The 56,125-nt window shown below is 60.5% G+C and carries 53 protein-coding genes (1 of these 53 only partly in view); 33 read left to right on the forward strand and 20 right to left on the reverse strand.

The genetic code is table 11. The features are described 5' to 3' along the window. Positions 1-177 precede the first annotated feature (177 nt). From AACY30_RS10330 to AACY30_RS10350, 5 genes are all read left to right on the forward strand, one after another. Complete coding sequence (locus tag AACY30_RS10330; RefSeq protein ID WP_339469829.1) at positions 178-1,272, forward strand: polyamine ABC transporter substrate-binding protein; 1,095 nt, start codon at positions 178-180, stop codon at positions 1,270-1,272. A 180-nt stretch (positions 1,273-1,452) separates the two neighbouring features. Continuing rightward, positions 1,453-2,547, forward strand: coding sequence for a polyamine ABC transporter substrate-binding protein (locus AACY30_RS10335; RefSeq protein WP_339469601.1), 1,095 nt, complete (start codon positions 1,453-1,455; stop codon positions 2,545-2,547). Between the two features lie 64 nt (positions 2,548-2,611). After that, positions 2,612-3,754: an ABC transporter ATP-binding protein gene (locus AACY30_RS10340; RefSeq protein ID WP_003176776.1), complete on the forward strand. Its 1,143-nt coding sequence runs from the start codon at positions 2,612-2,614 to the stop codon at positions 3,752-3,754. Next, a complete protein-coding gene (locus tag AACY30_RS10345; protein WP_339540259.1) occupies positions 3,751-4,671 on the forward strand; it encodes an ABC transporter permease subunit in 921 nt (306 codons plus the stop codon). Before AACY30_RS10340 ends, AACY30_RS10345 begins: the two co-directional genes overlap by 4 nt. After that, complete coding sequence (locus AACY30_RS10350) at positions 4,668-5,552, forward strand: ABC transporter permease subunit (RefSeq protein WP_339415202.1); 885 nt, start codon at positions 4,668-4,670, stop codon at positions 5,550-5,552. Before AACY30_RS10345 ends, AACY30_RS10350 begins: the two co-directional genes overlap by 4 nt. A 71-nt stretch (positions 5,553-5,623) precedes the next feature. Here the strand turns inward: AACY30_RS10350 and AACY30_RS10355 are convergent, their stop codons facing one another. Together AACY30_RS10355 and AACY30_RS10360 are read right to left on the reverse strand one after the other, a co-directional pair. Then, positions 5,624-7,978 carry a penicillin acylase family protein gene (locus AACY30_RS10355; protein WP_339540260.1) on the reverse strand — a complete coding sequence of 785 codons (2,355 nt, stop codon included), beginning with the start codon at positions 7,976-7,978 and terminating at the stop codon, positions 5,624-5,626. 31 nt (positions 7,979-8,009) lie between these two features. Next, positions 8,010-8,585 carry a DUF6436 domain-containing protein gene (locus AACY30_RS10360; protein WP_339469605.1) on the reverse strand — a complete coding sequence of 192 codons (576 nt, stop codon included), beginning with the start codon at positions 8,583-8,585 and terminating at the stop codon, positions 8,010-8,012. A 99-nt stretch (positions 8,586-8,684) separates the two neighbouring features. Here AACY30_RS10360 and AACY30_RS10365 point away from each other — a divergent pair, with 99 nt between their 5' ends. Next, positions 8,685-9,626 carry an alpha/beta hydrolase gene (locus AACY30_RS10365; protein WP_339415205.1) on the forward strand — a complete coding sequence of 314 codons (942 nt, stop codon included), beginning with the start codon at positions 8,685-8,687 and terminating at the stop codon, positions 9,624-9,626. Positions 9,627-9,667: 41 nt separating this feature from the next. Here the strand turns inward: AACY30_RS10365 and AACY30_RS10370 are convergent, their stop codons facing one another. Then, the gene (locus tag AACY30_RS10370; RefSeq protein WP_339469607.1) at positions 9,668-10,420 is read right to left on the reverse strand and encodes a DUF2059 domain-containing protein; all 753 of its coding nucleotides are present in this window, start codon (positions 10,418-10,420) and stop codon (positions 9,668-9,670) included. A 131-nt stretch (positions 10,421-10,551) separates the two neighbouring features. Here AACY30_RS10370 and AACY30_RS10375 point away from each other — a divergent pair, with 131 nt between their 5' ends. Together AACY30_RS10375 and AACY30_RS10380 are read left to right on the forward strand one after the other, a co-directional pair. Continuing rightward, a complete protein-coding gene (locus tag AACY30_RS10375) occupies positions 10,552-11,184 on the forward strand; it encodes a 2OG-Fe(II) oxygenase (protein WP_339415454.1) in 633 nt (210 codons plus the stop codon). A gap of 2 nt (positions 11,185-11,186) precedes the next feature. After that, positions 11,187-11,681, forward strand: a complete 495-nt coding sequence (locus tag AACY30_RS10380) for a DUF523 domain-containing protein (protein ID WP_339427630.1) — start codon at positions 11,187-11,189, stop codon at positions 11,679-11,681. Positions 11,682-11,711: 30 nt separating this feature from the next. Here the strand turns inward: AACY30_RS10380 and AACY30_RS10385 are convergent, their stop codons facing one another. Further along, positions 11,712-12,206 (reverse strand): transporter substrate-binding domain-containing protein, encoded by a 495-nt coding sequence (locus AACY30_RS10385; protein WP_339469609.1) that lies wholly within the window; start codon positions 12,204-12,206, stop codon positions 11,712-11,714. Between the two features lie 134 nt (positions 12,207-12,340). Here AACY30_RS10385 and AACY30_RS10390 point away from each other — a divergent pair, with 134 nt between their 5' ends. Next, a complete protein-coding gene (locus tag AACY30_RS10390) occupies positions 12,341-12,781 on the forward strand; it encodes a DUF4399 domain-containing protein (protein WP_049711053.1) in 441 nt (146 codons plus the stop codon). Between the two features lie 125 nt (positions 12,782-12,906). On the opposite strand, the gene serA is transcribed toward AACY30_RS10390, so the two are convergent. After that, positions 12,907-14,136 carry a phosphoglycerate dehydrogenase gene (serA, locus tag AACY30_RS10395; RefSeq protein ID WP_339469611.1) on the reverse strand — a complete coding sequence of 410 codons (1,230 nt, stop codon included), beginning with the start codon at positions 14,134-14,136 and terminating at the stop codon, positions 12,907-12,909. A gap of 205 nt (positions 14,137-14,341) precedes the next feature. Here serA and AACY30_RS10400 point away from each other — a divergent pair, with 205 nt between their 5' ends. From AACY30_RS10400 to AACY30_RS10415, 4 genes are all read left to right on the forward strand, one after another. Beyond that, on the forward strand, positions 14,342-15,736 hold the full coding sequence (locus AACY30_RS10400) for an FAD-binding oxidoreductase (protein WP_339469613.1): 1,395 nt from the start codon (positions 14,342-14,344) through the stop codon (positions 15,734-15,736). Positions 15,737-15,758: 22 nt separating this feature from the next. Then, complete coding sequence (locus AACY30_RS10405; RefSeq protein ID WP_049711056.1) at positions 15,759-16,424, forward strand: fumarylacetoacetate hydrolase family protein; 666 nt, start codon at positions 15,759-15,761, stop codon at positions 16,422-16,424. A gap of 184 nt (positions 16,425-16,608) precedes the next feature. Next, positions 16,609-17,535, forward strand: coding sequence for an SdiA-regulated domain-containing protein (locus AACY30_RS10410; protein ID WP_339469614.1), 927 nt, complete (start codon positions 16,609-16,611; stop codon positions 17,533-17,535). A 119-nt stretch (positions 17,536-17,654) separates the two neighbouring features. After that, positions 17,655-18,569, forward strand: a complete 915-nt coding sequence (locus AACY30_RS10415) for an SdiA-regulated domain-containing protein (protein ID WP_339540261.1) — start codon at positions 17,655-17,657, stop codon at positions 18,567-18,569. Positions 18,570-18,594: 25 nt separating this feature from the next. Here the strand turns inward: AACY30_RS10415 and rpiA are convergent, their stop codons facing one another. Continuing rightward, complete coding sequence (gene rpiA / locus AACY30_RS10420; protein WP_339415214.1) at positions 18,595-19,266, reverse strand: ribose-5-phosphate isomerase RpiA; 672 nt, start codon at positions 19,264-19,266, stop codon at positions 18,595-18,597. Between the two features lie 137 nt (positions 19,267-19,403). On the opposite strand from rpiA, the gene ilvA reads away from it, so the two are divergent. From ilvA to AACY30_RS10435, 3 genes are read left to right on the forward strand one after another with little or no spacing between them, the layout of a single operon-like run. Further along, positions 19,404-20,918, forward strand: coding sequence for a threonine ammonia-lyase, biosynthetic (ilvA, locus tag AACY30_RS10425; RefSeq protein ID WP_339540262.1), 1,515 nt, complete (start codon positions 19,404-19,406; stop codon positions 20,916-20,918). A gap of 40 nt (positions 20,919-20,958) precedes the next feature. Next, positions 20,959-21,372: a DUF2269 family protein gene (locus AACY30_RS10430; protein ID WP_339469618.1), complete on the forward strand. Its 414-nt coding sequence runs from the start codon at positions 20,959-20,961 to the stop codon at positions 21,370-21,372. Next, complete coding sequence (locus AACY30_RS10435; RefSeq protein ID WP_339427632.1) at positions 21,373-21,840, forward strand: DUF2269 family protein; 468 nt, start codon at positions 21,373-21,375, stop codon at positions 21,838-21,840. It begins immediately after the preceding gene. Positions 21,841-21,866: 26 nt separating this feature from the next. On the opposite strand, the gene AACY30_RS10440 is transcribed toward AACY30_RS10435, so the two are convergent. Continuing rightward, positions 21,867-22,523, reverse strand: a complete 657-nt coding sequence (locus tag AACY30_RS10440; RefSeq protein ID WP_339415218.1) for an HAD family hydrolase — start codon at positions 22,521-22,523, stop codon at positions 21,867-21,869. A gap of 143 nt (positions 22,524-22,666) precedes the next feature. Here AACY30_RS10440 and AACY30_RS10445 point away from each other — a divergent pair, with 143 nt between their 5' ends. Together AACY30_RS10445 and ptsP are read left to right on the forward strand one after the other, a co-directional pair. Further along, a complete protein-coding gene (locus AACY30_RS10445) occupies positions 22,667-23,146 on the forward strand; it encodes an RNA pyrophosphohydrolase (RefSeq protein WP_049713461.1) in 480 nt (159 codons plus the stop codon). 22 nt (positions 23,147-23,168) lie between these two features. Then, the gene (gene ptsP / locus AACY30_RS10450) at positions 23,169-25,448 is read left to right on the forward strand and encodes a phosphoenolpyruvate--protein phosphotransferase (protein WP_339415219.1); all 2,280 of its coding nucleotides are present in this window, start codon (positions 23,169-23,171) and stop codon (positions 25,446-25,448) included. Positions 25,449-25,568: 120 nt separating this feature from the next. Here ptsP and AACY30_RS10455 read toward each other — a convergent pair whose 3' ends face one another. Further along, positions 25,569-26,315: an NRDE family protein gene (locus tag AACY30_RS10455; protein WP_339469620.1), complete on the reverse strand. Its 747-nt coding sequence runs from the start codon at positions 26,313-26,315 to the stop codon at positions 25,569-25,571. A 121-nt stretch (positions 26,316-26,436) separates the two neighbouring features. On the opposite strand from AACY30_RS10455, the gene AACY30_RS10460 reads away from it, so the two are divergent. The 3 genes from AACY30_RS10460 to AACY30_RS10470 all read left to right on the forward strand — a co-directional run bounded on the left by AACY30_RS10460 (position 26,437) and on the right by AACY30_RS10470 (position 28,982). Further along, the gene (locus AACY30_RS10460) at positions 26,437-27,219 is read left to right on the forward strand and encodes a sulfite exporter TauE/SafE family protein (RefSeq protein ID WP_339469621.1); all 783 of its coding nucleotides are present in this window, start codon (positions 26,437-26,439) and stop codon (positions 27,217-27,219) included. A gap of 65 nt (positions 27,220-27,284) precedes the next feature. Further along, positions 27,285-28,097 (forward strand): prolipoprotein diacylglyceryl transferase, encoded by an 813-nt coding sequence (gene lgt / locus AACY30_RS10465; protein WP_339415222.1) that lies wholly within the window; start codon positions 27,285-27,287, stop codon positions 28,095-28,097. Between the two features lie 51 nt (positions 28,098-28,148). Continuing rightward, the gene (locus tag AACY30_RS10470; RefSeq protein ID WP_339540263.1) at positions 28,149-28,982 is read left to right on the forward strand and encodes a thymidylate synthase; all 834 of its coding nucleotides are present in this window, start codon (positions 28,149-28,151) and stop codon (positions 28,980-28,982) included. A 66-nt stretch (positions 28,983-29,048) separates the two neighbouring features. Here the strand turns inward: AACY30_RS10470 and cadR are convergent, their stop codons facing one another. Continuing rightward, the gene (cadR, locus tag AACY30_RS10475) at positions 29,049-29,489 is read right to left on the reverse strand and encodes a Cd(II)/Pb(II)-responsive transcriptional regulator (RefSeq protein ID WP_339469624.1); all 441 of its coding nucleotides are present in this window, start codon (positions 29,487-29,489) and stop codon (positions 29,049-29,051) included. An 85-nt stretch (positions 29,490-29,574) separates the two neighbouring features. Between cadR and AACY30_RS10480 the strand changes: the two genes are divergently transcribed. The 7 genes from AACY30_RS10480 (at position 29,575) to AACY30_RS10510 (ending at position 38,431) form a co-directional block, all read left to right on the forward strand. Further along, positions 29,575-31,827: a heavy metal translocating P-type ATPase gene (locus AACY30_RS10480; RefSeq protein WP_339540264.1), complete on the forward strand. Its 2,253-nt coding sequence runs from the start codon at positions 29,575-29,577 to the stop codon at positions 31,825-31,827. A gap of 16 nt (positions 31,828-31,843) precedes the next feature. Beyond that, positions 31,844-32,707, forward strand: coding sequence for a LysR family transcriptional regulator (locus tag AACY30_RS10485; protein ID WP_339469628.1), 864 nt, complete (start codon positions 31,844-31,846; stop codon positions 32,705-32,707). 139 nt (positions 32,708-32,846) lie between these two features. After that, complete coding sequence (locus AACY30_RS10490) at positions 32,847-33,911, forward strand: putative 2-aminoethylphosphonate ABC transporter ATP-binding protein (protein ID WP_339540265.1); 1,065 nt, start codon at positions 32,847-32,849, stop codon at positions 33,909-33,911. Position 33,912: 1 nt separating this feature from the next. Continuing rightward, a complete protein-coding gene (locus AACY30_RS10495; protein WP_339540266.1) occupies positions 33,913-35,625 on the forward strand; it encodes a putative 2-aminoethylphosphonate ABC transporter permease subunit in 1,713 nt (570 codons plus the stop codon). 22 nt (positions 35,626-35,647) lie between these two features. Beyond that, positions 35,648-36,670 carry a putative 2-aminoethylphosphonate ABC transporter substrate-binding protein gene (locus AACY30_RS10500; RefSeq protein WP_339540267.1) on the forward strand — a complete coding sequence of 341 codons (1,023 nt, stop codon included), beginning with the start codon at positions 35,648-35,650 and terminating at the stop codon, positions 36,668-36,670. A gap of 73 nt (positions 36,671-36,743) precedes the next feature. Further along, positions 36,744-37,877 (forward strand): TIGR03364 family FAD-dependent oxidoreductase, encoded by a 1,134-nt coding sequence (locus tag AACY30_RS10505; protein ID WP_339540268.1) that lies wholly within the window; start codon positions 36,744-36,746, stop codon positions 37,875-37,877. After that, a complete protein-coding gene (locus AACY30_RS10510) occupies positions 37,877-38,431 on the forward strand; it encodes a phosphonate degradation HD-domain oxygenase (protein WP_339469634.1) in 555 nt (184 codons plus the stop codon). The genes AACY30_RS10505 and AACY30_RS10510 overlap by 1 nt, the downstream gene beginning before the upstream one ends. Here AACY30_RS10510 and AACY30_RS10515 read toward each other — a convergent pair. Both AACY30_RS10515 and AACY30_RS10520 read right to left on the reverse strand, forming a co-directional pair. After that, a complete protein-coding gene (locus AACY30_RS10515) occupies positions 38,428-39,795 on the reverse strand; it encodes a DUF3482 domain-containing protein (RefSeq protein ID WP_339540269.1) in 1,368 nt (455 codons plus the stop codon). The two genes, AACY30_RS10510 and AACY30_RS10515, sit on opposite strands and share 4 nt — an antisense overlap. Next, the gene (locus AACY30_RS10520; RefSeq protein WP_339540270.1) at positions 39,788-41,167 is read right to left on the reverse strand and encodes a DUF2868 domain-containing protein; all 1,380 of its coding nucleotides are present in this window, start codon (positions 41,165-41,167) and stop codon (positions 39,788-39,790) included. Before AACY30_RS10520 ends, AACY30_RS10515 begins: the two co-directional genes overlap by 8 nt. A 69-nt stretch (positions 41,168-41,236) precedes the next feature. Here AACY30_RS10520 and AACY30_RS10525 point away from each other — a divergent pair, with 69 nt between their 5' ends. Next, on the forward strand, positions 41,237-41,749 hold the full coding sequence (locus tag AACY30_RS10525; protein ID WP_339469640.1) for a dihydrofolate reductase: 513 nt from the start codon (positions 41,237-41,239) through the stop codon (positions 41,747-41,749). 102 nt (positions 41,750-41,851) lie between these two features. Here the strand turns inward: AACY30_RS10525 and AACY30_RS10530 are convergent, their stop codons facing one another. After that, entirely contained in the window at positions 41,852-43,243 is a 1,392-nt protein-coding gene (locus AACY30_RS10530) for an L-cystine transporter (protein WP_339540271.1), read from the reverse strand. 242 nt (positions 43,244-43,485) lie between these two features. Between AACY30_RS10530 and AACY30_RS10535 the strand changes: the two genes are divergently transcribed. Continuing rightward, on the forward strand, positions 43,486-44,544 hold the full coding sequence (locus AACY30_RS10535) for a haloacid dehalogenase-like hydrolase (protein WP_339469642.1): 1,059 nt from the start codon (positions 43,486-43,488) through the stop codon (positions 44,542-44,544). A gap of 121 nt (positions 44,545-44,665) precedes the next feature. Here the strand turns inward: AACY30_RS10535 and ilvD are convergent, their stop codons facing one another. The 3 genes from ilvD to AACY30_RS10550 form a co-directional block, all read right to left on the reverse strand. Continuing rightward, positions 44,666-46,507, reverse strand: a complete 1,842-nt coding sequence (gene ilvD / locus AACY30_RS10540; protein ID WP_339415237.1) for a dihydroxy-acid dehydratase — start codon at positions 46,505-46,507, stop codon at positions 44,666-44,668. A gap of 225 nt (positions 46,508-46,732) precedes the next feature. Further along, positions 46,733-47,923 (reverse strand): MFS transporter, encoded by a 1,191-nt coding sequence (locus tag AACY30_RS10545; RefSeq protein ID WP_339469644.1) that lies wholly within the window; start codon positions 47,921-47,923, stop codon positions 46,733-46,735. A 125-nt stretch (positions 47,924-48,048) separates the two neighbouring features. Further along, positions 48,049-49,245 carry a class I SAM-dependent rRNA methyltransferase gene (locus tag AACY30_RS10550; protein ID WP_049711083.1) on the reverse strand — a complete coding sequence of 399 codons (1,197 nt, stop codon included), beginning with the start codon at positions 49,243-49,245 and terminating at the stop codon, positions 48,049-48,051. 267 nt (positions 49,246-49,512) lie between these two features. Between AACY30_RS10550 and AACY30_RS10555 the strand changes: the two genes are divergently transcribed. Together AACY30_RS10555 and mutM are read left to right on the forward strand one after the other, a co-directional pair. Next, the gene (locus AACY30_RS10555) at positions 49,513-50,325 is read left to right on the forward strand and encodes an HDOD domain-containing protein (protein ID WP_339415455.1); all 813 of its coding nucleotides are present in this window, start codon (positions 49,513-49,515) and stop codon (positions 50,323-50,325) included. A 21-nt stretch (positions 50,326-50,346) separates the two neighbouring features. Next, positions 50,347-51,159: a bifunctional DNA-formamidopyrimidine glycosylase/DNA-(apurinic or apyrimidinic site) lyase gene (gene mutM / locus AACY30_RS10560; RefSeq protein ID WP_339415239.1), complete on the forward strand. Its 813-nt coding sequence runs from the start codon at positions 50,347-50,349 to the stop codon at positions 51,157-51,159. A gap of 121 nt (positions 51,160-51,280) precedes the next feature. Here the strand turns inward: mutM and AACY30_RS10565 are convergent, their stop codons facing one another. From AACY30_RS10565 to AACY30_RS10585, 5 genes are all read right to left on the reverse strand, one after another. Beyond that, positions 51,281-51,532 (reverse strand): YfhL family 4Fe-4S dicluster ferredoxin, encoded by a 252-nt coding sequence (locus AACY30_RS10565; RefSeq protein WP_003195146.1) that lies wholly within the window; start codon positions 51,530-51,532, stop codon positions 51,281-51,283. A 102-nt stretch (positions 51,533-51,634) separates the two neighbouring features. After that, positions 51,635-52,114, reverse strand: coding sequence for a pantetheine-phosphate adenylyltransferase (gene coaD, locus AACY30_RS10570; protein WP_049711086.1), 480 nt, complete (start codon positions 52,112-52,114; stop codon positions 51,635-51,637). 103 nt (positions 52,115-52,217) lie between these two features. Next, positions 52,218-53,813, reverse strand: a complete 1,596-nt coding sequence (locus AACY30_RS10575; RefSeq protein WP_339540272.1) for a GMC family oxidoreductase — start codon at positions 53,811-53,813, stop codon at positions 52,218-52,220. Between the two features lie 76 nt (positions 53,814-53,889). After that, positions 53,890-54,435, reverse strand: coding sequence for a twin-arginine translocation pathway signal protein (locus tag AACY30_RS10580; protein ID WP_339415241.1), 546 nt, complete (start codon positions 54,433-54,435; stop codon positions 53,890-53,892). Positions 54,436-54,463: 28 nt separating this feature from the next. Continuing rightward, complete coding sequence (locus AACY30_RS10585) at positions 54,464-55,891, reverse strand: coniferyl aldehyde dehydrogenase (RefSeq protein ID WP_339540273.1); 1,428 nt, start codon at positions 55,889-55,891, stop codon at positions 54,464-54,466. Between the two features lie 146 nt (positions 55,892-56,037). Between AACY30_RS10585 and AACY30_RS10590 the strand changes: the two genes are divergently transcribed. Next, on the forward strand, positions 56,038-56,125 hold the 5' portion of the coding sequence (locus AACY30_RS10590; protein ID WP_065871966.1) for a TetR/AcrR family transcriptional regulator. 584 nt of this gene lie beyond the right edge of the window; 88 of the gene's 672 nt are visible here — the first part of the coding sequence; its start codon is at positions 56,038-56,040; its stop codon lies off the right edge, out of view.

Genomic DNA, 56,125 nt, shown 5'->3' on the forward strand with positions numbered 1-56,125 from the left:
GCGGCTTTCGAGCGTTGCGCATCGAGCCGTTATAAATGAGGCTTTGGTTGAAAGCCGGCCTCAGAACTTGCCAGACTGTCGCCCTGTTTTGTTGCCCTGTTAGACGGGCCGCAGAACCCTGTAAGAACGTGGCCTAAAAAAGAAAAATTGGAGCATCACCAAATGAAGGCATTAGGTTTGAAGAACGCTGGCAAGACCCTCCTCGCCTTGTCCCTGATGGGCGCAATTGCGGGCGCTGCCCAGGCAGACGATAAAGTGCTGCACGTCTACAACTGGTCCGACTACATTGCACCGGACACCATCGCCAACTTTGAAAAAGAGTCGGGCATCAAAGTGGTGTACGACGTTTTTGACAGCAACGAAACCCTGGAAGCCAAGTTGCTGGCAGGCAAGTCCGGCTACGACATCGTCGTACCGTCGAACAACTTCCTCGCCAAGCAGATCAAGGCCGGTGTGTATCAGGAGCTGGACAAGTCCAAGCTGTCCAACTACGACAACCTGAACAAATCCCTGCTCAAGGCCGTGTCGGTCAGCGACCCGGGCAACAAGCACGCCTTCCCGTACATGTGGGGCTCGATCGGCATCGGCTACAACCCGGAGAAGGTCAAGGCCGCGCTGGGCGTGGACAAGATCGAGTCGTGGGACGTGCTGTTCAAGCCTGAGAACATCGCCAAGCTGAAAAGCTGCGGCGTGAGCTTCCTTGATTCGCCAACCGAAATGTTGCCGATCGCGCTGCACTACTTGGGCCTGCCGACTGACAGCCAGAAGAAAGACGACCTCAAGCAAGCCGAGGCGCTATTCCTGAAGATCCGTCCTTCGATCGGCTATTTCCACTCGTCCAAGTACATCTCGGACCTGGCCAACGGCAACATCTGCGTCGCCGTGGGTTACTCGGGTGACATCCAGCAGGCCAAGTCCCGCGCGGCTGAAGCCGGTGGCAAGGTGAAAGTGGCCTACGACATTCCTAAAGAAGGTGCCGGCAGCTTCTTCGACATGATCGCCATCCCTAAAGATGCCGAAAACGTCGACTCGGCCTACACGTTCATGAACTACCTGCTGAAGCCGGAAGTGATGGCTTCGATCACCAACAGCGTACGTTTCCCGAACGGTAACGAGAAGGCGACCGCACTGGTCGACAAGGACATCACAAGCGATCCAGGCATTTACCCGTCAGCAGAGGTGCAGGCCAAGCTCTACGCCATTGCGGACTTGCCGGCGGCAACCCAGCGTGAAATGACACGCAGCTGGACCAAGATCAAGTCCGGTAGATAAGGCGGTAAATCTGTAGGCGCGAGTTTGTGTGGGGGCGAGCAAGTCGGCTCCCACCCAAACCGCCTCCTACAAATTAAATGACAGAAAGTTTTGCCGGATCGGTTTATCGAAGGTAAGTTGCGCGCCGGTTTTGTTGCCGGGCAACAACTTTAAGGCCCAACTATTCAAGAGGACCTCCACTTGCCAATTTCTTTATTTCGCAAAGCCTTGCTGGTGGGTGCAGGTATCACGCTGGCTGTCAGCGTGCAGGCCGCCCCGACTGTGAATATTTATAACTGGTCGGACTACATCGGCGACGACACCCTGGCCAACTTTGAAAAGGCCAGCGGCATCAAGCCCGTGTACGACGTGTTCGATTCCAATGAAACCCTGGAAGGCAAGCTGCTGGCCGGGCGTACCGGCTACGACGTGGTGGTGCCGTCCAACCACTTTCTCGGCAAGCAGATCAAGGCCGGGGCGTTCCAGAAGCTCGACAAGTCATTGCTGACGAACTACGCCAACCTTGACCCAGTGCTGCTCAAACGTCTGGAAAAAAACGACCCGGGCAATCAGTACGCCGTGCCGTACCTGTGGGGCACCAACGGCATCGGTTACAACGTCGATAAAGTGAAGGAAGTGCTGGGTGTCGACAAGATCGATTCCTGGGCCGTGCTGTTCGAGCCGGAGAACATGAAGAAGCTGGCCACGTGCGGTGTGTCGTTCATGGACTCGGCGGATGAAATGCTGCCCGCGGTGCTCAACTACATGGGCCTGGACCCCAACAGCACAAACCCGGCCGACTACAAGAAAGCCGAGGAAAAACTGCTGAAAGTGCGTCCTTACGTGACCTACTTCCATTCGTCTAAATACATCTCCGACCTGGCCAACGGCAACATCTGCGTGGCCGCAGGTTTTTCCGGTGATGTGTTCCAGGCCAAGGCCCGCGCGGCCGAGGCGGGCAAGGGCGTGAACATCGCCTACGCGATTCCGAAAGAAGGCGGCAACCTGTGGTTTGACGTACTGGCGATCCCCAAGGATGCCGCCAACGTCAAGGAAGCCCACGCCTTCATCAACTATTTGCTGCAGCCTGAGGTGATCGCTCAGGTCAGTGATCACGTCGGTTACGCCAACCCTAACCCTGGGGCGGACAAGCTGATGGAGCAATCGATACGCACCGACGAAGCGGTTTACCCACCGCAGGCGGTTCTCGATCGGACATTTGTCAATTTCGAGCTACCCCCGAAAGTGCAACGTTTGATGACCCGTAGCTGGACCAAGGTCAAGACGGGCAAGTAAGGCTCAGACTATCCAAGGTTCGCCCACATCGGGTGAGCTGCAAATTTTGTTGGGAGTTTCGTAAATGGCAGTTGCCTCCGGCGCCTATAAGAAAGCCCTCGAGGGCGACCAGACACCGAAAAAGGTGCTGGTCAAAATCGACCGGGTCACGAAGAAGTTCGACGAGACGATTGCCGTGGACGATGTGTCCCTGGAAATCAAGAAAGGCGAAATCTTCGCCTTGCTCGGCGGTTCGGGTTCGGGCAAGTCCACCTTGCTGCGCATGCTCGCAGGTTTCGAGCGCCCGACTGAAGGGCGCATCTACCTCGATGGTGTGGACATCACCGACATGCCGCCCTACGAGCGGCCGATCAATATGATGTTCCAGTCCTACGCCTTGTTCCCACACATGACGGTGGCGCAGAACATTGCGTTCGGCCTGCAACAGGACAAGATTCCCAAGGCTGAAGTCGACGCCCGCGTGGCCGAGATGCTCAAGCTGGTGCAGATGAGCCAGTACGCCAAACGCAAGCCGCACCAGTTGTCTGGTGGCCAGCGCCAGCGTGTGGCCCTGGCGCGGTCCCTGGCCAAGCGCCCGAAACTGCTGCTGCTCGATGAGCCCATGGGCGCCCTCGACAAAAAGCTGCGTTCGCAGATGCAGTTGGAGTTGGTGGAGATCATTGAACGCGTGGGCGTAACCTGCGTGATGGTGACTCACGACCAGGAAGAGGCCATGACCATGGCCGAGCGCATCGCGATCATGCACCTGGGCTGGATCGCCCAGATTGGCAGCCCGATCGACATCTACGAAACGCCAACCAGCCGCCTGGTGTGCGAGTTCATTGGCAACGTCAACATCTTCGACACCCAAGTGGTGGATGACGCCGAAGGCCACGCGGTGCTCAAGTGCCCGGACCTGGACCGCGACATCTACGTGGGCTACGGCATCGCCACCGCTGTTGAAGACAAGTCGGTGACCTACGCCATCCGCCCGGAAAAACTGCTGGTCACCACCGAAATGCCAACTTGCGAGCACAACTGGTCCAGCGGCAAGGTGCACGACATTGCTTACCTGGGCGGCCACTCGGTGTTCTACGTGGAGCTGCCGAGCGGCAAGCTGGTGCAGTCTTTTGTCGCCAACGCCGAGCGCCGTGGGCAGCGTCCGACCTGGGGTGACCAGGTCTACGTCTGGTGGGAAGACGACAGCGGCGTGGTACTTCGCTCATGAATATGAAGAAGTTCAAGCGGCGCTTGGATCGCATAATCCCCAGTGGCAAGCAGGTGGTCATCGGGATTCCTTTCCTCTGGCTGTTCCTGTTTTTCGCACTGCCGTTTTTCATCGTATTGAAAATCAGCTTTGCCGAAGCCGATGTGGCGATCCCGCCGTACACCGAGATCTACACCTACGTTGAGCAGAAGCTGCAACTGGTGCTGAACCTGGCGAACTACGGTTTGCTGGCGGGCGATGAGCTGTATATCGCCGCGTACTTGGGCTCGCTCAAGATGGCGTTTTTCAGCACGCTGCTGTGCCTGCTGATCGGCTATCCGATGGCTTATGCCATTGCTTCCGCGCGCAAAGAGATGCAGACCGTGCTGGTGCTGCTGATCATGATGCCGACCTGGACCGCGATCCTGATCCGCGTGTATGCGTGGATGGGCATTCTCAGCAACAACGGTCTGCTCAATAGCTTCTTGATGTCCATGGGGTTTATCAACGAACCGCTGCAGATCCTTAACACCAACATCGCGGTGTACATCGGCGTGGTCTATTCGTACCTGCCGTTCATGATCCTGCCGCTGTATGCCAATCTGGTGAAACATGACCAGAGCCTGCTGGAAGCCGCATCGGACTTGGGTTCGAGCACCTTCAACAGCTTCTGGAAAATCACCGTGCCGCTGTCCAAGAACGGCATCATCGCCGGCTGCATGCTCGTATTCATCCCGGTGGTGGGCGAGTTTGTGATCCCGGAACTGCTGGGCGGCCCGGAAACCCTGATGATCGGTAAAGTGTTGTGGCAAGAGTTCTTCAACAACCGTGACTGGCCGGTGGCGTCTGCCCTGGCGGTGGTGATGCTGGCGATCCTGATTGTGCCGATCATCCTGTTCAACCGCAGCCAAGCCAAAGAGTTGGAGGGCAAGATATGAAGCGCTTCAGTTTCTCGAGTTTCATGCTGGTAGTGGGGTTGTTGTTTATCTACCTGCCGATGCTGATCTTGGTGATCTACTCGTTCAACGAATCCAAGCTGGTGACGGTGTGGGGCGGTTGGTCGATCAAGTGGTACGTGGGCCTGCTCGACAACACGCAGTTGATGGGGTCGGTGGCGCGTTCCCTGGAAATCGCCTGCTACACGGCGCTGGCTGCGGTGGCGCTGGGCACGTTGGCAGCGTTTGTGCTGACGCGCATCAGCCAATTCAAGGGCCGCACGCTGTTCGGCGGCCTGGTGACCGCGCCGTTGGTGATGCCGGAAGTGATCACCGGTCTGTCGCTGTTGCTGCTGTTCGTGGCGATGGCGCAGATGATCGGTTGGCCGCAAGAGCGTGGCGTTGTCACCATCTGGATCGCCCACACCACGTTCTGCGCAGCCTATGTGGCGGTGGTGGTGTCAGCGCGCTTGCGTGAGTTGGACCTGTCGATCGAAGAAGCGGCGATGGATTTGGGTGCGCGGCCGTGGAAGGTGTTCTTCCTGATCACCATCCCGATGATTGCACCGTCGCTCGCAGCGGGCGGCATGATGTCGTTCGCGCTGTCGCTGGATGACTTGGTACTGGCCAGCTTTGTGTCGGGGCCGGGTTCGACCACCTTGCCGATGGAAGTGTTCTCGGCGGTGCGCCTTGGGGTTAAGCCCGAGATTAACGCCGTGGCGAGCTTGATCCTGTTGGCGGTGTCGTTGGTGACCTTCCTGGTGTGGTTCTTCAGCCGCCGTGCCGAAGAACACCGCAAGAAGGCTATCCAGCAAGCGATTGAAGAAGCGGCGGCGGATGGCTGGAAACAGCCGGACAAGCGCCGGGCGCCTGCACCGGTCTAACTGACGGAGCGCGGTAAAAATGTGGGAGCTGGCCTGCGGGCAGCTCCCACATTGATCGGGTTTACAGGCCGCTATCTCGCAGGCAGTAATTTAAGAATGCCGCGCGTATTCGCCGTCACTTCCTCATCGCTGAAATGCGCCTGCTCATACCCGCCTTCGATGTAGGTTTCTGCCTGGTCGCCATAGTGCTTGTCGAACGGCACCCCGCTTTGCCCCACCGGGTTGATGGTCAGTGCGTGAGCCGCATCGGCGAAATCGATCAGGCGGCGGGTGGAAGGCCCGTAGGTCACTGGCCACGGTGCCGGGCCGATAGGGGCCGACTGGTTGTTGGGCACTTCGTGGGTACCCGGCGCCGGGAACGGGCCGACATTCACGATCAGGTCCAATGGCTTCTGCGAGCCCAGCGGGTGGCCGTGGGTCAGGGTATGGGCCTTGCCCCACTGCCATTGGCTTGGGTCATCGCCGAAAGTGGCCTTGAGGTGCGCGAGGCTGTTGTCCCAGGCGAGCTTGACGGTGTCGGCGCGCTTGCCATCCCACCACGGCGAATCCTGCGCGGCGGCCAGGCGTGGCAGTGCGGCGTCGATCACGCGGGTGCTGAGCAGGGTCTTGAACATGCCATCGCCGAGTTTCGGGTGGAAAGCGGCGTCGGCCAGGTTGAACAGGAGCTGGTTGAACAGCGTGGCGCTGGTAGAGTCCAGCGGGTAATCACCTTTCCAGGTGGCCAGTTGCTCCACCAATTTCAACTGCGCCGGGTCCTTGACCACCTCACGCAGCACCGGCAACAGCGGCGCCAGCAGGCGTGGGCCGAAAGCGGTGGTGGTGCCCAGTTGCAAGGCTTGGCTGTTGTCGACATCCCACTTCACGCTCTTATCGCTCAACTGCGCGTTCAACTGCTGCCCACGGTCGGCCAGGTTGTAATAACCGGGAATCTCCATGCCGGTCGGCGAGACAGGTTGAGCGTTGGCCGACACCACGTAGCCACGCGCCGGGTTTTCTTCCTGGGGGTTGGCGCTGAAGGGGTAGAAGCCCAGCTTGTCGGCCTGGGCGCTGCCGCCGTCAAGGATAAAGCCGGCATTGGTACCGGCTGGACGAATTGGCAATTGCGCCGCCGCCCACCAGCCGATATCGCCCTTGGCATTCGCCCACACAATATTCAGCCCCGGCGCAGACACCTTCGACGCCGCCACGCGCGCCTTGGCCAGGGTGTCGGCGCGGTTGAGCTGGTAGAAACCTTCGAGGATCGGGTTCTGGGTGTCGAGGAACGCCCACCACATGGCAATCGGCGTCTTGCCGGCACTCTCGCCGAGCACGTCATTGATGATCGGGCCGTGGGGTGATTGGCGCAGGGTCAGCGTGACGGGCGCTTGGCCTTTCACCGCGATCTGTTGCTCGGTGCTGGTCATGTCGACCCACTGGTCGTGGTACCAGACCTGATTGGCATTTTCCGGGTTGACCTTCTCGGCGATGAGGTCGAGGTCATCGTTCTGGAACATGGTCAGGCTCCAACCGAAATCCAGGTTGTGACCCAGGAACGCCACCGGCACCAGTGCGTTGTGATAGCCATACAACTCAAAACCCGGCGCCGACAGCTGCGCCTCGTACCACACCGATGGCACCGAGAAGCGAATATGTGGGTCACCCGCCAGCAACGGTTTGCCGCTCTGGGTGCGGTTGCCGCTGATAGCCCAGGCGTTGCTGCCTTCGAACTGCGGCAAGCCATTGTCGGCCAAGGCCTGTTCGCTCAGGGCGGCGATGGCGCCGAGGGTTTGCCAATCGCTGGCGGCGAGGTTCAGGGCGCCCTGAGGTTGCCAGTCGAGGTCGAAGACTTTCAGGTAGTCGCTGCCCAGTTGGTCGCGTACGTAAGTCAGCAGAGGCTCGGTACGAAATGCGGCAGCAAAGCTGTAGGCCATATACCCGGCGACGCTGATGCTGTCCTCGGCGGTGAACGGCCGCTTGGGAATGCCCAGCACGTCGAACTCCATCGGGCGGGCGTGGCTGTCCTGATATTGGTTGATCCCGTCCAGGTAGGCTTGCAGGGCCTTCCAGTGCGCCGACTCATGATCCAACTGCGCCACATAAGTGGCGGCGCGGTCACGAATGCGCAGGCTGCGGAACAGCTTATCGGTCTCCAGCAGCTTGGGCCCAAGCACCTCGGCCAGCTCGCCACGGGCCAGGCGCCGCATGATCTCCATCTGGAACAAGCGGTCCTGGGCGTGGACGTAGCCCAGGGCGCGATACAGGTCGGTTTCGTTCTCGGCACGAATATGTGGCACGCCGCGGTCGTCGTAGCGCACGGTGACCGAGCCTTGCAGGTTGGCCAGCTCAACCGTGCCCTGGCGGGTCGGCTGCTTGCTGTACACGTACCAGCCGGCGCCGAGCGCCACCAGCACTACAAGAACCGCGAGAGTCCGCAAGACGCGCTTCATGAACATTCCTTACCAAGAGAGGGGTGGCGAGTTACGAGCCTTTTAGCCAGGAACAATAGCAGCCCACCGCCAGGGTGTGCGTGGCATTCACCTCGCGCCCCGCTCCAAGGGCCTTCAAGATCGGTTCAATAAAACTGTTGCCGGAATTGCACGTCAGGCCTTCACTGTAGGGCCCGAAATACGCGAGCTTGCCGCTGCGATCCCAAATGCCCACCGCCGGGCTGGCTGGCACTTGGTCGGCGCCGGGCAGGGCGGTGAGGGTTTTCATTGTGCGCAGGTTGTCGGGCAGTTGGCCGTGGCTCCCAGGTTTTTGCAGCGCATAGAACTCGACCCCTTGGGGTGCGTAGTGCTCGATCAGTTCGCCCAGGTGTTGTTGGTTGCCGACATTGCACGGGCAGGCTGGGTCCCAGAAGTGCACCAGGCGAATCGGGCCTGGGCCGGCGAGCTCGGCCGGCAGCTTCAATGGGTCGCCGGAAAACACCGCCGTGTGTTCGCTGAAGGCGCGCAGGTAGCGGCCCTGGAACCAGTCATATGCGGCCCACAGCACGCCGGTGCAGATAACCAGGATAAGGCTGGCGAACAGGGCGGTGCGGTAAGGCTGTCGCATTCAGATGTATCCTCAGAGGTCGCGTAGCTTGCCATGCTTGTCCTGACAGATGAATATCGCAGCTCGATATTCACCTCTGCCGTAAGTCTGGAACCCTTTATGCCTGTCACCTTTGACCCCGATCATCTGCGCGAAAGCTTGCGGCCCCTGGGGGATGCGCAACCGCTTTCAGCCGAGGCGCGGGTCTACCAGCGTTTCTACGGGCTGGATCTGGCCGCGCGCAAAGTGCCGGCGGTCAGCCGCCTGGGGCGTTTCGAGGTAGAGGGGTTTCAGGTAGTCGCGCAGGTGTGGTGGCCGCCTAAGCCTGTGGCGACGATGTTCATGTTCCACGGCTTTTACGACCATATGGGGTTGTATCGCCACGTGGTGGACTGGGCGCTGGACCAGGGGTTTGTGGTGATCGCCTGCGATTTGCCGGGCCATGGGTTATCCAGTGGCGAGCGCGCCAGTATCGATGATTTTGCGGTGTACCAGCAGGTGGTGCAGGCACTGTTCGCCGAGGCCCAGGCGCTACAACTGCCGCAGCCCTGGCACCTGTTCGGGCAAAGCACCGGCGGGGCGGTGGTGGTGGATCACCTGCTCAACCATGGCGCCGATAGCCCGGCCCAGGGCAAGACCTTCCTGCTGTCGCCGCTGGTGCGGCCGCGTGCCTGGGGGTGGTCGCAGGTCAGCTATTACCTGCTGAGGCCTTTCGTCAAAGGCATTGCGCGGCGCTTCAGCGAGAACACCCACGATCCCGAGTTCAAGCCGTTCCTCGAGGCTGACCCGCTACAGCCGCGGCAACTGCCTACCGCCTGGGTAGGTGCATTGGCGCGCTGGATTAAACGCATCGAGGCCGCACCGCGCAGTTCGCGGCGCCCGGTGATTGTGCAGGGCGAGGAAGATATGACCGTGGACTGGCAGCACAACTTGCAGGTGCTGCGCGGCAAGTTCGACAGGCCTGAGGTGTTGATGCTGGCGCGGGGCAGGCATCATCTGGCGAATGAGATTCCGGAGATTCGTGAGGCGTACTTCAAATACCTGACGGATAACCTGAAGTAACACGATGCAAATATGGGTACTGGCAAGCCCGCTCCCATATTTTACTGGGTCAGACTTGAGGTGCTTTGGCCGACTGCCAGCCCTGCGCGAATCGCAGCCAATGCCGCCTGGTAATACGCCTTACCCTCCGACGACTCCGCAAACGTAGCGAATTCTTCCAACTCCGGGTCAGACAAATCCCGATAAACGTACAGCAGCGTGTTGTTCAGATCCTTGTCGATCTGCTGCATCAACCGCTCACGCTGGCCATTCAACATGCCCAGCGCCTGGCCGCCGCCCAACAGGCCGGGGATCATCTGGCTCAGGCTGTCGGCCGCCACGCCGGCAATCGCCAGGCTGACTTCCGCACCGGCCTCACGGGCTGGCAAGGCCTGGGCCAGGTGGCCAATGATCAGGCTGCGTGTGGCGTCGGCTTGGATTTTTGGCAGGCCCTGAGCGTTTTTCGCCAGTTGGTCGCGACGCGTCGCCAGCAACTCGGCGGCGACAATCTTGCGGCCCAAGGGCGATTGAAAAAACGCCAGGGCAGGCTTCGGGTCCGCCAGGTTCTTGCGCAATTGCACCTCGGCACGCTGGTCCATGGCCTGGGCGGCAAAGCGTTTATTGCTGTTGTCCACCAGCGCCTGGTACACCGCTGGCGGCAGGCTGTTGCGGTAGCGTTGCTGGGCCGCACTGAGGGCGTCATTGAAATGCGCACGTTGTTCGGCCCAGCCGGCGACCTTGTACAACTGGTCATGGCCGTCTGCCCAGGCGGGCAAAACGCAGAACATCAGCAAGGAAAAAAACAAACGACGCATATGGACTCCTGTCGGTCGGCCACTATTGTCCGTGTCGGGCGTAGGATTTGTCGAGAAGTCCTATCGGTCACCTGACTAAAGTGTATTCAGACGCTCGGCGGCTCTGTCGGATTCACAGGCGTATGGATACTATGCGCGCCATGCAAATACCCCTCGATCACCCGCTGTTGCAACGCATTGTCGACGACCTGGCCGAAAAAGGCTGGTCCCGACAAGACGGCTTCCTGCTCCAGGCTCTGACCCTGGAACTGGCGGCTGAGTGCCGTAAACGTGCGGCCGAAGGTGAATTGGCCCCGGCGGCGGTCGGGCGCGGACCGGCCCAGGAGATTCGCGAAGGTATTCGCGGTGACCATATCCAGTGGCTGGAAGAGGGCGATGCAGCTGTCTGCGACACCTATATGGAATTGATGGACAGCCTGCGCCTGGCAATGAACCGTGGCCTGTTTCTCGGTCTCGAAGACTTCGAAAGCCACTTCGCGATGTACCCGCCGGGCGCGTTTTACCTCAAGCACCTGGACCGGTTCCGTGACGACGATAGGCGCATGGTCTCGGCCGTGATCTACTTGAACGACGCCTGGCTGCCCGAGCATGGTGGCCAGTTGCGCATGTACCTCAAGGACGGCGTCGAATACGATGTGGTGCCCACCGGTGGCAGCCTGGTGGTGTTCCTGTCGGGCGAGGTGCCCCACGAAGTCATGCCCGCTACGCGCGAACGCCTGTCCCTCACCGGCTGGTTTCGCCGGCGTGGCAACGAGCCGTTTTGAGCATGGAAAAGATTCTGATCAGCCGTTGTCTGCTTGGGCACAAGGTGCGCTACGACGGCGCGGCCAGCGGGCCGTTTGACCAACTGGCCGCGTGGCAAGCCGAAGGGCGAGTGGTTGCGATCTGCCCGGAAGTGTCCGGTGGATTGCCAACGCCGCGTCCACCCGCCGAAATCTCGGGCGGGCAGGGTGTAGAGGTGTGGGAAGGCCGCGCCCAGGTGCTGACTGCCGAGGGCGAAGACTTCAGCGCTGCCTTTCTCGATGGCGCCAGCCAGGCCTTGGCGCTGGTGCAGCGCCATAACATCCGCATCGCCGTGCTCAAGGCGAATAGCCCGTCTTGTGGAAACTTGCTGACATACGACGGTACCTTCAGCGGCGTGAAGGTGAGCGGCGAAGGCGTGACGGCGGCGCTGCTCAAACAGCATGGCGTGCAGGTGTTCAGTGAGTTGGAGTTGCCTGAGGCGCTAGTAGCGCTGGCGCAGTTATCGAAACCTGTGTAACTCCCACATTGACTGAGTCAAATCCGAAAATCACTGTGCCTTGGCTACCGGAGTCTCGCTTTCAAGCCACTTCTGGGCCAACGCCTTCAATCTGCCATCGGCCTTCACCCGCCCCAACGCCTTATCCAGACTCGCCTTGAACGCCGGGTTACCTTTCTGAAACGGGATGACCAGCTCAGGCTTCTCGTTGTAAGGCTCACTGAAATCGAACCGATCCTGCAGCTCGGCAGTCATAGCGATATGGTTGATTGCCACGTCGTACTTGCCGCTTTCCACACCGGGCAACAGGTCAGCATCATTGGTGGTGATAAATGACGAGCGCACGTCCATCTCTTTGGCCAGTTGCTCACCCAGTTCCACTTCGAAGCCGGTGAGTTTGTCGCCTTCCTTGAAGTTGAACGGCGGGTTGTTGGCTTCAAGGGCGATGCGCAGTTCGCCACGATCGAACACATCATCGACCAGTTCGGCGTGAGCCAAGGGGCTCAGAAGGGGAAGCAGCAGTAACAGGCCAGGCGAAAAGCGCATGGTCACTCCTAGAAATTTCAGATGTGCGAGGCGCCGTTCAGCATCGCTTTGCTATGGTGTTGAGTGTCTTGGACAGCAATTTGTCGCGAAGTTGTCATTAACCTACAGATTTCATAGAAAAACTGGAGAAGCGAATGAAAGCCCTTTTGTCCCGTGCCACCCTGGCCTCCTTGATGCTGGGTGCGTCTATGTTGGCTACCGCCGCAGACGGTATTCCGCGCAGTGCGCCGCCTGAAGGCGCCAAAGTATTCATCGTTTCGCCAAAAGACGGCGCCACTGTCGATAAAACCTTCACCGTCAAATTCGGCATGGAAGGTTTGAAACTCGCGCCTGCCACCGACCAGACGCCGGGCACTGGCCACCACCACCTGCTGGTCGACCAAAAAGAACTGCCTGACGCCAGCGTGCCCATCCCGGCCACCGACACCGTGATTCACTACGGCAAGGCCCAGACCGAAACCGAACTGACCCTGACCCCAGGCAAGCACACCTTGCAACTGGTGGCCGGCGATAAGCTGCACATGCAGTTCAACCCGACTGTAGCCTCGAAAGTAATCACGGTTAATGTGAAATAAAAAAAGGGAGCCCTTGCGGGGCTCCCGTTTTTTTATTGCTGCAAGCGGCAAGTTAAAAGCTGCAAGTAAAAGCTCTTGGCTTGCCGCTTGAAGCTTGTTGCGTGCAGCGGACCCTAACCACCGCTCTAGAAAAGCACGCGGCTACGAATGGTCCCGTTGATGTGCTGCAGCTTCTCTTGCGCCAGGTCCGAGTACTCGGCGTCGACGTCGATGACCACGTAGCCGACCTTCTCGTTGGTCTGCAGGAACTGACCGGAGATGTTGATGCCGTTTTCCGCAAAGACCTTGTTGATCTCCATCATCACGCCAGGGATGTTCTGGTGGATGTGCAGCAGACGGTGCTTGCCAGGGTGAGCCGGCAGCGCCACTTCCGGGAAGTTGACCGAAGAAACGGACGTACCGTTGTCGCTGTACTTGACCAGCTTTTCAGACACTTCCAGGCCGATGTTGGCTTGGGCTTCAGCGGTGGAACCACCGATGTGCGGGGTCAGGATCACGTTGTCCAGGCCACGCAGCGGGCTTTCGAAGATGTCGTCGTTGGAGCGTGGCTCCACCGGGAACACGTCGATGGCGGCGCCGATCAGGTGCTTGTCCTTGATCGCGTCGGCCAGGGCGTCCAGCTCGACCACGGTGCCACGCGCCGCGTTGATCAGGATGCCGCCTTTCTTGATGGCACGGATTTCCTTCTCGCCGATCATCCACTGGGTTTCAGTGGTTTCCGGAACGTGCAGGGTCACGATGTCGGACATGCCCAGCAGTTCGGTCAGGCTCGACACTTGCGTGGCGTTGCCCAATGGCAGCTTGGTCAGGGTGTCGTAAAAGAACACCTGCATGCCCAAGCCTTCCGCCAGTACCGACAGCTGAGTGCCGATCGAGCCGTAACCGACGATACCCAGCTTCTTGCCGCGGATTTCGAAGGAGTTGGCTGCGCTCTTGATCCAGCCGCCACGGTGGCAGGAAGCGTTCTTCTCAGGAATGCCGCGCAGCAGCAGGATGGCCTCGGCCAGCACCAGCTCCGCGACGGAACGGGTGTTGGAGTACGGCGCGTTGAACACCGCGATGCCGCGCTCGCGCGCTGCGTTGAGGTCGACCTGGTTGGTGCCGATGCAGAAACAACCGACAGCCACGAGCTTTTTGGCGTGTTCGAAGATCTCTTCGGTCAGCTGAGTGCGGGAGCGAATGCCGATAAAGTGCGCGTCGGCGATCTTTTCCTTTAACTGGGCTTCCGGCAGAGAACTGGTGATGTACTCAATGCTGGTGTACCCGGCAGCTTTCAGAACGTCGACAGCCGATGGGTGGACGCCTTCCAGAAGAAGGAACTTGATCTTGCTCTTATCGAGAGAAGTCTTGCTCATCTGCGTAAACCTGTATCCCGGAGAAAAATGGCAGGGAATCGGATCGAGTAAGCTGACCCGGACGGCAGGAAAGCCGTCACCGCAGAAACGCCCTTGGGCTCTGTCCTGCGGGGGCGGTATGCTAGCATACGCGCCCCGCTAAACACCTATTCCTGCGACGTGAAGCGTTCTCAGGATGACCATGAATTGTTCGAGAGTTCTGTCGATGACCCATCCTGCCCTGATTGATGAGCTGAAGACCCTGGTTGAGCCCGGCAAAGTGCTGACCGATGCAGACTCCCTGGAGGCTTACGGCAAGGATTGGACCAAGCATTTTGCACCCGCGCCGACCGCCATCGTCTTTCCCAAGACCATTGAGCAGGTCCAGGCCATCGTGCGTTGGGCCAATGCGCACAAGGTGGCGCTGGTGCCGTCCGGCGGGCGTACTGGCTTGTCGGCAGCCGCTGTGGCGGCCAACGGCGAAGTGGTTGTGTCGTTCGACTATATGAACCAGATCCTCGACGTGAACCTCACTGACCGCACTGCCGTGTGCCAGCCGGGCGTGGTTACCAAGCAATTGCAGAACGTCGCCGAAGAAAACGGCCTGTACTACCCGGTGGACTTCGCTTCGTCCGGTTCCAGCCAGATTGGCGGCAATATCGGCACCAATGCCGGCGGGATCAAGGTGATTCGCTATGGCATGACCCGCAACTGGGTGGCCGGCATGAAGGTCGTCACTGGCAAGGGCGATGTGCTGGAACTGAACAAAGACCTGATCAAGAACGCCACCGGCTACGACATGCGCCAGCTGTTTATCGGCGCTGAAGGCACCCTTGGGTTTGTGGTTGAAGCCACCATGCGCCTGGACCGTGCGCCGAAAAACCTGACGGCCATGGTGCTGGGTACCACCGATTTCGACTCGATCATGCCGGTATTGCACGCGTTCCAGAGCAAGCTGGACCTGACCGCCTTCGAATTTTTCTCCGACAAAGCCTTGGCCAAGGTCATGGGCCGTGGCGACGTGCCGGCACCGTTCGAAACCGAATGCCCGTTCTACGCGCTGCTGGAATTCGAAGCCACCACCGAAGAAGTCGCCAACCACGCGCTGGAGACCTTCGAGCACTGCGTCGAGCAGGGCTGGGTGCTGGACGGCGTGATGAGCCAGAGCGAAACCCAGCTGCACAACCTGTGGAAACTGCGCGAGTACATCTCCGAGACCATTTCCCACTGGACGCCGTACAAGAACGATATCTCGGTCACCGTCTCCAAAGTACCCGCCTTCTTGAAGGAAATCGACGCGATCGTCGGCGAACACTACCCGGACTTCGAAATTGTCTGGTTCGGCCACATCGGCGACGGCAACCTGCACCTGAACATCCTCAAGCCGGAAAACCTGAGCAAGGATGAGTTCTTCGCCAAGTGTGCCACCGTGAACAAGTGGGTGTTTGAAACCGTCCAGAAGTACAACGGCTCGATCTCCGCTGAACACGGCGTGGGCATGACCAAGCGCGATTACCTGACCTACAGCCGCTCGCCGGTTGAAATCGAATACATGAAAGCAGTGAAAGCGGTGTTCGACCCGAGCGGGATCATGAACCCCGGCAAGATATTCGCTGTTTAACCGTCCCTGAAGGAGTCGTTTCATGAGCTACCAGCACAAGTATGTCGACGGCACCAACATCCACTTTCCGGTCGGTAAAGTGGTGTGTATCGGGCGTAACTACGCCGAACATGCCAAGGAACTGGACAACCCGGTCCCTACCGAGCCGTTGCTGTTCATCAAGCCGGGCAGTTGCGTGGTGCCGTTGGAAGGCGGTTTCAGCATTCCAACCGAGCGCGGTTCGGTGCATTACGAAGCGGAAATCGCGGTATTGATCGGCAAGCCTTTGTCGAACAAGCCCAGCCGTGAAGAAGTGCTGGACGCCATCTCCGGCTTCGCCCCGGCCCTGGACCTGACCCTGCGCGATAAGCAGGCCGAGCTGAAAGCCAAGGGCTTGCCGTGGGAAATCGCCAAGTCTTTCGACGGCGCGGCAGTCATCGCACCGTTCGTGGTGGGCAGTACGTTCCCGGACGTGACCGATATCGGCATCCGCCTGACCATCAATGGCGAAGTGCGCCAGGATGGCAACAGCGCGCAAATGCTCAACCCGATCATTCCGATGATCCAGCACATGGCCGGCTGCTTCTCGCTGCAAGCGGGTGATGTGATCCTCACCGGCACCCCGGCCGGCGTGGGCCCGCTGAATGTGGGTGATGAGCTGGTGCTGGAACTGTCGGGTGTGAATCGCTTCGAAAGCAGCGTTCGCTAAAAACTGAATACAGTCCACATGTGGGAGCCGGGCAAGCCCGGCTCCCACAGCTTTTTGTGTGTGCCTGGAGTTTCCAGGTCTTTGCATTTTTTTCACACGCCATCCGGATAATCCTCAGCCACTTGCACACGGGCACCTCGATCCTGTGCTATCACCTAACGCTGACTTTCCGGAAAAGCACCCAATGGCCGTGCCCCTGCCTACCGTCACCCCCAAGCTGCGTTCCCGCTTTGCCCTGCGCTGGTATTCCTGGCTATTGCTGGCGGGCGTGATTGTGTATGGCGTTGCCTGGGCCCTGCACTGGGATGATCGCGGCGTACTGTGGATACTCGAACGCTTCGAAACCCCCGCCGAGCGCCAAGAGAGCGTGTGGCTGCCGGACTATCATGCCGTCATCGATGGCAAGCGTTTGCCGGGGATGGAGAAGGACGAAGCTTCGGACGTCTCCTACAACCCACAGACCAAAACCCTGTTTTCTGTGATGGGCAAAAACCCGTTCCTCGTCGAGTTGAGCTTGCAAGGCGATGTGCTGCGCAAGATGCCGCTCAATGGCTGGGATAACCCGGAAGGTATCACCGTGATGGAAAACGGCTTGATGGCGGTGGTCGATGAACGCCAGCACACGGTGACCCTCGTCAAGGTCGTCGCCACCACCCAGCAATTGAACAAGGCTGACTTCCCGAGTTACGACCTGGGCCCCTCCAAGGATCAAAACAAAGCGTTTGAAGGCGTGGCTTGGGACAAGCTTAACCAGCAACTGGTGTTCGGTGAGGAACGCCCCCCGGCACTGTTTACCTGGAAAAGCGACGGTAGCCAGGCCCTGGTCGGCAGCAAGCAAAAGCTCGCCAGCACCGAGCTGGATATGCGTAACCTATCGGCCCTGGCCGTCGACCCGCGGACCGGCCATTTACTGGTGCTGTCGGCTGATTCCCACCTGTTGCTGGAGCTGAACGAGAAGGGCGAGCAAGTCAGCTTCATGACCTTGCTCGGCGGTTTCAACGGCCTTAAAAACACCATTCCCCGTGCAGAAGGTGTGGCCATGGACGACGACGGCACGCTGTACATGGTCAGTGAGCCAAACCTCTTCTATCGCTTCGAAAAACAGAAATAGCGTACAGATTACGTCGGATATTTCTCTATCAGCGGCATTCGCCAGACACTGGGTGCGTTTAAGTTTAAATTCAGACAGGCGTGATATTCATTCGCCACTTTTGAGCTTGAGCCCCTCCGATGCGACGACTAGCCCGCCCCAAACCTATGTTCTTTATTCTTGCGCTGATCGCTCTGGTCAGCGCCGGGGTCGTTGCGCAGCATTTTCGCCTGTTCGAGCGCGCCTGGTTCAACTGGCAAGTGTGGCGCAAGCCAGCGAATGAGCGCTCCATCGGCCTGGCGGACTACCGGGTAGCCCTGGAGGCCCAGGTGATCGAGGGGCTCAACGACGACGTCTCGGCCCTCACCTACGACCCAGTGCGCAAAAGCCTGTTTACCGTCACCAATAAAAACGCCGAACTGATCGAGCTTTCCCTGGAGGGCAAGATCCTGCGGCGTATTCCCTTGGTGGGATTTGGCGATGCCGAGGCGGTGGAATTTATCAGCGACAACACTTATGTCATCAGCGATGAGCGCCAGCAGCGCTTGATCAAGGTACATGTGGATGACGATACCCAATTCCTCGATGCCGCCGATGCGGAGCAAATGACGCTGGGCCTGCACGTTGGCGGCAATAAAGGGTTTGAAGGCCTGGCGTACGACTCGGTGGGCAAGCGCCTGTTCGTCGCCAAGGAGCGCGACCCGATGCTGATCTATGAGGTCCATGGCTTTCCCCATTTCAAATCGGAAAAAACCTACTCGGTGCACGTGATCAACAACCCCAAGCGTGACGCCGGGCTGTTTGTGCGCGACCTCTCGAGCCTGCAATACGACGAGCGCAGCGGCCATTTGCTGGTGCTGTCGGATGAGTCGTTTTTGGTGCTGGAACTGGATATCGACGGTCGCCCGTTGAGCAGTCTTTCTCTGCTGAACGGGCGCCATGGCCTGAAGAAGCGCGTGCCTCAGGCGGAAGGGATCGCGATGGACGATGACGGTAACTTGTACCTGACCAGCGAGCCGAACCTGTTCTATGTGTTCAAGAAACCAAGTCTCTGAAGCACCGCTCCCACATTTAAACGCGTCAGGCCTTCAGGGTTTTCACACCTTCCGAGGTGCCCAGCAGCAACACATCCGCCGGACGCGCCGCGAACAAACCATTGGTGACCACACCAACGATCGCATTGATCTGCGTCTCAAGCGCCACCGGATTGGTGATCTGCATGTTGAACACGTCGAGGATGATATTCCCGTTGTCGGTCAACACGCCTTCGCGGTACACCGGGTCGCCGCCCAGTTTCACCAATTCGCGGGCCACGTGGCTGCGGGCCATCGGGATGACTTCCACCGGCAACGGGAACGCGCCGAGTACCGGCACCAGCTTGCTGGCGTCCGCGATGCAGATAAAGGTCTTGGCCACGGCCGCGACGATCTTCTCGCGGGTCAGGGCTGCGCCGCCGCCCTTGATCAGGTTCAGGTGTTCGTCGCTTTCATCGGCGCCGTCAACGTAGAACTCCAGGTCGCTCACGGTGTTGAGCTCATACACCGCAATCCCATGGCCCTTGAGGCGCGCGGCGGTGGCTTCGGAGCTTGCCACGGCGCCGTCGAATGCGCCCTTGTGCTGAGCCAGTGCATCGATAAAGCAGTTGGCGGTGGAGCCGGTGCCGACACCGACGATGCTCTTGTCGTCGAGTTTAGGAAGGATTAAATCGACGGCGGCCTGGGCCACTGCCTGTTTGAGTTGATCCTGGGTCATGCGGGCTCCGGAACGGGCGGGGAGTTATCGAGGTGCGCGAGTATAACCCAACAAAACCTCTGGATTCGTGTGGTCGCCCGGCCAAACGCTGGGTTAGACTCCTTGGCCCTGCCCATCCCGCCCAGTGATTTCCGCCGATGCTTGAACAGTACGTCAAAAAGATCCTCACCTCGCGCGTTTACGACATCGCCGTAGAAACTCCGTTACAGACCGCCCGCCAGCTTTCCGAGCGGCTGGGCAACAAGGTCTGGCTCAAGCGTGAAGACTTGCAGCCGGTGTTCTCGTTCAAGATTCGCGGCGCCTACAACAAGCTGACCCAACTGACCAGCGAGGAACGTGCGCGCGGTGTGGTCACGGCGTCGGCGGGTAACCATGCCCAGGGCCTGGCCCTGGCGGCCAAGGTGCTGGGGGTGAAAGCCACTATTGTCATGCCTAAGACCACTCCGGAGATCAAGGTCGAAGGCGTGCGCTCGCGTGGCGGCAAAGTGGTGCTGCATGGCGATTCCTTCCCGGAAGCTCTGGCCTACTCGCTGAAACTGGTCGACGAAAAAGGCTACGTCTACATTCACCCCTACGATGATCCGCACACCATTGCCGGGCAGGGCACCGTGGCGATGGAAATCCTGCGCCAGCATCCGGGGCCCCTGGACGCGATTTTTGTACCGGTGGGCGGCGGCGGGCTGATCGCGGGTATTGCGGCCTATGTGAAATACCTGCGCCCGGAGATCAAGATCATCGGTGTCGAGCCGGACGACTCCAATTGCCTGCAAGCCGCGATGGCGGCTGGCGAACGCGTGGTGCTGCCGACCGTGGGCCTCTTTGCCGATGGCGTGGCGGTGGCGCAGATCGGTCAGCACACCTTCGACATTTGCAAGGACTATGTCGATGAAGTGATCACCGTGAGCACCGATGAAATCTGTGCGGCGATCAAGGATATCTACGACGACACCCGCTCCATCACCGAACCCGCGGGCGCCTTGGGCGTGGCAGGCATCAAGAAATACGTCGAGACCCGGGGCGTTACCGGGCAGGCTCTGGTGGCCATCGATTCCGGCGCCAACGTCAACTTCGACCGCCTGCGCCATGTGGCCGAGCGTGCCGAGCTGGGTGAAGGTCGCGAGGCGATCATCGCCGTGACCATCCCCGAAAAGCCCGGCAGCTTCAAGGCGTTCTGCGAGGCTGTGGGCAAGCGCCAGATCACCGAATTCAACTATCGCTTCCACACCGGCAGTGAGGCACACATTTTTGTCGGCGTGCAGACCCACCCGGAAACCGACCCGCGCAGCGCGCTGATCGCCAGCCTCATCAGCCAGGGTTTCCCGGTGCTGGACCTGACCGAGAACGAGCTGGCCAAGTTGCACATCCGGCACATGGTCGGCGGCCATGCGGCCCACGTCAGTAATGAAGTGGTGTTTCGCTTCGAATTCCCGGAGCGTCCGGGCGCCTTGTTCAACTTTCTTAACAAATTGGGCGGGCGTTGGAACATCTCGATGTTCCACTATCGCAACCACGGCGCAGCAGACGGCCGTGTGGTCGCCGGCCTGCAAGTGCCGGCGGACGAGCGCCACTTGGTACCGGCAGCCCTGGAAGCCATCGGCTACCCGTACTGGGATGAAAGCGATAACCCGGCCTACACACTGTTCCTCGGATGAGCGACTACGCTGATTGGGGCGGCCTTAAGGAAGACGACACATGGAAACCCTGACCACCCTGAAAGTTATCCACATCGCGGCCACCGTATTGCTGTTGCTCAGCGGCCTGGGCTTGGCGCTGCTGGCCTGGCGCAAACGCAGCGCCGGCCCGGCGGTGACCCTGCAACGCCCTTGGGCGGTGGTCTGGTTATTGATGGGCATCTGCGTCGTCAGCATGCCGTTTACCGGTTGGTGGCTGGTGCACCTGACCGGCTGGCCGCTAGGTCAGACCTGGATCCTCGGTTCCAGCATTCTCTACACCGTGGCGGCGCTGGCGTGGTTCTGGCTGGTGGCGCGGCTTCATCGCCTGCGTAAGGGCGAGGGCGGCAGCTTGAACTTCACGTTGGTGCTGGCGGTAATCAGCCTGGTGGGGTTCGTAGCAATTGCCGGTTTGATGGGTGCCAAGCCTGTCTGAATGAGTGCCTACCTGCTGCTGAAAACCCTGCATATCCTCTCGTCGACCGTTCTGTTCGGGCTGGGCGCGGGCTCGGCTTACTACGCATTGCGTGCCTGGCGTACCGGCAACGTTGAAGTGATTGCCGTGACCTTCAAGCACCTGGTGTTCGCCGATTGGGCGTTTACCGCGACCGCGGCGCTGTTCCAACCGTTGAGCGGGATTGGCTTGATGCATCTGGCGGGCTGGTCGCTGCAGCAGAGTTGGTTGCAGTGGACGTTCGGTTTGTATGTGCTGGCGGGGATCTGCTGGTTGCCGGTGGTGTGGTTGCAGATTCGCGTACACAAGATGGCAGAGCAGGCGTTGCGGGAGGGCACGGCAATGCCGATCAAGGCCGCGACCTATATGCGCGGGTGGTTTGGCCTGGGGTGGCCGGCGTTCCTGGCCTTCATGGTGATTTTCTATCTGATGGTCGCCAAGCCGATGTAGTGAGCGGGCAAGCCCGCTCATACAGATCAGCTGCGCAGGGTAATCACCGGCCAGCCACGCTGTTCAGCCTCAGCCCGCAAGTTCGGGTCCGGATCCACTGCCACCGGATGAGTCACTTGCTCCAGCAGCGGCAAATCATTCATCGAGTCGCTGTAGAAGTAACTGTCTTCCAGGCTGAATCCGGTTTCTGCCAGCCAGCGATTCAAACGTGTCACCTTACCCTCGCGAAAGCACGGCACGTCGGTGCTGCGCCCGGTGTAGCGGCCGTTTTCCATCTCGCACTCTGTGGCGATCAGGGTTTCCACGCCCAGGCGTGCGGCAATTGGCGCGGTGACGAAACGGTTGGTGGCGGTGATGATCACCAGCGTGTCACCGGCGGCGCGGTGCTTGGCCAGCAGTTCAGCGGCCAGCGGCAGCATCAGCGGCTCGATGCAGTCGCGCATGAAGTCATTGTGCCACTCGTCCAGTTGGGCCATCTCGGTACGGCCGAGGATTTCCAGGCTGAAGTTCAGGTAGGCGGCATTGTCCAGCTTGCCGGCCAGGTAATCCTGGTAGAACTCGTCGTTGCGCGCCTTGTAGGCGATGGGGTCGAGAATCCCGCGTTCACAGAGGTAATCGCCCCAGGCGTGATCGCTGTCACCGCCAAGAAGGGTGTTGTCCAAGTCGAATAAAGCCAGGCGCATTGCAGTTACTCGCTGAAAAGTCTGTAAAAAGGCGTCCAGAATACGGTCTTTTCACAAGAGTGCACATAAGGTAAGAAGCCTCGTTGCCGCTGGAACAACCTTTGTGGAACAATGCGGCGACATGCGTTTGCGAGGTTGTTGCCGTGATCGACCCCGATGGTTTCCGTCCTAATGTCGGGATTATTCTTACGAATGATGCCGGACAGGTGCTATGGGCTCGCCGAATCAACCAAGATGCCTGGCAGTTTCCTCAAGGCGGAATCAACCCCGACGAAACCCCTGAAGACGCCTTGTACCGTGAGTTGAATGAAGAAGTCGGCCTTGAGCGTGAAGATGTACAGATTCTGGCGTGTACCCGCGGCTGGTTGCGCTATCGTTTGCCGCAACGCCTGGTGCGTACCCACAGCCAACCGCTGTGCATCGGCCAGAAGCAGAAATGGTTTCTCCTGCGCCTGATCTCCGACGAGCAGCGGGTGCGGATGGATTTGACCGGTAAACCGGAGTTCGATGGCTGGCGCTGGGTCAGCTATTGGTACCCGTTGGGCCAGGTGGTGACATTCAAGCGCGAAGTTTATCGTCGCGCTCTCAAAGAGCTTGCCCCGCGCCTTTTAGCGCGCGACTGACGACGGAGTTCGACCCCGAGCCATGCTCAATACGCTGCGCAAGATCGTCCAGGAAGTTAACTCCGCCAAGGATCTCAAGGCGGCGTTGGGGATTATTGTGTTGCGCGTCAAGGAAGCCATGGGCAGCCAGGTCTGCTCGGTTTACCTGCTGGACCCCGAGACCAACCGTTTTGTGCTGATGGCCACCGAGGGCCTGAACAAGCGCTCCATCGGCAAGGTCAGCATGGCGCCCAATGAAGGTCTGGTGGGCCTGGTGGGGACGCGTGAAGAACCCCTGAACCTCGAACATGCAGCCAATCACCCGCGTTATCGCTACTTTGCCGAAACCGGTGAAGAGCGTTACGCCTCGTTCCTCGGCGCACCGATCATTCACCACCGCCGCGTTGTCGGCGTGTTGGTCATCCAGCAAAAAGAGCGCCGTCAGTTCGACGAAGGTGAAGAAGCCTTCCTGGTGACGATGAGCGCGCAACTGGCCGGGGTTATCGCCCACGCCGAAGCGACGGGTTCGATTCGCGGCCTGGGTCGCGAAGGCAAGGGCATTCAGGAAGCCAAGTTCGTCGGCGTGCCGGGCTCGCCGGGCGCGGCGGTCGGTACGGCGGTGGTGATGTTGCCGCCGGCGGACCTGGATGTGGTGCCGGACAAGACCGTCAAAGACATCGACGCCGAAATCAAACTGTTCAAGACCGCCCTGGAAGGCGTGCGCGCCGACATGCGCAACCTGTCGACCAAGCTGGCGACTCAGTTGCGCCCCGAAGAGCGCGCGCTGTTTGACGTGTACCAGATGATGCTCGACGACGCGTCCCTGGGTAACGAAGTCAAGACGGTGATCAAGACCGGCCAGTGGGCCCAGGGTGCACTGCGCCAAGTGGTCACCGATCACGTCAACCGTTTCGAATTGATGGACGACGCCTACCTGCGCGAGCGCGCCTCTGATGTGCGTGACCTCGGTCGCCGTCTGCTGGCCTACCTGCAGGAAGACCGCACCACCAACCTGGTCTACCCCGACAACACGATTCTGATCAGTGAAGAACTGACCGCCACCATGCTCGGCGAAGTGCCGGAAGGCAAGCTGGTGGGCCTGGTCTCGGTACTCGGTTCGGGTAACTCCCACGTCGCGATCCTGGCCCGCGCCATGGGCATCCCGACGGTGATGGGCCTGGTGGACCTGCCGTATTCCAAAGTGGATGGCATCGACATGATCGTCGATGGGCATCGCGGTGAAGTGTTTACCAACCCCAGCGAAGTGCTGCGCAAGCAATACGCCGAAGTGGTTGAAGAAGAGAAACAACTGGCGCTGGGCCTCGACTCATTGCGCGAACTGCCGTGCGTGACCACCGATGGCCATCGTGTGCCGCTGCTGGTCAACACTGGCTTGCTGGCGGATGTAGCCCGTGCGCAACAGCGCGGCGCCGAAGGCGTGGGGCTGTACCGCACCGAAGTGCCGTTCATGATCAATCAGCGTTTTCCGAGTGAGAAGGAGCAGCTGGCGATTTATCGCGAGCAACTGCAGGCCTTCCACCCGTTGCCGGTGACCATGCGCAGCCTGGACATCGGCGGCGACAAGTCACTGTCGTATTTCCCGATCAAGGAAGACAACCCCTTCCTGGGCTGGCGCGGTATTCGCGTCACCCTCGACCACCCTGAAATTTTCCTCGTACAGACCCGCGCCATGCTCAAGGCCAGCGAAGGCCTGAACAACCTGCGCATCCTGCTGCCTATGATCTCCGGCACCCATGAGCTGGAAGAGGCGCTGCACCTGATTCACCGTGCATGGGGCGAAGTGCGCGATGAAGGCGCCGACGTGCCGATGCCGCCGATTGGCGTGATGATCGAAATCCCGGCAGCGGTGTACCAGGCTAAAGAGCTGGCGCGGCAGGTAGATTTCCTCTCGGTGGGCTCCAATGACCTGACCCAATACCTGCTGGCCGTGGACCGCAACAACCCACGGGTGGCCGACCTCTACGACTACCTGCACCCGGCGGTGCTGCAAGCCCTGCAACACGTAGTGCGCGACGCCCATGCCGAAGGCAAACCGGTGAGCATCTGCGGTGAAATGGCCGGCGACCCCGCAGCGGCGGTGTTGTTGATGGCGATGGGCTTTGACAGCCTGTCGATGAACGCCACCAACTTGCCGAAGGTTAAGTGGATGCTACGCCAGGTTGAATTGAGCATGGCCAAGGATTTGCTGGCGGAGCTGATGACCATCGATAACCCGCAAGTTATCCACAGCTCGCTGCAACTGGCGCTGAAGAACTTGGGGCTGACGCGGATGATCAACCCGGGTTCCGCGAAGACCCTCTAAGCAACACCGATCAAAATGTGGGAGCGGGCTTGCTCGCGAATGCAGCGTGTCAGTCGTCGAATATGTGACTGATACACCGCATTCGCGAGCAAGCCCGCTCCCACACTGGTTTTGTGGCGTCTAGAAATTCAGGTCGACCTCGCCAAGTCGCCCACCATGCGGCCCAAAGCTACGCTCCACCATCCGCTGCGTCCCATCCGCATTCACGATCAACGCCGTACTCGCCCGCGTCCCATAACTCGGGCTGGCAATAAACACGCTCGACAACAAACTCTCAGTCGCCAAGCCCACCCCGGTATCCGGCAAATCTGCAAACGGCGCCGTCTGCGGATCACTCAGCATCTCCAACAACGCCTCAGGCTGCGGGTCCTCCAGCATCTCGCTCAACGCCGCCCTTGCCTTAATCAGCTTGGGCCACGGCGTGTCCAGCCCGGCATTGGACAACCCATACACCCCGGCCTCCAAACGTGTCGGCTCGGTATGATTGGCGTTGTAATGCCACAACTCATCCCGCGTACCCACCAGCAGGTTAAACCCGGCATATTCAATCGATCGGCCGTTAACATCGGCCAGATACTCTTCAATCGGCAGCGAACCACTGAGAAATAGCGCAACCAACTCCCCGCGTGACTTACGTGCAGGCGGCTGGTGCGGGTCGCGGATATTGGTCAAGGCGGCAAAGCGCCCGTTGGCATTCACCCCCAACCAGGTACCGCCCGCTTCCTGATCGCGGCCGGCGAAGACTTCGGGCACGTCCGGCCATTGGGCCAGCGGCAGGCTGGGGCGAGCGTAGAACTCATCACGGTTGGCCGCGACGATCAGCGGTTGGGCGTGGCCCGGCCGCCAGGCGAAAACAATCAGGCACATCAGGCGATTCCCTTTTGTGTTTTTTGCCACTTTACCGGCAGCAACGCAGGCGTTCCATCGTATCCAGTTGGGTTGCATGCCTTCCATCCGTTAACATGCCGGACTTGGTCTGGGGGCTCCCATGGAATTTCTGCTGTATTTGCTGCTCGGCGCCTGTGCGGGCGTGCTCGCCGGGCTGTTTGGCGTGGGCGGCGGGATTATCATCGTGCCGGTGCTGGTGTTCAGCTTCACCTTGCAGGGCTTTGACCCGCAGGTGCTGACCCACCTGGCCGTGGGCACTTCCCTGGCAACGATCATCTTTACCTCGGTGAATGCCGTGCGTGAGCACCATCGGCGTGGCGCGGTGCGTTGGCCGATCTTTGTGTGGATGACCGTGGGTATCCTGATCGGCGCAGGCTTTGGTGCACTGACCGCCGAGGCGATTTCCGGCCCCCACCTGCAAAAGATCATCGGCGTGTTTGCCTTGTTGGTGGCCGTGCAACTGGCCCTGGAGGTCAAGCCCAATGCCAGCCGGACGGTGCCGGGCAAGGTTGGCCTGACCATCGCCGGCACATTTATCGGCTGGGCTTCGGCGATTTTCGGGATTGGCGGCGGCTCGCTGACCGTACCGTTCCTGACCTGGCGCAGCGTGCCGATGCAGCAGGCCGTGGCCACTTCATCGGCTTGTGGCCTGCCGATTGCGCTGGCCAGTGCATCAAGTTTCATGATTCTTGGCTGGCATGACCCGCTGTTGCCCGCTCATAGTCTAGGGTTCGTGTATTTGCCGGCACTGTTGGGCATTGCCCTGACCAGTATGGTGTTCGCCCGTTTCGGCGCACGCCTGGCGCACCGATTATCGCCGCGTTTGCTCAAGCGGTTGTTCGCCGGGCTGCTGTTCTGTGTCGGCTTAAACTTTTTGTTGTAATGCAGGCTTAATCGCGTCCGGGCATGGTCCGGGCGCTATAACGAATGATTTAACGAGGAGTCGCAATGCTGCCTTACCCGCAGATCGACCCGGTGGCCTTGGCTATCGGTCCGCTGAAAATCCACTGGTACGGGTTGATGTACCTGATCGGCATCGGCGGTGCCTGGTTTCTGGCTTCCCGACGCCTGAACCGTTTCGATCCGACCTGGACCAAGGAGAAGCTCTCCGACCTGATCTTCTGGTTGTCGATGGGCGTTATCGTTGGCGGGCGCCTTGGGTATGTGCTGTTCTACGACCTCCCCGCGTACATCGCCAACCCGACGCTGATTTTCGAAGTGTGGAAGGGCGGCATGGCGTTCCATGGTGGGTTTATCGGCGTGATGATTGCTGCCTGGTGGTTCGGCCGTCGCAATGGCAAGTCGTTCTTCCAACTGATGGACTTCATCGCACCGATGGTGCCGATCGGCCTGGGCGCTGGGCGTATCGGTAACTTCATCAATGCCGAACTCTGGGGCAAACCGACCGACCTCCCATGGGCGATGGTGTTCCCGCCGTTCAGTGACCCGGCGCAATTGCCGCGCCACCCGTCGCAGCTCTACCAGTTCGCGTTGGAAGGCGTGGCACTGTTCCTTATCCTGTACCTTTTCTCGCGCAAGCCGCGCCCGACCATGGCCGTGTCCGGCATGTTCGCGTTGTTCTACGGGATCTTCCGATTCGTCGTCGAGTTCGTGCGCGTGCCGGATGCGCAATTGGGCTACCTGGCATTCGGTTGGGTGACCATGGGTCAAATCCTCAGCCTGCCGATGATTCTCGGCGGCCTGGGCTTGCTGTGGTGGGCGTACAATCGCCCGCAGCCTTTGAAGAACACCGCGCTTTAAATTCGAATGCCGAGGTTTCCAAGCCTCGGCTTCAACGATACGGGTACCAGAATGAAGCAATATCTCGAACTACTGAACGACGTCGTGAGCAATGGATTGACCAAGGGCGATCGCACCGGCACCGGCACCAAAGCCGTGTTCGCCCGTCAGTATCGGCATAACTTGGCCGACGGCTTCCCGTTGCTGACCACCAAGAAGCTTCACTTCAAAAGCATCGCCAACGAGCTGATCTGGATGTTGAGTGGCAACACTAACATCAAGTGGCTCAACGAAAACGGCGTAAAGATCTGGGACGAATGGGCCACCGAAGAAGGTGACCTGGGCCCGGTGTACGGCGAGCAGTGGACCGCCTGGCCGACCAAGGACGGCGGCACGATCAACCAGATCGACTACATGGTCCACACGCTCAAGACCAACCCGAACAGCCGCCGCATCCTGTTCCACGGCTGGAACGTTGAGTACCTGCCGGACGAGACCAGGAGTCCGCAGGAAAACGCGCGCAACGGCAAACAAGCCCTGCCGCCGTGCCACCTGCTGTACCAGGCATTCGTGCACGACGGTCACCTGTCGATGCAGTTGTATATCCGCAGTTCCGACGTATTCCTCGGCCTGCCGTACAACACCGCCGCGCTGGCATTGCTGACCCATATGCTGGCCCAGCAATGCGACCTGATCCCCCACGAGATCATCGTCACCACCGGCGACACTCACGCGTACAGCAACCATATGGAGCAGATCAAGACCCAGCTGGCGCGCACGCCGAAGAAACTGCCGGAACTGGTGATCAAACGTAAGCCTGCGTCGATCTACGACTATAAGTTCGAAGACTTCGAGATCGTGGGCTACGACGCCGACCCGAGCATCAAGGCTGACGTCGCGATCTGAAGACTACCCCGGTGTAACTGTGGGAGCCCGCTCCCACATTTGGATTGGGTTTCACCCCATTATCAGTCAGTGGCCGTGGCTTCTGCCCACATGCGAAGGCTCCGCCTCGCTGGCCAGTACACCCCCGCTGACCTCCAGCCGCTGCAAAATCCCGCACTGATCCCCGCCGCCACAGCGTTGGCGCAGGTCCAGCAACTGTTCCTGCAACGCCAACAACCCATCAATCCGCGCTTTCACGTGGTGGATATGCTCATCGATCAACGCGTTCACGTTTTCGCACTGGTCCTGGGGGCTGTCGCGTAGCCCAAGCAGGCTGCGGATTTCTTCCAGGGTCATGTCGAGGCTGCGGCAATTGCGGATAAAGATCAGCCGCTCTGTGTGTGCCTGGGTGTACACACGGTAGTTGGCCTCGGTGCGTGCCGGGGGCGGCAACAGGCCTTCCTTCTCGTAATAACGGATGGTTTCCACCGGGCAGTCGGTCAGTTTGGCCAGTTCGCCGATCTTCATTGCGGCAATCTCCAAATGGGTGCTTGACCCTATAGTGGCTACAGGGTCTTTACTTGGCAACAGGCACCTTTACGGACGCGACAGAATGAGCGATTCCATCCACACCCCGCATAAACATGACCACGACCACGACCATGGCCCGAAAAAACTCACGCCAGTGGATGACCATGGCCACGGCAGCTCGTGCTGCTCCGGCACACCCGCACCTGCGCGGGTGCAACTGAGCGAAGCACCCACCGCCGGCTCGCGCCTGAGCACTTTTCGGATCGAAGCCATGGACTGCCCCACCGAGCAGACGCTGATCCAGAACAAGCTTGGCAAGCTTGCCGGCGTGCAGCAGCTGGAATTCAACCTCATCAATCGCATCCTTGGCGTCACCCACGACCTACCAAGCACTGCGCCGATCATCGACGCGATCAAATCCATCGGCATGCAGGCTGACCCCATCGAGGAAGGCGCTCCGGCCGCCGCGCCGCCCGCCAAGAAACCCTGGTGGCCGCTGGCGTTGTCCGGTGTGGGCGCGTTGGGCGCCGAAGTGCTGCACTTCACCGATGCCGCGCCCACGTGGGTGATCGCGGTGGTGGCGCTGATCTCGATTCTCAGCGGCGGCTTCACCACCTATAAAAAGGGCTGGATTGCCCTGAAAAACCTCAACCTGAACATCAATGCCCTGATGAGCATCGCCGTGACCGGCGCGATCCTGATCGGCCAATGGCCTGAAGCGGCGATGGTGATGTTCCTGTTCACCGTGGCCGAGTTGATCGAAGCCAAATCCCTGGATCGTGCGCGCAATGCCATCAGTGGCTTGATGCAGATGACGCCCGAGCAGGCCACGGTGCAGCAAGCTGATGGGGCATGGGCTGAACAAGAGGTCAAAAGCATTGATATTGGTGCAATCGTGCGGGTAAAGCCCGGTGAGCGCATCGGCTTGGACGGTGAGATCACCGCCGGCCAATCCACCATCGATCAGGCACCGATCACGGGTGAAAGCCTGCCGATTGAAAAGACCGTGGGCGACAAAGTCTTCGCCGGCACCATCAACCAGGCCGGTTCCCTGACGTACAAAGTTACCGCAGCGGCTAACAACTCTACCCTGGCGCGCATCATCCACGCGGTGGAACAGGCCCAAGGCGCACGGGCGCCGACCCAGCGCTTTGTCGACCGCTTCTCGAAGATCTACACCCCGGCCGTGTTCCTGTTCGCGCTGGGCGTAGCGGTGATTCCGCCGCTGTTCATGGCCGGCGTGTGGTTCGACTGGATCTACCGCGCCCTGGTCCTGCTGGTGGTTGCGTGCCCATGTGCCTTGGTGATTTCCACTCCGGTGACCATCGTCAGTGGCCTCGCGGCGGCGGCGCGCAAAGGCATCCTGATAAAGGGCGGCGTGTACCTGGAGGGGGGTTACAAGCTCGACTACCTGGCCCTCGACAAGACCGGCACCATCACTCACGGCAAGCCGGTGCAAACCGATTACCTGGCGCTCTTCCCCGACATCGAAGACAGCGCACCGGCCCTGGCCGCCAGTTTGGCCGGGCGTTCCGATCACCCGGTGTCGCTGGCGATTGCCAACGCGGCTGTGGATAAAGATCTGCCGATGCACGTTGTGGATAACTTCGAAGCCCTGGCCGGGCGCGGGGTGCGTGGCGATATCAGCGGCGAAACCTACCACTTGGGCAACCATCGCCTGGTGGAAGACCTGGGCCTGTGTTCACCGGCGCTGGAAGACAAGCTCTTCGCCCTGGAAAAACAGGGCAAGTCCGTGGTGTTGCTGCTCGACAAGTCCGGCCCGCTGGCGCTGTTCGCCGTGGCCGACACGGTCAAGGACAGCAGCCGTGAAGCGATCCAGCAGTTGCATGACCTGGGCATTAAAACCCTGATGCTCACCGGCGACAACACCCACACCGCCCAGGCGATCGCTGCCCAGGTCGGCATTGACCAGGCCCAGGGCGACCTGTTGCCTACGGATAAGCTGCAAGCCATTGAAGCCCTGTATGGCCAAGGTTTCCGCGTGGGCATGGTCGGCGACGGTATCAACGATGCGCCAGCCCTGGCCCGTGCCGAGATCGGTTTTGCCATGGCTGCAGCCGGCACCGACACGGCCATCGAGACCGCCGATGTGGCGCTGATGGACGATGATTTGCGCAAGATTCCGGCATTCGTTCGTCTGTCGCGGCAAACGTCGAGTATCCTCAAGCAGAACATCGCCCTGGCGCTGGTGATCAAGGCGATCTTTCTCGCGGTCACCTTCCTGGGCATGGCCACCATGTGGATGGCGGTGTTTGCCGACATGGGCGTGAGCCTGCTGGTGGTATTCAATGGCCTGCGCCTGTTGCGCAAATAATTGAGGTGAGGGTGGTGTGCTGAGTGCCGAGTTGAAGGCTTTTTTCATGGTCGCCCGCCTGGGCAGTATTACCCAGGCGGCGAAAAAACTCGGCCTGAGCCAACCCACCGTCACCACCCAGATCCGCAACCTGGAAAGCCAATACGGCGTTGAGCTGTTCTACCGAGGTGGCCGCCGCCTCACCGTCAGTGACGAAGGCGCGCGCCTGCTACCGATGGTCAAGGCGCTGTTGCAGCAGGAAGCGGACATCGAGTTTTTCCTGCGCAACAGTGGCCAGGTCCAGGGTGCGCTGAGGATCGCCGCGACGGCGCCGTATTACATCCTCGACTTGGTCAAGGCCTTTCGCGAACGCCTGCCGCAGGTGGAAGTGTCGGTAGAAATCGGCAACTCCCAGCAGGTGCTCGAAGCGCTGGACGATTACCGCGTTGATGTCGCTGCGTCGTCGCAGCTGCTGGAAGACCCGCGCTTGATTCGCCGCGTGCTGGGCACCGATCCTTTGGTGCTGGCCGTGCATCGCGATCATCCACTGGCCAAGCTTGATCATGTACCGCTCACTGCGTTGGCCGGGCATACCTTGTTGATGCGCGAAGCCGGCTCCACCACGCGGCGCCTGACCGAAAAAATGCTACAGGGCGCAAGCGTGAGTTACGGCCCGCTGTTGGAAATCGGCAGCCGGGAGTCGATTCGCGAGGCGGTGCTGCGCAATATTGGCATCAGTATTATTGCCCGCCAGGAAGTGCCGCATGATCCGCAGTTACGGGTGTTGACCATTGAGGATGCGCCCCAGATTCCGGAGTATTTGTACTGCCTCAAGGAGCGAAAAAGCGCGCGGTTGCCAGCGGCGTTTCTGGGGTTGGCGCAGGAAATGTCGCCCATTTAAGGTTGCAGCCCAGGCAGCCCATCTCCATCAGACCTACCCAAATCCACGAATACCACTATCACTGCCTTTTGCCTTCCTGCCACACCAGCGACGCATTGCCTGCCTAGCATGGGCTTCATCAGTTTGATGAGGTGCCTCCATGAACACAGCCCTGACCCAACCCGGCGCGCCAATGAAGGTGCGCGGTGTCCAGAAACGCTTCGGCGCTTTTACCGCGCTGGATAACGTCTCGCTGGACGTCGCCGCTGGCGAGCTGGTGTGCCTGCTGGGCCCGTCCGGCTGCGGCAAGACCACCTTGTTGCGTTGCATCGCTGGACTGGAGCGCCAGGACAGCGGCGAACTTTACCTGGGCAGCCGCGATGTTTCCCTGCTGCCACCCCAGGCGCGGGACTACGGCATTCTGTTCCAGTCCTACGCGCTGTTCCCCAACCTGACTGTCGACGCGAATATCGGCTACGGACTCGCCGGCAGCGGCCGCGATGAAGTGCGCAAGCGCGTCGGGCAGATGCTCGAACTGGTCGGCCTGGTCGGCAGCGAAAAGAAATACCCGGGCGAACTCTCCGGCGGCCAGCAGCAACGCGTTGCGCTCGCCCGGGCATTGGCGCCGTCGCCCTCATTGCTGCTGCTGGATGAGCCGATGTCGGCCCTCGACGCCCGCGTGCGCGAACATCTGTGCACCGAGCTGCGCCAACTGCAGCGTCGCCTGGGCATCACCACGCTGATGGTCACCCACAACCAGGACGAAGCCATGCTGATGGCCGACCGCATCGCTGTGATGAACAACGGCAAGGTCGAGCAATACGCCACGCCCCAGGAGATCTATGACCGCCCGGCCACGCCGTTCGTGGCGGAGTTTGTCGGTCAGGGCAACTGGCTGCCGTTCAGCCGCAACAGTGCCAGCCATGCCCAAGTCGGCGGGATGAACATGCGCTTGGCCGACGATGCTGGCATCGCCAAGTCCGGCCGTTTGTTCTGCCGCCCGGAAGCGATCAGCGTCAACCCGCCAGTGCACGAAGAAAACCTGTTCCCGGCCAAGGTCCGCGAAATCACCTTTCTCGGCAACCGCTGCCGTATGAGCTTCGAACTGGAGCAATTGCCCGGCCATCCGTTACTGGCCGAAGTGGCTCCGGAAGCGATGCCACGCCTGGGTGCCCAGGACATCTGGGTCGCCTTGCCGCCTCGCAGCCTGCAGGTGTTTGCCTGAGATGGCTGCTGTCATGACATTGCCTGAGCCGCGTCAGGTCTCCCGCGCCGAGCTGGGCGATCGCATTTTTGTGGTCGGCGGCAAACTGATTTGGCTTTTATTGCTGGGTATTGCCGTACTGCTGCCATTGTTGGCGATCTTCTGGCGCGGTTTCAGCAGCGAAGCCGGGCAGGGCGGTGGCTTGGTGGCGGCGCGGGAACTGCTCACCAGTGACAACTTCCACTGGCTGCTGGGCAATAGCCTGAAAGTCTCTCTCAGCGTTGCGGCCATCGTCGTACCGCTGGCCTACCTGTTTGCCTACGCATTGCAGCGTACGTTGATTCCCGGCAAGGCGATCTGGCGCGGCCTGTCGCTGCTGCCGCTGATGGCGCCGTCGATGTTGCCGGGCATTGCGCTGGTGTATCTGTTCGGTAACCAGGGCCTGTTGCGCGGGCTGCTTTCGGACAATATCTATGGCTTCTGGGGCATTGTGCTGGGCGAGGTGATCTACACCTTCCCACATGCCTTGATGATTTTGCTGTCGGCGCTGTCCCTGGCAGATGCGCGGCTGTTTGATGCGGCCTCGAGCATGGGCGCGAGCCCGGCCCGGGCGTTCCGCAGCATTACTTGGCCAGCGACCCGTCAGGCGGTGTTCGCCGCGTTCTGTTTGGTGTTCACCTTGACCATCACCGATTTCGGCGTGCCGGTGGTGGTCGGCGGCGATTATCAGGTGCTGGCATTGGAGGCCTACAAGGCCGTGGTCGGCCAGCAACAGTTCGGCCGCGGTGCGCTGATCGGTATGGTGTTGCTGCTGCCGGCACTGTTCAGCTTTGGTGTGGATGCCTGGCTGCGCCGTCGTCATGGCGACTCCATGAGCGGTCGTGCCCACGTCTTCCAACCGGTGCCATCGCGCGTAAGAGAGGGCTGCTACCTGGCCATCGTGCTGCTGATCTGCGCCGTTTTGCTGCTGGTATTCGGCATGGCGGTGTATTCCTCGTTGGTGAAATTCTGGCCGTACAACCTGTCGCTTTCGCTCAATCACTACCAGTTCGAAGACACCGCCGGCGGCGGCTGGCTGGCTTATCGCAACAGCCTGACCATGGCGTTGTGCACCGCGATGATCGGCAGTGTGCTGATCTTCACTGGCGCGTATTTGATGGAAAAGACCAAGGGCCAGAAGGGCCTGAACCTGGCGCTGCGCATGCTCAGCTTTGTGCCGATGGCGGTGCCTGGGTTGGTGCTGGGCTTGGGCTATGTGTTCTTTTTCAACCTTAACGGCAACCCGCTGCATGTGTTCTACGGGACCATGACCCTGCTGGTGGTGTGCACCATTGCTCACTATTTGACCACCGCGCAGATGACCGCGACCACGGCGTTGCGCCAGCTCGACGCCGAGTTCGAAGCCGCCGCGTTGTCCCTCAAGGCACCGTTGTACCGCCATTACTTGAAAGTCACGGTGCCGATCTGCCTGCCGGCGCTGCTGGACATCGTGCGCTACCTGTTTGTGTCGGCGATGACCACCGTGTCCGCCGCGATCTTCCTCTACAGCCCCGACACCATCCTCGCCGCCGTCGCCGTGTTGAACATGGATGACGCCGGCAACGTGGGCGGTGCAGCGGCCATGTCGACCTTGATCCTGTTCACTTCGGCCGGCGTCTCGCTGCTGCTGGCGTGGGCCTCACGTGGCGCGTTGCGCCGCTCCCAAGCCTGGCGCCAGACCGCGCCCGGCCAATAAACATCCCTGAAGGAGGTGCTCCATGTTCAAGCCCCTGGCGCTGGTCGCTGCCGTACTGAGCGCATTCAGTCTGAATGCCTTCGCCAAGACCGAGTTGACGGTGTACACGGCCCTCGAAGCCGAGCAGTTGAAGACCTACAAAAAAGCCTTCGAACAGGCCAACCCGGACATTGAAATCAAGTGGGTGCGTGATTCCACCGGGATCATCACCGCCAAGCTGCTGGCCGAGAAAGACCGCCCGCAAGCCGATGTGGTCTGGGGCCTGGCCGCGTCGAGCCTGGCGATCCTCGATCAGCAAGGCATGCTGGATAACTACGCGCCCAAGGACCTGGACAAGATCGGCAAGAACTACCGCGACGCTGCCAACCCACCAGCCTGGGTCGGTATGGATGTGTGGGCCGCGACCCTCTGCTTCAACACCGTCGAGGCCGAGAAACAGGGCCTGACCAAGCCGGTGAGCTGGCAGGACCTGACCAAGCCTGAGTACAAGGGCAAGATCGTCATGCCCAACCCGGCCTCGTCCGGCACCGGTTTCCTGGACGTGAGCGCCTGGCTGCAGACCTTCGGCGAGAAACAGGGCTGGCACTACATGGACGACCTGCACCAGAACGTCGGCCAGTACGTTCACTCCGGTTCCAAGCCGTGCAAGCTGGCGGCGTCGGGTGAGTTCCCGATCGGGATTTCCTTCGAATACCCGGCCGTACAACTGAAACGCCAGGGTGCGCCGCTGGACATCATCCTGCCCAAGGAAGGCCTGGGCTGGGACATTGAAGCCACCGCCGTGCTCAAGGGCTCTGCCCACGCCGACGCGGCGAAAAAACTCGCCGACTTCTCGGCCAGCCCTGCTGCCATGGACCTGTACAAGGACAACTTCGCCGTCCTTGCCCAGCCGGGTATTGCCAAGCCGCAGACGGAATTGCCGGCCGATTACGAGCAGCGCCTGATCAAGAACGACTTTGCCTGGGCCTCGAAAAATCGCGACAGCATCCTGGCCGAATGGCGTAAGCGCTATGACGGCAAGTCAGAGAAGGTGGCGGGTCAGTAAATGCTCGGTTTGGGCTGATGGCCTCATCGCAGGCTTGCCTGCGATAGCGGTCTCTAATTCAGGACATCATTCAATGACACACCACAGCGACCTGCTGATCATCGGCGCCGGCATCCTCGGCCTGTCCCACGCTTATGCGGCCGCCAGGCGCGGCCTCAAGGTCAAGGTCTTCGAACGCAGCGCCACGCCGCTCGGCGCCTCGGTCCGCAACTTCGGCCAGGCCCTGGTCACCGGTCAACCACCTGGACCGATGCTCGACCTGGCGCGGGAGAGCCGCGACATCTGGGCCCATTGGGCCCAAGTGGCCGGGCTGCAGCTCAAGCGCAACGGTTCATACCTGTTCGCCCGCACCCAAGCCGAAGAGCATCTGCTGGAAGCCTTCTGCGCCGGACGCGCCCAAGAATACGGCTACAACGTCGAACTGCTGCAAGGCGCGGCAATCAACGATTTATATGGCGGCCAGTTCCGCCATCACCGCGCCGCGCTGCATGGCAAGGACGATCAGCAACTGTATTCCCGTGAAGCGATCCCGGCGCTGATCAATTACCTGGCGCAGGAACTGAACGTGGAGTTTTATTTCTCCACCCTGGTTCGCGACGTCGAATCGGGCCAGTTGAACAGCACGGCGGGGAGCTTTCGCGGTGAGCAGATCATCGTGTGCTCCGGCCACGACTACCAAACCTTGCTGGCCGAAGCGATGGCCCAACTCAACCCGAGTACCTGCCGCTTGCAAATGCTGCGCGCGCGGCCAGCCGTGAATCTGAACCTGCAACACGCGTTGCTCACCGGCCTGAGTTGCGTGCACTACGGCGCATTCGCCGATCTGCCGGAAGCCGCGCCGGTGCAGGCGCAGATCCTGCGTGAGGCACCGCACCTGCATGAACACGGTATTCACCTGCTGATCAGCCCGACGCCCCATGGCGAGCTGATCATCGGCGACTCCCATGACTACGGCAGCGATGCATCGCCGTTCAATGCCGAGCAGGTCGATGACTGGATGATCGAACTGGCCGAACAGACCCTGGGTTGCAAGATCCGGGTGGTAGAACGGTGGCAGGGTGTGTACGGCTCGCGAGGCCCGGCGCCGTTCTCGTTCCTGCCCGCGGCGCCGGGCGTCAGCGCGGCGTTGATGCATACCGGCGTCGGCATGAGCGTGGGGCCAGCGATGGCTGAGCGAAATATCACTGCAGTGTGGGGCGCAGCGTGATGAGCCCGGAGCAGGCGATTGCCGAAGTGTTCGGCCTGTACGAGACACGCGGCACGGCGGATTACATCGGCGAGCCGGTGTCGCAGATCGAACACATGTCCCAGGCCGCGCAACTGGCCATGGCCGAAGGCTTTGATGACGAAGTGGTACTGGCGGCATTTTTCCACGATATCGGGCATATCTGTGGCCTGGGCGGTGAAAACATGGGCGGTTATGGCGTGGTCAGCCATGAGCGTTTGGGGGCGGATTATCTGCGCCGTGCAGGGTTCAGCGAGCGTATGGCCAAGTTGGTGGAGTATCACGTGCAGGCCAAGCGTTACCTGACCTTCAGCCAGCCGGACTATTACGCCCGTTTGAGCGAAGCCAGCCGCCGAACGTTGGACTATCAGGGCGGTGTGATGAATGCGGAACAAGCCTGCGTTTTCGAGCAAGACCCGCTCTGCGCGGTGAGTCTGCGCATGCGCTATTGGGACGAACAGGCAAAGGAAATGCACGTGCCGATACTCGACCTTGACGTGCTCAGGGCCAAGGCGCGCAAGGTGCTGGCGGCTTAGGTCTCGTCGAGGCGCTGGGCCAGGGCTTCGACCTGTTCCTGGCGCTCGGCCTGGCTCAACCTGGCATGAGGGTTGAGGGACGACCATTGCGGGTGCGCGCGGGCCTTATGCAACGCGTCCGGTAGTTTTCCCTCGCGCCAGGTTTTGTCCTGGGGCGTGTCGACCTTGATGCTGTGCATCGCCGCATGGCCACGCAGGTTCAGGGCCTTGAGCAATTGGCGTTGGCGCAGGGCGAGCAGGCGCAGCACGGCGTCGTCGACGGTCAGCTCACGCTGGCCCTTGATCTTGCCCAGCAGGCGGCTGCCGTAGCTGCGTGCGGTTTGCAGTGCACCACCAGCAATTGCACCGGCCAGTGCGGCGGCGCCTAGTGTTAACCCTCCCACCAGTAAATCCACGCCTGCACCCGCCGCCGCGCCTGCGGCGATCCCGCCGCCCACGCGCACGCCGAGCTGCTTGAGGGTTTCCGGGTTGAACAGGTCATCGCCCCAGCGGCCATCCAGCAGCGGCAAGTCGCTGGCGGCGGCGTCCTGGGGGCGGAAGCCGAACAGCCTGAGCAACGCTTCCACGCATTTTTGCTCACGTTGACGAACGGCTTTGCGCAGATCACCGATGGCTTGCGGCTCATCTTCAGTCACCACGCTGCGTCGGCACGCGGCACAGTCGATCAGCAGCTCGGCGATCAATCGCGCGGCGCTTTGCTGGCGTGCCTGGCGTTGCGCCTGTTGATCAAGAATCAACCGCTCCAGTTGCGGCCGCGCACTTTCCAGCAGCAGCGCGAGGCTTTCATACAGCCGCCGTTCGCCGTCTTCCGGTGGCGCGACGCTGTCGAAACGCACCAGCGCGTGCAGGCCGAGGCGCGCCAGGGCGTCACGCCAGTCCGGCTCGCGGTGGTCGCTGCTGCTGACGAAGTTGAGTACCGGTAGCAATGGTTTGCCGCAACTGGCTAGCACTTGCAGTTCGTCGCGGTACTTGGCCAGAACCGGCTCGCGGGCGTCAATCACATACAAACCGGCGTCCGAGGCCAGCAGTTGGCGCATCACCTTGGCTTCCTGTTCGAAACGCTGGCGGGCTTCACTGCCTTCGAGAAACCGTGCCAGACGCGCCGGGCCGTCGAGGCGTTCACCGGGGCGATCCAGCCGCTCCAGGTAGTCGAGCAGTGCGATGGCATCTTCCAGGCCGGGCGTGTCGTAAAGCTCCAGCAAGGCTTCGCCATTCACCGACAAGCGCGCCCCTTCGACATGCCGCGTGGTGCTGGGGCGATGGGAGACTTCGCCGAAGCCGGCATCACGGGTCAGGGTGCGCAGCAGCGAGGTCTTGCCGACGTTGGTGTGGCCGACCACAGCGAGTTTCAGCGGTTTAGTCATGGCCGGTCTCCAGCCAGTTCAGCGGCGCGCAGTCGGCGAAGGGCAGTTCAAGTTGTTGCAGTGCGGCGTGCCAGTCGCCCAGGCGCTCGGCGTCCAGCGCCTGGCCGGGCGGTGCTTGCAGCAGCCAGACGCGGGTGGCGGTGGCGCTGCGCGCGAGTTCGGCGATCAGCGCGAGGCTGCCACGGTCCGGCGAGCGGCGCGGGTCGCAAGCGATGGCCAGGCGTGCAGGAGGGAAGCGCGTGAGCTGCTCCAGCAGCTTGTTACGCGATTCGCGGCTGTCCAGAATGCCGGCGTTTTTCACGCTGGCCGGCAGTGTGGGGGGCCACGGCTGTTGATCGTCCAGTTCGATGGCCACCAGCAGGGCGCCGTCGCTTTCCAGTTCGCTGACGCCGCCCGTGACGTGGTGCAGTTGTTCCGGCGCGGCATCGTTGACCCCAAGGCGCTCGCTGCTCGGCATCAGGCGTTCGCGCAGTTGGCTGTAGCCGGGCAGGTTGAGGTCCAGGCGCAGGGTGGCGCGCCCGCGTTTCCAGCGCCACAGGCACAGCAGGGCGAGGACCAAGCGCGGCAGCAGGCCATACACCAGCAGCACGCCCACCAGCCAGGCGGCCCAGGCTTGGCGGGCGCTTTCGATATTCAGCGCAGCATCGCCGCTGGCGCGGATCATGTCGACGGTCGGTACGTTGAAGCCCAGCATAGCCGGCAAGGTGCCGAGGGCCTGGGTGACGGCGACGAAGGTGTCGGCGCCAAGAATGGTGGTTTCCCACACGAAGCCGTAACGGCGGGTGGCAAGTAGCGTAAGAAGAATCACCATGGCGCTGAGCAACGCCAACAACCACAGGCTGTTGACCAGCACACCGACGGCCCAGCGATTGAGTTTCTGGCGCTGCAGCAGCAGCAACAGCGCTGGCGCCAGCTGTGCAGCCTTGGCATCACGCGCGAGCTTTTCGCTGAGCCACAACCACAGGCGCCCAAGGCTGGCGCTGTGTTCGCCAGCAAACAGCAGGCCCAGGGCCCAACTGAGCAACAGGATGAGGTTCAAACCAAGCAGGCTGCCCAAGGCCCAGAATACATTCACCGGGGTCAGGCCGTTGCCCATGGCCGCCAAGGCCAGGCCGGCGCCACTGATCACGGCGACGATCGCGAGCAGCACCAACGCCAGACGCGCGCCTTGCAGCCAGCGCGTGAGAGCGGCGGTCAGGCCATCACGCTCGGCCAGGTGCAGGGCGCGCTGTTGGATGCGCTTCGGCAAGTCGCCACCTGCCGTGCGGGCCAAGCGGTTGGCTTCCAGGTCTTCCAGGTTGCCTGCGTGTTCTTCGCGCAGGCGCACGGTTTCTGTCAGCCAGAGTGTGTGCAGGGGGTTCAGTGCAGTCACGCGCCTTCCTGTTGAGCAAGTGAACGTGGAGCATAACCGCTGGCCTGCGCCTCTGGTATTCTCGTCGCCATGAAAAAAACTCTCCCTTTAAGCCTGATCGCAGCCCTCGGTGAAAACCGCGTGATCGGCGTCGACAACAGCATGCCCTGGCATTTGCCGGGGGATTTCAAATATTTCAAGGCCACCACCTTGGGCAAGCCGATCATCATGGGGCGCAAGACCTGGGACTCCCTGGGCCGACCGTTGCCGGGGCGCTTGAACCTAGTGGTTAGCCGTCAGACCGATCTGGTGCTTGAAGGTGCGGAAGTTTTTCCGTCACTGGAGGCTGCGGTGGAGCGCGCTGAGGCGTGGGCGCTGGCGCACGGCGTGGATGAGCTGATGCTGATCGGCGGTGCGCAGTTGTATGCGCAGGGGCTGGAGCAGGCGGATCGTCTTTATCTGACGCGGGTGGCGTTGAGCCCGGAAGGGGATGCTTGGTTTCCGGCGTTTGATGCGGGTAAGTGGAAGCTGGTGTCGAATGTCGAGAACGCGGCTGAGGATGATAAGCCGGCGTATAACTTCGAAGTCTGGGAAAAAGCCTAAGCGCTTCGCGGGCAAGCCCACTCCCGCATTTGACCGAGTTCCAACATGAGAATGCGGTCAAAATGTGCGGGCTTGCTCGCGAAGGCGGTCTGACAGGCCCTGCTAAACCTGCGCTAACTCCGCATGCTCATCCGCATTCAGCAACTCTTTATCCGTCTGCCCCATGATCTGGCTGGTAATCGCCCCCGCCGTCATCGAACCGTTCACGTTCAACGCCGTGCGGCCCATGTCGATCAGCGGCTCCACGGAAATCAGCAGCGCCACCAGTGATACCGGCAAACCCATGGCCGGCAGTACGATCAGCGCGGCAAAGGTCGCCCCGCCGCCCACGCCTGCAACACCTGCCGAACTTAAGGTCACAATCGCCACCAGCGTCGCGATCCACAGCGGGTCCAGCGGGTTGATGCCCACGGTTGGGGCGACCATCACGGCCAACATGGCAGGGTAAAGCCCCGCGCAACCGTTCTGGCCAATAGTCGCGCCGAACGAGGCCGCGAATCCGGCGATGGATTGCGGAATGCCCAGGCGACGGGTCTGCGCTTCAATGCTCAACGGGATCGACGCCGCGCTGGAGCGGCTGGTGAAGGCAAACGTCAGCACCGGCCAGACTTTGCGGAAGAAACGCAGCGGATTGATCCCTGCCAGGGACAGCAGCACGCCGTGCACCACGAACATCAGGCCCAGGGCCAGGTACGACACCACCACAAAACTGCCGAGCTTGATGATGTCTTGAAGGTTGGAGCCGGCGACCACTTTGGTCATCAGCGCCAATACGCCGTAGGGCGTCAGCTTCATGACCAGGCGCACCAGGCGCATCACCCAGGCTTGCAGGGTGTCGATGGCATTGAGTACTTTCTGGCCTTTTTCCACGTCATCCTTGAGCAACTGCAGCGCGGCAACCCCCAGGAAGGCAGCGAAAATCACCACGCTGATAATCGACGTTGGCTTGGCGCGCGCTAGGTCAGCGAACGGGTTGGCCGGCACGAATGACAACAACAGTTGCGGGATATTCAGGTCGGCGACCTTGCCGGCGTAATCGCTCTGGATCACTTGCAGGCGCGCCATTTCCTGGGTGCCGGCCACTAGGCCTTCGGCGCTAAGGCCGAACAGGTTGGTGAGGCCAATACCAATCAGCGCGGCAATTGCGGTGGTTAACAGCAGCGTGCCAATGGTCAGAAAGCTGATCTTTCCCAGGGACGAGGCATTGTGCAGGCGCGCCACGGCGCTGAGGATCGAGGCGAACACCAGCGGAATCACGATCATTTGCAGCAGTTGCACGTAGCCGTTGCCGACCAGGTCGAACCAGCCGATGGAGGTTCTGAGCACCGGGTTGCCGGCGCCGTAAATGCTGTGCAGCGCGACACCGAACGCCACGCCTAACACCAGGGCAAGCAACACCTTCTTGGCGAGGCTCCAGTGTGTACGACGGGTTTGTGCCAGGCCCAGCAACAGGGCCACGAACACCAGTAAGTTGAGAATCAGGGGCAGATTCATTAGAGCTCCGTTGAGAAGGCAGCCAATCGCGTGAGCCTGCGATTGCGAACCGGGAAGCCTAACAGCTTGAAATATATTGATTTAATACCGATATGGAATGGCCGGTGTCGTTTTTGGAATAAGCATTTGCCGCTCAGGCGCAAAAGTGTGACGGGATCAGTACGCGCACGGTCGTGCTCGAAGTGGGAACTGTCACAGGGATTTGTTAGTGTCGATGTCTTTCACTCAGGGAGACAACGCCTATGAAGTTCGTGCCGAAATTAATCGCCGCTGCATTTTGCCTCGGACTCGTCAGCCAGGCGTTCGCCGCCACCGAGCTGAAGCACTGGCCAGCTCCGGCGGCCAAGCAACTGAATGAAATGATCGCCGCCAACGCCAACAAGGGTAATTTCGCGGTGTTCGACATGGACAACACCAGCTACCGCTACGACCTCGAAGAGTCCCTGCTGCCCTACATGGAAAACAAGGGGCTGATCACCCGTGACAGCCTTGATCCATCGCTCAAACTGATGCCGTTCAAAGACACCGCCGACCATAAGGAAAGCCTGTTCAGTTACTACTATCGCCTTTGCGAAGTGGACGACATGGTCTGCTACCCGTGGGTCGCCCAGGTGTTCTCGGGTTTTACCCTCAAGGAGCTCAAGGTGCAGGTCGATGAGCTGATGGCCTCCGGCAAGCCCGTACCCGTCAGCTATTTTGAAGGCGACGTGGTGAAAAAGTCCGAAGTGCAACCGCCGAAAATCTTCACCGGCCAGGCCGAGCTGTACAACAAGCTGATGGAGAACGGGATCGCGGTGTACGTAATGACCGCCGCTTCGGAAGAGCTGGTGCGCATGGTTGCCGCCGATCCGAAGTACGGCTACAACGTCAAACCCGAGAACGTCATCGGCGTGACCACCCTGCTCAAGGACCGCAAGACCGGCGAGCTGACCACCGCGCGCAAACAGATCAGCGCCGGTAAATATGACGAGAAGGCCAACCTCGGCCTGGAGCTGACCCCCTACCTGTGGACCCCGGCCACCTGGATGGCCGGTAAGCATGCGGCTATTCTTACCTACATCGACGAGTGGAAAAAGCCAGTGCTGGTGGGCGGCGACACCCCGACCAGCGATGGCTACATGCTGTTCCACGATGTGGACGTGGCCAAGGGGGGGATTCACTTGTGGATCAACCGCAAGGACAAGTACATGACCCAGCTGAACGGCATGATGGCCAAGCATGCGGCGGCGCAGGCCAAGGAAGGGTTGCCGGTGACGGCGGACAAGAACTGGGTGATTGTTAAGCCTGAAGAGATTCAGTAAGACCGAGTTGCCTGCCTTCGCGAGCAGGCCTACTCCCACATTTTGATCTCCATTGTTTTCGATAGTTGTTCTGGGCAAAAAAATGCCCCGCACTGGGGCGGGGCATTTTTATGCGCGAAGCTTACAGGCCGTCGAGCATCGCTTTGTTACGCACAGCGCCCTTGTCGGCGCTGGTCGCCAACAACGCATACGCCTTCAACGCGGTGGTGACTTTGCGCGGACGCTTCTCCACCGGCTTCCAGCCTTTCTTGTCCTGCTCGACCCGGCGTGCCGCCAGTTCTTCATCGCTGATCAACAGGTTGATCGAACGGTTCGGGATGTCGATCAGCACCTTGTCGCCATCCTGCACCAAGCCAATCGCGCCACCGGCAGCAGCTTCTGGCGAAGCGTGGCCGATGGACAGGCCCGAAGTACCGCCAGAGAACCGACCGTCGGTCAGCAGGGCGCAGGCTTTGCCCAGGCCTTTGGATTTCAGGTAGGACGTCGGGTACAGCATCTCCTGCATACCCGGGCCGCCTTTCGGGCCTTCGTAGCGGATGATCACGATGTCGCCTTCCTTCACTTCGTCGGCGAGGATGCCGCGAACCGAGCTGTCCTGGCTCTCGTAGATCTTGGCGCGACCTTCGAAGACGTGGATGGATTCATCCACACCGGCGGTTTTCACCACGCAACCGTCGAGGGCGATGTTGCCGTACAGCACGGCCAGGCCGCCTTCCTGGGAGTAGGCGTGCTCGACACTGCGGATGCAGCCGTTTTCACGGTCGTCATCCAGGGTGTCCCAACGGGTCGACTGGCTGAACGCGGTTTGCGTCGGGATGCCCGCTGGGCCTGCCTTGAAGAAGTGAAGCACCGCTTCATCGTCAGTCTGGGTGATGTCCCATTTGGCGATGCCTTCGGCGAGCGTCTTGCTGTGCACGGTTGGCAGGTCGGTGTGCAGCAGGCCGCCACGGGCCAGGGAGCCGAGGATCGAGAAGATCCCGCCGGCGCGGTGCACGTCTTCCATGTGGTACTTCTGGATGTTCGGCGCGACTTTGCACAGCTGCGGCACATGACGGGACAGACGGTCGATGTCGCGCAGGTCGAAATCGATCTCGGCTTCCTGGGCCGCAGCCAGCAAGTGCAGGATGGTATTGGTGGAACCGCCCATGGCGATGTCCAGGGTCATGGCGTTTTCGAACGCCTTGAAGTTAGCGATATTGCGCGGCAACACCGATTCATCGTTGTCGTGGTAGTAACGCTTGCACAGCTCGACGATGGTGCGGCCGGCCTGCAGGAACAGCTGCTCGCGGTCGCTGTGGGTGGCCAGTGTCGAACCGTTGCCCGGCAAGGCCAGGCCCAAGGCTTCCACCAGGCAGTTCATCGAGTTGGCGGTGAACATGCCGGAGCACGAACCGCACGTTGGGCAAGCGCTGCGCTCGTATTCCGCAACCTTCTCGTCAGAAGCGCTGGAATCGGCGGCGATCACCATGGCGTCGACCAGGTCGAGGCCGTGGGAGGCGAGCTTGGTCTTGCCGGCTTCCATCGGGCCGCCGGAAACGAAGATCACCGGGATGTTCAGGCGCAGGGAGGCCATCAGCATGCCGGGGGTGATCTTGTCACAGTTGGAGATGCACACGATGGCGTCGGCGCAGTGAGCGTTGACCATGTATTCCACGGAGTCGGCGATGATCTCGCGGCTCGGCAGGGAATACAGCATGCCGTCGTGGCCCATGGCGATGCCGTCGTCCACGGCGATGGTGTTGAATTCCTTGGCTACGCCGCCAGCGCGCTCGATCTCGCGGGCGACCAGTTGGCCCAGGTCCTTGAGGTGGACGTGGCCGGGTACGAACTGAGTGAATGAGTTGGCAATCGCGATGATCGGCTTCTTGAAGTCGTCATCTTTCATCCCCGTGGCACGCCACAGTGCGCGCGCGCCGGCCATGTTGCGGCCATGGGTGGATGTTTTCGAGCGGTAATCTGGCATGGAGCACTCCGGGCGGCTAATCGGTATCAAAGGGGAGTGAGCTTCTATTGACGTCTGGAACACTCAGAAAATGGCCGTGTGTCCAAAAGTTGCCACTCGCGTCGCGGGATCGCCGCTTGCTTGGGCCTTGAGCTCATAAACCCGCCGGGGGATGACTGGCGATGAATAGGCCGATTCTACACCGCTGGCGGCTGGAGGGAATGGCTGCAACCGTGAAGATGGCGGCTACGGGACGTGCGGGTGGCGCCGCACCCATGCGTTCAACGCCAGTGCGACGATGCTCAGAATTAGAAAGCACAGGCCAAGCGCAGTGCTTAGCTGGTGAGTAAAGGTGCTGATGAATGCACTGATAAGACCGCCGGCGATGAATAACACTGCTGCTACGGCTGATGCCGCCGTCCCCGCACTGTCTGGAAACAAGCTCATGGCCCTGGAGTTGGAAATGGGTCGGGTGATGGTCGTGCCCGCCGTGCAGAGCAGCATGGGCACCAGTACGGTCAGCGTTGATAAGCCGAACTGATAGGCCAGAAGTAGCATGACCAGCCCAGAGATCGCGATCAGCACCAGCCCTATGGCCATCTGAGTCGCAGCAGGCAGGCGTTTGTGCAGGAAGCCTGCACAGACGCCGCCCAATACGTAAGCGGCGCCATAGAGGAGTAAGGTCAGTGAGTACTCATGGGGTGACAGTTTCAGTTGGTCCATGAATATGAGCGGTGAAACAACGATGAACGAGAAGTGGCAGGCGAAGGTAATCGCGGAGATCGTGGCATAGCTGACGAAATGGCTGTTGGCGAAGACCTTGGCATAGGCCTTGAAAATACTGTATTGGCTCGCGGCCGTTTGAGGCATGCCGCCATGGAGTAACCGGTGAGCCATGATCAAGGATGCTGTACAGAGGGCTATGAACACGTAGAAGCTGGCTTGCCAGCCCCAATGCAGTTGCAGCCACGCGCCCAGCAACGGCGAAATCGAAATGAAGATTCCTCCGGCCGTGACCATTGCTATGCGCAAACGCTCTTGTTCTCTGCCGAAAAAAAGGTCCTGCACCAACGCCTGGGACAATATGAAGCCGCCGCAGCCCATGGCTTGGATGACGCGAAAGAACAGGAATTGGGGGGTGTTGCTGGCGGTCAAGCACCCGGCGGCACCGATGATCGCCACGACCATGCTGGCCAGTAGCAGCTTCTTGCGGCCGATCTTGTCGGACAACGGGCCGATCAACAGCATTGAGCATGAAAAGCCAATGGCGAACAGGCTGACTGATCGCGCGATATGGGTTGTCGATGTGTGGAAGTGTTCCGCCAAAGCGGGAAAGGAAGGCAGCACGACGTCAAGAGGGAAGACGCCCAGCAGGGTCATGGTCATCAGCCAGAAAACAATGAATGGTTTTTCAGCGAGCGTGATAGCAGCCGACATGAGCGAGCCTCGATTCCGTGAGGAAGGGGAGAGTCGAGCCTGTGGGGAGGAAAGTCAAAGTCTGGTGCGGGACGAAATTTCCTTAAAACCTGTAGGAACCCGGAAGTCCCTACAGGTCAATAGCATCAGCTATTGGGCAACAACCGGCACGTAATGCTCTTGATATACCGGGTCTCAACAATCGCCGGGTGCACCGGATGATCCGGGCCCTGGCCGCCGCGTTCCAGCATCTGGATATTGCGATCCAGGTGACGGGCGCTGGTCAGCAGGATATTTTGCAGGTCGTCTTCCGGCAGGTGCATGGAGCACGAGGCGCTGACCAGGATGCCGTCCTTGCTGAGCAGGCGCATGGCTTGCTCGTTGAGGCGGCGGTAGGCGCCTTCGCCGTTTTTCATGTCTTTTTTGCGTTTGATGAAGGCCGGTGGGTCGGCGACGATCACGTCGAAGCGTTCTTCGCTGGCTTTCAGCTCTTTGAGGGCTTCGAACACGTCGCCTTCAATGCAAGTCATCTTCTCGGCAACACCGTTCAGCGCGGCGTTGCGCTCCACGCCGTCGAGGGCGAAGGCGGAGGCGTCGACGCAGAACACTTCACTGGCGCCGAAAGCCGCAGCTTGCACGCCCCAGCCGCCGATGTAGCTGTAGAGGTCGAGCACGCGCTTGCCTTTGGCGTACGGGGCCAGGCGGGCGCGGTTCATACGGTGGTCGTAGAACCAGCCGGTTTTCTGGCCCTGGATCACCGGGGCTTCGAATTTCACGCCGTTTTCTTCCAGGGCGACCCATTCAGGAACCAGACCGAATACGGTCTCGACGTAGCGGTTGAGGCCTTCGGCGTCGCGTGCGGCTGAGTCGTTCTTGAACAGAATGCCGCTCGGCTTGAGCACTTGGGTCAGCGCAGCGATCACGTCTTCCTTATGCGCTTCCATGGTCGCCGACGCGATCTGCACCACCAGGATGTCGCCGAAACGGTCAACTACCAGGCCCGGCAGCAGGTCGGAATCGCCGTACACCAGGCGGTAGAACGGCTTGTCGAACAGGCGATCACGCAGTGACAGCGCCACGTTGATCCGGTGCACCAGCAGCGACTTGTCCAAAGGCAACTTGATGTCGCGCGACAGCAGGCGGGCGCAGATCAAATTGTTCGGGCTCATGGCCACGATGCCCAGGGTCTTGCCGCCGGCTGCTTCCAGGATAGCCTGGTCGCCTGCCTGGAAGCCGTGAAGTGGGGTGGCCGCCACGTCGATTTCGTTGCTGTAGACCCACAGGTGGCCGTTGCGCAAACGGCGATCGGCGTTGGGTTTGAGGCGCAGGCTTGGCAGGGACATGACGTCGCTCCGGAAAAAAGAGCGGGAGTATACCTTGTGTGGGAGCGGGCTTGCTCGCGAAAGCGGTGGGTCAGGCACTGGATCCGCCGACTGGTATACCGCTTTCGCGAGCCAGCCCGCTCCCACTTTTGATCCATTTTTAATCCGGGTTTTGATGTGTCGGTCAGCTTCCTATAAAGGTTAGAATCGCCCCCTAGCCCGGAGTATGTACTTATGTCCCAAGAGCTTTCCGCCGAACAGATCCAGCAGACCCTGCAAGGCATCAGCGTGCCGCCTCAACCGCAGATCATGGTGGATTTGCAGATGGAGCAGTACATGCCCGACCCGGACCTGGAGGTGATCGCGCGGTTGATCTCCCAGGACCCGGGCCTTTCCGGCGCGCTGCTGAAGATTGTCAATTCGTCCTATTACGGGCTGAGTAACAAGATCGCCTCGATCCAGCGCGCGGTGAACCTGCTGGGCAGCCGTTCGATCATCAACCTGATCAACGCCCTGTCGATCAAAGGCGAGATGAGCGACGACACCATCGTCACCCTCAACCGCTTCTGGGACACCGCCCAGGATGTGGCCATGACCTGCCTCACCCTGGCCAAGCGCACCGGCGCCCAGGCGGTCGACGAAGCCTATGCATTGGGGCTGTTCCACGATTGCGGCGTGCCGCTGATGCTCAAGCGCTTCCCCAATTACATGGCCGTGCTGGAGCAGGCCTACGCCAATGCGGGGCCCGATTGCCGTGTGGTCGACACCGAGAACAACGCGTTCAACACCAACCATGCGGTGGTGGGTTACTACACCGCCAAGTCCTGGCGCCTGCCGGAGCATGTGACCGACGCCATCGCCAATCACCACAACGCCTTGGCGATCTTCAGTGATGAGTCGTCGCGTAATCCGCAGCTTAAAAACTTGCTGGCGATCCTGAAAATGGCCGAGCACGTCTGCTCCTCCTGCCGCGTGCTGGGCAATCAGACCATCGACCATGAGTGGAATACTATCGGCCACCTGGTGCTGGACTACGTGGGGCTGTCGGACTACGACTTCGAGAGCATGAAGTTGTCGATCCGCGAGCTGGGCGCGCACTGACCCTTCCTTCACGAGGTACACATGCCCGAGTTACCAGAAGTCGAAACCACCCGGCGCGGCATTGCACCGCACCTGGAAGGCCAGCGCGTCAGCCGCGTGGTGGTGCGTGAACGGCGCTTGCGCTGGCCGATTCCGGAAGACCTTGATGTGCGCCTGTCCGGGCAGCGCATCGTGCTGGTGGAGCGGCGGGCCAAGTACCTGTTGATCAATGCCGAAGTGGGCACGTTGATTAGCCACCTGGGCATGTCGGGCAACCTGCGCCTGGTGGAAGTCGGCATGCCGGCCGCCAAGCATGAGCATGTGGATATCGAGCTCGAATCCGGCCTGGCCCTGCGATACACCGACCCGCGGCGTTTCGGCGCGATGCTGTGGAGCCAGGACCCGCACAACCATGAGCTGTTGATTCGCCTGGGGCCAGAGCCGCTGACGGACCTGTTTGATGGTGATCGCTTGTTTCAACTGTCCCGTGGACGGTCGATGGCGGTGAAACCGTTCATCATGGACAACGCGGTGGTGGTGGGTGTGGGCAATATTTACGCGACCGAAGCGCTGTTTGCGGCGGGCATTGATCCGCGTCGCGAGGCCGGAGGTATTTCGCGGGCGCGTTATCTGAAGCTGGCGATTGAGATCAAGCGCATCCTGGCCGCCGCTATTGAGCGCGGTGGTACGACGCTGCGGGACTTTATCGGCGGTGACGGGCAGCCGGGGTATTTCCAGCAGGAATTGTTCGTTTATGGCCGGAGCGGCGAGGCATGCAAGGTGTGCGGGACTGAGTTGCGCAATGTGGTGCTGGGGCAGCGGGCGAGTGTGTTTTGCCCTAAGTGTCAGCGCTGAACCTGTGTGATGGCTGAAATCGCCATCGCAGGCAAGCCAGCGCCCACCTTTGAATGTGCTCACAAATCCAATGTGGGCGCTGGCTTGTTTGCGATGAGGCCCTTACAGGCCCTGAAAAAACTCAAGCCTTACCGGTAATCTTCCGGTACTTCTCCATCAACTGCTCTTCCGTCTCCGGATGAGCTTCATCCAGCGGAATGCAATCTACCGGGCACACTTGCTGGCACTGAGGCTCGTCATAGTGGCCGACACACTGGGTGCACAGGTTAGGGTCGATCACGTAGATCTCCTCGCCTTGGGAAATCGCGGCGTTCGGGCACTCGGGTTCGCAGACGTCGCAGTTGATGCAATCGTCGGTGATGATCAGGGACATGGAAACTCCTGCCAGGGCTGTCAGCCAAGGCATCTGAAAACTAATGCGCGCAATTGTGCCGCATTGGCGCCCGCAGTGCGAGCAGGCGCCGATTAAGCGGTCTTACTTCTTGAAGCGCAGTGTCAGCGCATCGGCCACGGCCGGGTGCACGAACTTGGTGATATCGCCGCCCAAAGCCGCAATTTCACGGACCAACGTCGAGGAAATGAACGAATAACGTTCAGACGGCGTGAGGAACAGGCTTTCCACATCCGGCGCCAATTGGCGGTTCATGTTAGCCAATTGGAATTCATATTCGAAGTCCGACACCGCGCGCAGGCCACGCAGGAACACATTGGCGTTCTGCTCTTTGGCGAAGTGCGCCAGCAGAGTGGCAAACCCCACCACTTCCACGTTGGGCAGGTGTTTGGTGACCTCACGCGCCAGCTCCACGCGCTGTTCCAGGGGAAACAGCGGGTTTTTCTTGGGGCTGGCCGCGACCGCGATGATCACATGGTCGAACAAGCGTGAGGCGCGTTCGACCAGATCGCCATGGCCTTTGGTAATCGGGTCGAAGGTACCTGGGTACAACACTCGGTTCATCGCGTCGTCCTGGCGGAGTCCGTTGGGGAACCGGATGGTATCGCAGCCATCCCGGTCGGCCAAGTCGACTTATGTAGATACATGCCGCTTATCGCGCGTTTTTTCATGCTGTTTTCAGACGTTCGGCCAAAGCCGTCGCCAGTTGCGCGGTTAAACCGTACACCGATAATTGTGGATTGGCCCCAATACTGGTGGGGAATAGCGAGCCATCGTGGATCGACAGGTTGCGCAGTTGGTGATGACGACCGAGGCTGTCGGCCACTGCGTTTTTCGAGTCTTCACCCATGGCACAACCGCCCATCACATGGGCGCTGCCCAGGCAGGTGCGGTGCAGTTCCAGGTTGAGGCCGTCGATCAGGCTGCGCGCTTCGGCCAGGGTTTTCACGTAGCGCGCGTCGTGGTGCAGCGGCTTGACCGACTTGGCGCCCGCCGCGAACTGGATTTCGGCCATGCTGTGGAACGCGCGGCGCAGGCCGTCCCATGCGTAATCCGAGACCTGATAGTCAAGCACTGGCGTACCGTCGCCGCGCAATTCCACGCTGCCGCCCGGGCTGTCAGGGTGGAAGCCGTCGCGCAGCAACGCCAGCATCGCGTGGGTGTTGGGCAATTGGCTCATATCCAGAGCGTTCTGGGTGCCATAGCCTCCGAGTAGGGTGCTCGCCAGCGCAGGGTGTAAGGGTGGCGCCTCTAGCTTGTAGGACATTTTGCCAGTGGTGCCGTCCTGCCATTGGAAATGGTCGGAATAGATCGACTGGGGTGCGCCATAGAACGGGTTGATCACCTCATCGAATAGCGCTGCGGAGAAATTCACCAGATGCAGGAAGGTGCGCTTGCCCAACCGTGAATGCGGGTCCGGAGCATCCGAGCGCATCAGCAGCGCCGGGCTGTTGATACCACCGCCCGAGAGCACGTAATGCTTGGCTTTTACCGTGATCTTACGTCCGGTCGGCGCCACGCACAGGTCGTCCAGGGCCACGCATTCCAGGCTGCTGATGGTGTCGCCGTTGTAGACGAGGCGTTCGGCGCGCGCCAGGTAAAGCAACTCGCCGCCCTTTTCCAGGGTGGAGGGAATCGTGGTCACCAGCATCGACTGCTTGGCGTTGACCGGGCAGCCCATGCCGCAATACCCGAGGTTGAAACAGCCACGCACATTGCGCGGGATCACATGCCAGCTGTAACCGAGCTTTTCGCAACCTTTGCGGATCACGTCATTGTTGGGGTTGGGCGGCAGGGCCCAGGGCGCTATGCCCAGGCGTTGTTCCATCTTTTCAAACCACGGCGCCATCTCGGCGCTGCTATGACCCTTCACCGCATATTCGCTGGCCCAATGGGCGAGTGTGGCGTCCGGGGTGCGAAAGCTCGACGTCCAGTTGATCAGTGTGGTGCCACCTACCGCCCGACCCTGCAGGATGGTGATCGCACCGTCCTTGCTCATGCGGCCGATGCCCTCCTGGTACAGGCTGGTGTAGGCCTCGTCCTCGAGCAGCTTGAAATCGCTGCTGGTCTTGAGCGGGCCTTCTTCGATCAGCAGCACTTTGTAGCCGGCAGCGCTGAGGATTTCTGCGGTGGTACCGCCACCTGCGCCGCTGCCGATGATCGCCACATCGGCTTCCAGGGTCAGGTCGCTGTCGAGGGCGGCGCCGTTATGGGTTTTCCAACCACGGGCCATGCCGTCGCGGAACAGATCAGGTACGGGCATAGAAGTGCACTCTTGTTGTTATAGATATCACTGGCTACGACGTTGCGGTCCCACATTTTTGAGTGGGTTATCAGGGTCAGATTTTGGGCGGGCCCGGATAGCCGCAGTGGGCCCAGGACGCCGGCTGGAAGTACCAGGCCATGATCACCAGCTTGAGCAGCGAGCCCTGGCCCATGCGCAGCAGGTTCAGGTAGCTGTTTTCCCAGCGGTGCAAAAAGTTGCGAATCTGTTCGCCGCTGGCGTTCTCCCAGCTGCCCCAGATCCCGGTCAACGGCCCACGGGTAATGCCCATGCCCAGCACGTCGAACAGTTGTTGGGTGAGCTTGAACATCTCCGGCGACAGGCGCTGCAGGCTGAAGTCGAGCTTCTTAAGCGTGTCTTCAATCCCGCGGGTGACTTCCTGGGCGCTGGCGACGCCTTCGAGCAGCACTGGGATGACTGCGCGCAAGAAGGGCAAGTCACTGCTGCGCAACATGGCAAAGCCGCTGGCCGGCGTGCTGCTGGAGCAACCGCTGAGGCTGGCGCCGAGCCCGGCGGTGGCCAGGAAGGCACTGGCGCACAAGCCGATTTTCAAGACGCCGCGCCGTGAAAGCGCAGGTGAATCAGTCAGGCTAGGGTTCATTGTTGTTGTTATCCCGTGGGTGGCGGTATCAGCGAACGAACAGCTTCTGGATCAACGTCTGGATGGATTTGCCGTAGGGCGGGTAGATCAACTTCGCCGCGTTCAGGCGTTGTTTCACCAACACACCCTTGGCTTTGCTGAAGGTAAGAAAACCTTCGTGACCGTGGTAATGGCCCATGCCCGAGGGGCCGATGCCGCCGAACGGCATATCGTCCTGGGCCACGTGCAGCAAGGTGTCGTTCAGGCACACGCCACCGGAATGGGTTTCGTGGAGCACGCGGTTTTGCTCGATTTTGTTGTAGCCGAAGTAATACAGGGCCAGTGGGCGAGGCCGCTGGTTGATGTAGGCAAAGGCTTGGTCGATGCCGCGATACGGCACGATCGGCAGCACCGGGCCGAAGATTTCGTCCTGCATCACGGTCATGTCGTCGCTGACATTCAACAACAGGCTGTGAGCCATGCGCCGCGCCTGGCCCTGGTCGTACAGCGGGATCAGGGTGGCGCCCTTGTCGGTGGCGTCTTTCACGTAGGCATTGAGCCGGGCCAGTTGTCGCTCGTTGATGATGGCGGTGTAGTCCGGGTTGTTGGCCAGGGTCGGATAAAACCCGCGAATGGCCTGGGTGTAGGCCTCGACAAAACCGTCGACACGATCTTCCGGCACCAGCACGTAGTCGGGTGCCACGCAGGTCTGGCCGGCGTTCAACGCTTTACCGAAGGCAATGCGCTCGGCAGCATCCTTGAGCGGTACATCAGCGGACACGATGGCCGGCGACTTGCCGCCCAACTCCAGCGTGACTGGCGTGAGGTGTTCGGCCGCCGCACGCATTACATGCTTGCCGATGCTGGTGGCGCCGGTAAACAACAGGTGGTCGAAGGGCAGCTTGGAGAACGCCATGCCTACTTCGGCTTCACCCAGCACCACGCACACCAAATCCTCCGGGAAGACCTTTGCCAGCAGCGTCTTGAGCAGTTCGCCGGTGGCGGGGGTAGATTCGCTGAGCTTGAGCATCACCCGGTTGCCCGCCGCCAACGCGCCGACCAGCGGACCGATGGCCAAGTACAGCGGGTAATTCCAGGGCACGATCACCCCGACAACGCCCAAGGGCTGGTAGATAACTTTGGCCGAAGCCGGTTGGAAGGCAATGCCTACCGCCCGCCGGGACGGTTTCATCCAGCCCTTCAGGTGTTTGCTGGCATAGTGAATGCCATGCAGGCTGGGCATCAGTTCGGCGAACAGGGTTTCGTCGGCGCTGCGGTGGCTGAAGTCCTGGCTGATCGCGTTGATCAACGCCTGGCGCTCGTCGCTGAGCAAATCACGCAGAGCCTTCAGCCATTGTTGGCGCTGTGCGGCCGGTGGCATTGGGTTGGCGGCGTAGGCGCAGCGTTGCGCATCGAACAGGGTCTGGAGTTGATCCAGCACCTGGGAATCTTGCAAGTAGGCAACGTTGGCAGACATGGCGGCGTTCCCGATTGTTATAGGTCTGCCTGAGTTTTTAGAGTCATTACTCTAAATTGTCAAATAACATTGCAGCAACATGCACATTTATCCTGGCAAGGATAGGCCGTAAGATGCCCCATCACGTGTACAGAAGCTGATCCCCTATGGCACCACGAGTAAAGACCAGCGAGCGCATTGTGCAAACCAGCCTGGAGCTTTTTAACCAGCAGGGCGAGCGCAGTGTGAGCACCA

It is taken from the genome of Pseudomonas sp. RA_5y_Pfl1_P24, from assembly GCF_963970945.1.
Taxonomy (GTDB): Bacteria; Pseudomonadota; Gammaproteobacteria; order Pseudomonadales; family Pseudomonadaceae; genus Aquipseudomonas; species Aquipseudomonas tritici.

Bases quoted from the DNA above. Each gene is read 5' to 3' on its own strand.
- AACY30_RS10340 (WP_003176776.1), top strand. From the start codon at position 2,612: ATGGCAGTTGCCTCCGGCGCCTATAAGAAAGCCCTCGAGGGCGACCAG.
- AACY30_RS10345 (WP_339540259.1), top strand. From the start codon at position 3,751: ATGAATATGAAGAAGTTCAAGCGGCGCTTGGATCGCATAATCCCCAGT.
- AACY30_RS10350 (WP_339415202.1), top strand. From the start codon at position 4,668: ATGAAGCGCTTCAGTTTCTCGAGTTTCATGCTGGTAGTGGGGTTGTTG.
- AACY30_RS10355 (WP_339540260.1), bottom strand. From the start codon at position 7,978: ATGAAGCGCGTCTTGCGGACTCTCGCGGTTCTTGTAGTGCTGGTGGCG.
- AACY30_RS10360 (WP_339469605.1), bottom strand. From the start codon at position 8,585: ATGCGACAGCCTTACCGCACCGCCCTGTTCGCCAGCCTTATCCTGGTT.
- AACY30_RS10365 (WP_339415205.1), top strand. From the start codon at position 8,685: ATGCCTGTCACCTTTGACCCCGATCATCTGCGCGAAAGCTTGCGGCCC.
- AACY30_RS10370 (WP_339469607.1), bottom strand. From the start codon at position 10,420: ATGCGTCGTTTGTTTTTTTCCTTGCTGATGTTCTGCGTTTTGCCCGCC.
- AACY30_RS10375 (WP_339415454.1), top strand. From the start codon at position 10,552: ATGCGCGCCATGCAAATACCCCTCGATCACCCGCTGTTGCAACGCATT.
- AACY30_RS10380 (WP_339427630.1), top strand. From the start codon at position 11,187: ATGGAAAAGATTCTGATCAGCCGTTGTCTGCTTGGGCACAAGGTGCGC.
- AACY30_RS10385 (WP_339469609.1), bottom strand. From the start codon at position 12,206: ATGCGCTTTTCGCCTGGCCTGTTACTGCTGCTTCCCCTTCTGAGCCCC.
- AACY30_RS10390 (WP_049711053.1), top strand. From the start codon at position 12,341: ATGAAAGCCCTTTTGTCCCGTGCCACCCTGGCCTCCTTGATGCTGGGT.
- serA (WP_339469611.1), bottom strand. From the start codon at position 14,136: ATGAGCAAGACTTCTCTCGATAAGAGCAAGATCAAGTTCCTTCTTCTG.
- AACY30_RS10400 (WP_339469613.1), top strand. From the start codon at position 14,342: ATGACCCATCCTGCCCTGATTGATGAGCTGAAGACCCTGGTTGAGCCC.
- AACY30_RS10405 (WP_049711056.1), top strand. From the start codon at position 15,759: ATGAGCTACCAGCACAAGTATGTCGACGGCACCAACATCCACTTTCCG.
- AACY30_RS10410 (WP_339469614.1), top strand. From the start codon at position 16,609: ATGGCCGTGCCCCTGCCTACCGTCACCCCCAAGCTGCGTTCCCGCTTT.
- AACY30_RS10415 (WP_339540261.1), top strand. From the start codon at position 17,655: ATGCGACGACTAGCCCGCCCCAAACCTATGTTCTTTATTCTTGCGCTG.
- rpiA (WP_339415214.1), bottom strand. From the start codon at position 19,266: ATGACCCAGGATCAACTCAAACAGGCAGTGGCCCAGGCCGCCGTCGAT.
- ilvA (WP_339540262.1), top strand. From the start codon at position 19,404: ATGCTTGAACAGTACGTCAAAAAGATCCTCACCTCGCGCGTTTACGAC.
- AACY30_RS10430 (WP_339469618.1), top strand. From the start codon at position 20,959: ATGGAAACCCTGACCACCCTGAAAGTTATCCACATCGCGGCCACCGTA.
- AACY30_RS10435 (WP_339427632.1), top strand. From the start codon at position 21,373: ATGAGTGCCTACCTGCTGCTGAAAACCCTGCATATCCTCTCGTCGACC.
- AACY30_RS10440 (WP_339415218.1), bottom strand. From the start codon at position 22,523: ATGCGCCTGGCTTTATTCGACTTGGACAACACCCTTCTTGGCGGTGAC.
- ptsP (WP_339415219.1), top strand. From the start codon at position 23,169: ATGCTCAATACGCTGCGCAAGATCGTCCAGGAAGTTAACTCCGCCAAG.
- AACY30_RS10455 (WP_339469620.1), bottom strand. From the start codon at position 26,315: ATGTGCCTGATTGTTTTCGCCTGGCGGCCGGGCCACGCCCAACCGCTG.
- AACY30_RS10460 (WP_339469621.1), top strand. From the start codon at position 26,437: ATGGAATTTCTGCTGTATTTGCTGCTCGGCGCCTGTGCGGGCGTGCTC.
- lgt (WP_339415222.1), top strand. From the start codon at position 27,285: ATGCTGCCTTACCCGCAGATCGACCCGGTGGCCTTGGCTATCGGTCCG.
- AACY30_RS10470 (WP_339540263.1), top strand. From the start codon at position 28,149: ATGAAGCAATATCTCGAACTACTGAACGACGTCGTGAGCAATGGATTG.
- cadR (WP_339469624.1), bottom strand. From the start codon at position 29,489: ATGAAGATCGGCGAACTGGCCAAACTGACCGACTGCCCGGTGGAAACC.
- AACY30_RS10480 (WP_339540264.1), top strand. From the start codon at position 29,575: ATGAGCGATTCCATCCACACCCCGCATAAACATGACCACGACCACGAC.
- AACY30_RS10490 (WP_339540265.1), top strand. From the start codon at position 32,847: ATGAACACAGCCCTGACCCAACCCGGCGCGCCAATGAAGGTGCGCGGT.
- AACY30_RS10495 (WP_339540266.1), top strand. From the start codon at position 33,913: ATGGCTGCTGTCATGACATTGCCTGAGCCGCGTCAGGTCTCCCGCGCC.
- AACY30_RS10500 (WP_339540267.1), top strand. From the start codon at position 35,648: ATGTTCAAGCCCCTGGCGCTGGTCGCTGCCGTACTGAGCGCATTCAGT.
- AACY30_RS10505 (WP_339540268.1), top strand. From the start codon at position 36,744: ATGACACACCACAGCGACCTGCTGATCATCGGCGCCGGCATCCTCGGC.
- AACY30_RS10510 (WP_339469634.1), top strand. From the start codon at position 37,877: ATGAGCCCGGAGCAGGCGATTGCCGAAGTGTTCGGCCTGTACGAGACA.
- AACY30_RS10515 (WP_339540269.1), bottom strand. From the start codon at position 39,795: ATGACTAAACCGCTGAAACTCGCTGTGGTCGGCCACACCAACGTCGGC.
- AACY30_RS10525 (WP_339469640.1), top strand. From the start codon at position 41,237: ATGAAAAAAACTCTCCCTTTAAGCCTGATCGCAGCCCTCGGTGAAAAC.
- AACY30_RS10530 (WP_339540271.1), bottom strand. From the start codon at position 43,243: ATGAATCTGCCCCTGATTCTCAACTTACTGGTGTTCGTGGCCCTGTTG.
- AACY30_RS10535 (WP_339469642.1), top strand. From the start codon at position 43,486: ATGAAGTTCGTGCCGAAATTAATCGCCGCTGCATTTTGCCTCGGACTC.
- ilvD (WP_339415237.1), bottom strand. From the start codon at position 46,507: ATGCCAGATTACCGCTCGAAAACATCCACCCATGGCCGCAACATGGCC.
- AACY30_RS10545 (WP_339469644.1), bottom strand. From the start codon at position 47,923: ATGTCGGCTGCTATCACGCTCGCTGAAAAACCATTCATTGTTTTCTGG.
- AACY30_RS10550 (WP_049711083.1), bottom strand. From the start codon at position 49,245: ATGTCCCTGCCAAGCCTGCGCCTCAAACCCAACGCCGATCGCCGTTTG.
- mutM (WP_339415239.1), top strand. From the start codon at position 50,347: ATGCCCGAGTTACCAGAAGTCGAAACCACCCGGCGCGGCATTGCACCG.
- AACY30_RS10565 (WP_003195146.1), bottom strand. From the start codon at position 51,532: ATGTCCCTGATCATCACCGACGATTGCATCAACTGCGACGTCTGCGAA.
- coaD (WP_049711086.1), bottom strand. From the start codon at position 52,114: ATGAACCGAGTGTTGTACCCAGGTACCTTCGACCCGATTACCAAAGGC.
- AACY30_RS10575 (WP_339540272.1), bottom strand. From the start codon at position 53,813: ATGCCCGTACCTGATCTGTTCCGCGACGGCATGGCCCGTGGTTGGAAA.
- AACY30_RS10580 (WP_339415241.1), bottom strand. From the start codon at position 54,435: ATGAACCCTAGCCTGACTGATTCACCTGCGCTTTCACGGCGCGGCGTC.
- AACY30_RS10585 (WP_339540273.1), bottom strand. From the start codon at position 55,891: ATGTCTGCCAACGTTGCCTACTTGCAAGATTCCCAGGTGCTGGATCAA.